At 43.2% G+C, this 57671-nt stretch carries 48 protein-coding genes, 9 pseudogenes and 4 riboswitches (1 of these 61 only partly in view); of the genes and pseudogenes, 18 read left to right on the forward strand and 39 right to left on the reverse strand.

All coding sequences use genetic code 11. From position 1 onward, the window contains the following. The 3 genes from cimH to NSU16_RS19360 all read left to right on the forward strand — a co-directional run. On the forward strand, nucleotides 1-1191 hold the 3' portion of the coding sequence (gene cimH / locus NSU16_RS19350) for a citrate/malate transporter CimH (RefSeq protein WP_010332414.1). Its footprint begins 159 nt before the window's first position; only the last 1191 of its 1350 coding nucleotides appear in the window; its start codon lies off the left edge, out of view; the stop codon is at nucleotides 1189-1191. Between the two features lie 123 nt (nucleotides 1192-1314). Beyond that, nucleotides 1315-3003, forward strand: a complete 1689-nt coding sequence (locus tag NSU16_RS19355) for a M56 family metallopeptidase (protein ID WP_339191752.1) — start codon at nucleotides 1315-1317, stop codon at nucleotides 3001-3003. Between the two features lie 86 nt (nucleotides 3004-3089). Next, nucleotides 3090-3263, forward strand: a complete 174-nt coding sequence (locus NSU16_RS19360) for a hypothetical protein (protein WP_339192727.1) — start codon at nucleotides 3090-3092, stop codon at nucleotides 3261-3263. Between the two features lie 12 nt (nucleotides 3264-3275). Here the strand turns inward: NSU16_RS19360 and NSU16_RS19365 are convergent, their stop codons facing one another. The 5 genes from NSU16_RS19365 to NSU16_RS19385 form a co-directional block, all read right to left on the reverse strand. Beyond that, nucleotides 3276-4115 carry a polysaccharide deacetylase family protein gene (locus tag NSU16_RS19365; protein WP_326203909.1) on the reverse strand — a complete coding sequence of 280 codons (840 nt, stop codon included), beginning with the start codon at nucleotides 4113-4115 and terminating at the stop codon, nucleotides 3276-3278. Nucleotides 4116-4214: 99 nt separating this feature from the next. Next, nucleotides 4215-4943 carry a ZIP family metal transporter gene (locus NSU16_RS19370; RefSeq protein ID WP_150224117.1) on the reverse strand — a complete coding sequence of 243 codons (729 nt, stop codon included), beginning with the start codon at nucleotides 4941-4943 and terminating at the stop codon, nucleotides 4215-4217. Between the two features lie 110 nt (nucleotides 4944-5053). Next, nucleotides 5054-6151: a maltodextrin ABC transporter ATP-binding protein MsmX gene (gene msmX, locus NSU16_RS19375; RefSeq protein ID WP_268444785.1), complete on the reverse strand. Its 1098-nt coding sequence runs from the start codon at nucleotides 6149-6151 to the stop codon at nucleotides 5054-5056. A gap of 119 nt (nucleotides 6152-6270) precedes the next feature. Continuing rightward, nucleotides 6271-7164, reverse strand: coding sequence for a helix-turn-helix domain-containing protein (locus NSU16_RS19380; RefSeq protein WP_339191753.1), 894 nt, complete (start codon nucleotides 7162-7164; stop codon nucleotides 6271-6273). Between the two features lie 217 nt (nucleotides 7165-7381). Continuing rightward, complete coding sequence (locus NSU16_RS19385) at nucleotides 7382-8218, reverse strand: YitT family protein (RefSeq protein ID WP_168749119.1); 837 nt, start codon at nucleotides 8216-8218, stop codon at nucleotides 7382-7384. 66 nt (nucleotides 8219-8284) lie between these two features. Further along, a riboswitch (guanidine-I (ykkC/yxkD leader) is annotated at nucleotides 8285-8387 on the reverse strand. 391 nt (nucleotides 8388-8778) lie between these two features. Here NSU16_RS19385 and NSU16_RS19390 point away from each other — a divergent pair. Beyond that, nucleotides 8779-9318: a DUF4352 domain-containing protein gene (locus NSU16_RS19390; RefSeq protein WP_168749525.1), complete on the forward strand. Its 540-nt coding sequence runs from the start codon at nucleotides 8779-8781 to the stop codon at nucleotides 9316-9318. A gap of 73 nt (nucleotides 9319-9391) precedes the next feature. Here NSU16_RS19390 and galE read toward each other — a convergent pair whose 3' ends face one another. Together galE and NSU16_RS19400 are read right to left on the reverse strand one after the other, a co-directional pair. Beyond that, nucleotides 9392-10411, reverse strand: a complete 1020-nt coding sequence (galE, locus tag NSU16_RS19395; protein ID WP_268447966.1) for a UDP-glucose 4-epimerase GalE — start codon at nucleotides 10409-10411, stop codon at nucleotides 9392-9394. Nucleotides 10412-10525: 114 nt separating this feature from the next. After that, nucleotides 10526-11032 carry a YbhB/YbcL family Raf kinase inhibitor-like protein gene (locus NSU16_RS19400; RefSeq protein ID WP_168749121.1) on the reverse strand — a complete coding sequence of 169 codons (507 nt, stop codon included), beginning with the start codon at nucleotides 11030-11032 and terminating at the stop codon, nucleotides 10526-10528. 126 nt (nucleotides 11033-11158) lie between these two features. Here NSU16_RS19400 and NSU16_RS19405 point away from each other — a divergent pair, with 126 nt between their 5' ends. The 8 genes and pseudogenes from NSU16_RS19405 (at nucleotide 11159) to NSU16_RS19440 (ending at nucleotide 18027) form a co-directional block, all read left to right on the forward strand. Further along, nucleotides 11159-12037 carry a LysR family transcriptional regulator gene (locus NSU16_RS19405; protein WP_339191754.1) on the forward strand — a complete coding sequence of 293 codons (879 nt, stop codon included), beginning with the start codon at nucleotides 11159-11161 and terminating at the stop codon, nucleotides 12035-12037. 91 nt (nucleotides 12038-12128) lie between these two features. Then, nucleotides 12129-12611: pseudogene (locus tag NSU16_RS19410) on the forward strand (response regulator transcription factor); the annotation flags it as partial. Between the two features lie 49 nt (nucleotides 12612-12660). Next, nucleotides 12661-13893, forward strand: coding sequence for a peptidase T (gene pepT / locus NSU16_RS19415; RefSeq protein WP_229148452.1), 1233 nt, complete (start codon nucleotides 12661-12663; stop codon nucleotides 13891-13893). Between the two features lie 106 nt (nucleotides 13894-13999). After that, nucleotides 14000-14125: a hypothetical protein gene (locus NSU16_RS19420; RefSeq protein WP_326226136.1), complete on the forward strand. Its 126-nt coding sequence runs from the start codon at nucleotides 14000-14002 to the stop codon at nucleotides 14123-14125. A 277-nt stretch (nucleotides 14126-14402) separates the two neighbouring features. Next, a pseudogene (locus NSU16_RS19425) lies at nucleotides 14403-14681 on the forward strand (hypothetical protein). A gap of 85 nt (nucleotides 14682-14766) precedes the next feature. Then, nucleotides 14767-15240 (forward strand): annotated as a pseudogene (locus tag NSU16_RS19430) (LURP-one-related family protein). A 66-nt stretch (nucleotides 15241-15306) separates the two neighbouring features. After that, nucleotides 15307-15413, forward strand: a riboswitch (SAM riboswitch). An 84-nt stretch (nucleotides 15414-15497) separates the two neighbouring features. After that, the gene (locus tag NSU16_RS19435) at nucleotides 15498-16631 is read left to right on the forward strand and encodes a 5-methyltetrahydropteroyltriglutamate--homocysteine S-methyltransferase (RefSeq protein WP_339191755.1); all 1134 of its coding nucleotides are present in this window, start codon (nucleotides 15498-15500) and stop codon (nucleotides 16629-16631) included. A gap of 68 nt (nucleotides 16632-16699) precedes the next feature. Further along, nucleotides 16700-16809: riboswitch (SAM riboswitch) on the forward strand. Nucleotides 16810-16887: 78 nt separating this feature from the next. After that, nucleotides 16888-18027, forward strand: coding sequence for a 5-methyltetrahydropteroyltriglutamate--homocysteine S-methyltransferase (locus tag NSU16_RS19440; RefSeq protein WP_229148448.1), 1140 nt, complete (start codon nucleotides 16888-16890; stop codon nucleotides 18025-18027). A 46-nt stretch (nucleotides 18028-18073) separates the two neighbouring features. On the opposite strand, the gene NSU16_RS19445 is transcribed toward NSU16_RS19440, so the two are convergent. The 6 genes from NSU16_RS19445 to NSU16_RS19470 form a co-directional block, all read right to left on the reverse strand. Then, complete coding sequence (locus NSU16_RS19445; RefSeq protein WP_339191756.1) at nucleotides 18074-19468, reverse strand: sigma 54-interacting transcriptional regulator; 1395 nt, start codon at nucleotides 19466-19468, stop codon at nucleotides 18074-18076. 78 nt (nucleotides 19469-19546) lie between these two features. Next, the gene (locus tag NSU16_RS19450) at nucleotides 19547-20320 is read right to left on the reverse strand and encodes a 3-hydroxybutyrate dehydrogenase (protein WP_326191407.1); all 774 of its coding nucleotides are present in this window, start codon (nucleotides 20318-20320) and stop codon (nucleotides 19547-19549) included. A 17-nt stretch (nucleotides 20321-20337) separates the two neighbouring features. Continuing rightward, on the reverse strand, nucleotides 20338-20994 hold the full coding sequence (locus tag NSU16_RS19455; RefSeq protein WP_024123370.1) for a CoA transferase subunit B: 657 nt from the start codon (nucleotides 20992-20994) through the stop codon (nucleotides 20338-20340). Beyond that, nucleotides 20991-21704, reverse strand: coding sequence for a CoA transferase subunit A (locus tag NSU16_RS19460; protein ID WP_339191757.1), 714 nt, complete (start codon nucleotides 21702-21704; stop codon nucleotides 20991-20993). The genes NSU16_RS19455 and NSU16_RS19460 overlap by 4 nt, the downstream gene beginning before the upstream one ends. A 24-nt stretch (nucleotides 21705-21728) precedes the next feature. After that, nucleotides 21729-23168, reverse strand: coding sequence for a GntP family permease (locus tag NSU16_RS19465; RefSeq protein ID WP_326203894.1), 1440 nt, complete (start codon nucleotides 23166-23168; stop codon nucleotides 21729-21731). A gap of 228 nt (nucleotides 23169-23396) precedes the next feature. Next, the gene (locus NSU16_RS19470) at nucleotides 23397-24239 is read right to left on the reverse strand and encodes a methyltransferase domain-containing protein (protein WP_211090777.1); all 843 of its coding nucleotides are present in this window, start codon (nucleotides 24237-24239) and stop codon (nucleotides 23397-23399) included. A gap of 709 nt (nucleotides 24240-24948) precedes the next feature. Then, a riboswitch (purine riboswitch) is annotated at nucleotides 24949-25050 on the forward strand. A gap of 127 nt (nucleotides 25051-25177) precedes the next feature. On the opposite strand from NSU16_RS19470, the gene NSU16_RS19475 reads away from it, so the two are divergent. Then, entirely contained in the window at nucleotides 25178-26371 is a 1194-nt protein-coding gene (locus tag NSU16_RS19475; protein WP_010332441.1) for a NupC/NupG family nucleoside CNT transporter, read from the forward strand. A gap of 43 nt (nucleotides 26372-26414) precedes the next feature. On the opposite strand, the pseudogene NSU16_RS19480 reads toward NSU16_RS19475, so the two are convergent. The 3 genes and pseudogenes from NSU16_RS19480 to NSU16_RS19490 all read right to left on the reverse strand — a co-directional run bounded on the left by NSU16_RS19480 (nucleotide 26415) and on the right by NSU16_RS19490 (nucleotide 29637). Continuing rightward, nucleotides 26415-27088: pseudogene (locus tag NSU16_RS19480) on the reverse strand (DUF3298 and DUF4163 domain-containing protein). 147 nt (nucleotides 27089-27235) lie between these two features. Next, nucleotides 27236-27526, reverse strand: a complete 291-nt coding sequence (locus NSU16_RS19485; protein ID WP_339191758.1) for a hypothetical protein — start codon at nucleotides 27524-27526, stop codon at nucleotides 27236-27238. Between the two features lie 50 nt (nucleotides 27527-27576). Then, entirely contained in the window at nucleotides 27577-29637 is a 2061-nt protein-coding gene (locus NSU16_RS19490; RefSeq protein WP_339191759.1) for a catalase, read from the reverse strand. A 209-nt stretch (nucleotides 29638-29846) separates the two neighbouring features. Between NSU16_RS19490 and citH the strand changes: the two genes are divergently transcribed. Then, a complete protein-coding gene (gene citH, locus NSU16_RS19495; protein ID WP_339191760.1) occupies nucleotides 29847-31127 on the forward strand; it encodes a citrate transporter CitH in 1281 nt (426 codons plus the stop codon). 44 nt (nucleotides 31128-31171) lie between these two features. Here citH and NSU16_RS19500 read toward each other — a convergent pair whose 3' ends face one another. Continuing rightward, nucleotides 31172-32278, reverse strand: coding sequence for a hypothetical protein (locus NSU16_RS19500; RefSeq protein WP_339191761.1), 1107 nt, complete (start codon nucleotides 32276-32278; stop codon nucleotides 31172-31174). A gap of 323 nt (nucleotides 32279-32601) precedes the next feature. On the opposite strand from NSU16_RS19500, the gene NSU16_RS19505 reads away from it, so the two are divergent. Next, a complete protein-coding gene (locus tag NSU16_RS19505; RefSeq protein WP_168749148.1) occupies nucleotides 32602-33885 on the forward strand; it encodes an MFS transporter in 1284 nt (427 codons plus the stop codon). An 18-nt stretch (nucleotides 33886-33903) separates the two neighbouring features. On the opposite strand, the gene NSU16_RS19510 is transcribed toward NSU16_RS19505, so the two are convergent. After that, nucleotides 33904-35343 (reverse strand): DEAD/DEAH box helicase, encoded by a 1440-nt coding sequence (locus NSU16_RS19510; protein ID WP_339191762.1) that lies wholly within the window; start codon nucleotides 35341-35343, stop codon nucleotides 33904-33906. Between the two features lie 81 nt (nucleotides 35344-35424). Beyond that, on the reverse strand, nucleotides 35425-36573 hold the full coding sequence (locus NSU16_RS19515) for a GDSL-type esterase/lipase family protein (RefSeq protein WP_326334139.1): 1149 nt from the start codon (nucleotides 36571-36573) through the stop codon (nucleotides 35425-35427). Nucleotides 36574-36737: 164 nt separating this feature from the next. Here NSU16_RS19515 and NSU16_RS19520 point away from each other — a divergent pair, with 164 nt between their 5' ends. After that, nucleotides 36738-37079 carry a helix-turn-helix transcriptional regulator gene (locus NSU16_RS19520; RefSeq protein WP_339191763.1) on the forward strand — a complete coding sequence of 114 codons (342 nt, stop codon included), beginning with the start codon at nucleotides 36738-36740 and terminating at the stop codon, nucleotides 37077-37079. Continuing rightward, nucleotides 37076-37597 (forward strand): DUF2812 domain-containing protein, encoded by a 522-nt coding sequence (locus tag NSU16_RS19525; RefSeq protein WP_339191764.1) that lies wholly within the window; start codon nucleotides 37076-37078, stop codon nucleotides 37595-37597. Before NSU16_RS19520 ends, NSU16_RS19525 begins: the two co-directional genes overlap by 4 nt. 213 nt (nucleotides 37598-37810) lie before the next feature. Here NSU16_RS19525 and NSU16_RS19530 read toward each other — a convergent pair. The 11 genes and pseudogenes from NSU16_RS19530 to NSU16_RS19580 all read right to left on the reverse strand — a co-directional run. Then, nucleotides 37811-37938: pseudogene (locus tag NSU16_RS19530) on the reverse strand (hypothetical protein); the annotation flags it as partial. 17 nt (nucleotides 37939-37955) lie between these two features. Continuing rightward, the gene (locus NSU16_RS19535; protein WP_339191765.1) at nucleotides 37956-38408 is read right to left on the reverse strand and encodes a hypothetical protein; all 453 of its coding nucleotides are present in this window, start codon (nucleotides 38406-38408) and stop codon (nucleotides 37956-37958) included. Nucleotides 38409-38421: 13 nt separating this feature from the next. After that, nucleotides 38422-38718, reverse strand: a complete 297-nt coding sequence (locus NSU16_RS19540; RefSeq protein ID WP_339191766.1) for a YxiJ family protein — start codon at nucleotides 38716-38718, stop codon at nucleotides 38422-38424. Then, on the reverse strand, nucleotides 38711-39040 hold the full coding sequence (locus NSU16_RS19545; protein ID WP_127696319.1) for a hypothetical protein: 330 nt from the start codon (nucleotides 39038-39040) through the stop codon (nucleotides 38711-38713). Before NSU16_RS19545 ends, NSU16_RS19540 begins: the two co-directional genes overlap by 8 nt. A gap of 26 nt (nucleotides 39041-39066) precedes the next feature. After that, nucleotides 39067-39549, reverse strand: a complete 483-nt coding sequence (locus NSU16_RS19550) for a hypothetical protein (RefSeq protein ID WP_326331833.1) — start codon at nucleotides 39547-39549, stop codon at nucleotides 39067-39069. Between the two features lie 30 nt (nucleotides 39550-39579). After that, nucleotides 39580-39915, reverse strand: coding sequence for a hypothetical protein (locus NSU16_RS19555; protein WP_326226158.1), 336 nt, complete (start codon nucleotides 39913-39915; stop codon nucleotides 39580-39582). Nucleotides 39916-40818: 903 nt separating this feature from the next. After that, nucleotides 40819-41145 (reverse strand): annotated as a pseudogene (locus NSU16_RS19560) (DNA-binding protein); the annotation flags it as partial. 225 nt (nucleotides 41146-41370) lie between these two features. Next, a complete protein-coding gene (locus NSU16_RS19565) occupies nucleotides 41371-41778 on the reverse strand; it encodes a hypothetical protein (RefSeq protein ID WP_286059269.1) in 408 nt (135 codons plus the stop codon). Between the two features lie 3 nt (nucleotides 41779-41781). Further along, complete coding sequence (locus tag NSU16_RS19570; RefSeq protein WP_339191767.1) at nucleotides 41782-48804, reverse strand: DNRLRE domain-containing protein; 7023 nt, start codon at nucleotides 48802-48804, stop codon at nucleotides 41782-41784. Nucleotides 48805-48974: 170 nt separating this feature from the next. Beyond that, a pseudogene (locus tag NSU16_RS19575) lies at nucleotides 48975-49912 on the reverse strand (DMT family transporter). A 46-nt stretch (nucleotides 49913-49958) separates the two neighbouring features. Beyond that, nucleotides 49959-50610: pseudogene (locus tag NSU16_RS19580) on the reverse strand (SDR family oxidoreductase). 407 nt (nucleotides 50611-51017) lie between these two features. On the opposite strand from NSU16_RS19580, the gene NSU16_RS19585 reads away from it, so the two are divergent. Beyond that, nucleotides 51018-51782 (forward strand): TerC family protein, encoded by a 765-nt coding sequence (locus tag NSU16_RS19585; RefSeq protein ID WP_326232277.1) that lies wholly within the window; start codon nucleotides 51018-51020, stop codon nucleotides 51780-51782. A gap of 120 nt (nucleotides 51783-51902) precedes the next feature. Here NSU16_RS19585 and NSU16_RS19590 read toward each other — a convergent pair. The 9 genes and pseudogenes from NSU16_RS19590 to NSU16_RS19630 form a co-directional block, all read right to left on the reverse strand. After that, nucleotides 51903-52246: pseudogene (locus tag NSU16_RS19590) on the reverse strand (universal stress protein); the annotation flags it as partial. An 18-nt stretch (nucleotides 52247-52264) separates the two neighbouring features. Next, nucleotides 52265-52585: a hypothetical protein gene (locus tag NSU16_RS19595; protein WP_339191768.1), complete on the reverse strand. Its 321-nt coding sequence runs from the start codon at nucleotides 52583-52585 to the stop codon at nucleotides 52265-52267. 97 nt (nucleotides 52586-52682) lie between these two features. Further along, nucleotides 52683-53186, reverse strand: coding sequence for a hypothetical protein (locus NSU16_RS19600; protein WP_339191769.1), 504 nt, complete (start codon nucleotides 53184-53186; stop codon nucleotides 52683-52685). A 374-nt stretch (nucleotides 53187-53560) separates the two neighbouring features. After that, a complete protein-coding gene (locus NSU16_RS19605) occupies nucleotides 53561-53947 on the reverse strand; it encodes a hypothetical protein (RefSeq protein ID WP_010332474.1) in 387 nt (128 codons plus the stop codon). 102 nt (nucleotides 53948-54049) lie between these two features. Next, nucleotides 54050-54301, reverse strand: a complete 252-nt coding sequence (locus NSU16_RS19610) for a hypothetical protein (RefSeq protein WP_010332475.1) — start codon at nucleotides 54299-54301, stop codon at nucleotides 54050-54052. A gap of 50 nt (nucleotides 54302-54351) precedes the next feature. After that, nucleotides 54352-54585, reverse strand: coding sequence for a hypothetical protein (locus NSU16_RS19615; protein WP_339191770.1), 234 nt, complete (start codon nucleotides 54583-54585; stop codon nucleotides 54352-54354). Nucleotides 54586-55159: 574 nt separating this feature from the next. After that, nucleotides 55160-55492 (reverse strand): hypothetical protein, encoded by a 333-nt coding sequence (locus NSU16_RS19620; RefSeq protein WP_010332477.1) that lies wholly within the window; start codon nucleotides 55490-55492, stop codon nucleotides 55160-55162. A 78-nt stretch (nucleotides 55493-55570) separates the two neighbouring features. Continuing rightward, complete coding sequence (locus NSU16_RS19625) at nucleotides 55571-55834, reverse strand: hypothetical protein (RefSeq protein ID WP_010332478.1); 264 nt, start codon at nucleotides 55832-55834, stop codon at nucleotides 55571-55573. 445 nt (nucleotides 55835-56279) lie between these two features. Further along, on the reverse strand, nucleotides 56280-56804 hold the full coding sequence (locus NSU16_RS19630) for a DUF2247 family protein (RefSeq protein ID WP_339191771.1): 525 nt from the start codon (nucleotides 56802-56804) through the stop codon (nucleotides 56280-56282). Nucleotides 56805-57671: the final 867 nt, after the last annotated feature.

Raw genomic sequence — 57671 nt, forward strand, 5'->3', positions numbered from 1 at the left:
CATCACGATGTAAAAAGCGACATCTTGACATCCATTGCCGTCATGGCGTTTTTCGGATTTACCTTTGCCCAAATCGGAAAATCGATACCGATTGTGCGCTCTATCGGCGGTCCGGCCATCCTTGCTACTTTTATTCCATCTGCTGTCGTCTACTATCACCTGCTGCCAAATGATATTGTCAAATCCACCACAGAATTTACAGAAAACTCAAACTTTCTTTATTTGTTTATTGCCGGAATTGTTGTCGGAAGCATCCTCGGCATGAAAAGAGAAACACTTGTAAAAGCATTTATGAAAATTTTTATACCGCTTATCGCCGGTTCTGTCGCGGCCGCCATTGTGGGACTGGCTGTCGGTACATTGCTTGGCCTCGGATTTCAGCACACCCTTCTGTACGTCGTGATTCCTATTATGGCTGGCGGCGTCGGAGAAGGCGCCATCCCTCTGTCCATCGGTTATTCGGATATCATGCCGATGTCTCAAGGGGAAGCGTTTGCACTTGTTCTTCCATCGATCATGCTCGGCAGTCTATGTGCAATCATTTTAGCGGGCCTGCTCAACAGAATCGGCAAGAAAAAACCGGAATGGACCGGCAACGGTAAAGTTGACCGTTCAGAAGATTCACCTGCGCTGGAGGAATCGCAAAACGGCCAGCACATGTTCAACCTTTCTCTGTTTGCGTCCGGGGGAATCCTTGCCGTCTCCTTATATTTGGTCGGTATGCTCGCCCACGACTTTTTCGGTTTTCCTGCTCCTGTTGCCATGCTGCTGTTAGCTGTTTTGATCAAGCTGTTCAGACTGGTCCCTGCCTCAATTGAAAACGGCGCGTTTGGCGTGTCCCGCTTCTTTTCAACGGCAGTCACCTATCCGCTGCTCTTTGCAATCGGCGTGTCCATGACGCCATGGGACAAGCTTGTGGCCGCCTTTAATCTCAGTAATATTATTACGATTCTGTCTGTCGTTGTGACAATGATGACGGTCGGCTTTTTCACGGGAAAATGGCTGAACATGTACCCGATCGAAACAGCTATTATTAATGCGTGCCATTCAGGGCAAGGAGGCACCGGTGACGTCGCGATATTAAGCGCCGCAGAAAGGCTTGAGCTGATGCCTTTTGCCCAGGTGTCCACTAGAATTGGAGGGGCCATCACAGTGTCCCTCACGTTATTGCTGTTACACCAGTTTTATTGATAGGCTGAAAGCAAGTTCTTCGGATGACGAAAGAGCTTGCTTTTTTGCATTTCCGTGTTTTTACAAATTCCCGCCGCATGCTATAGTAGTAGTTGGAAAGATTATGATAGAAAGGACTCTAGCATGCCTATGGGAACCAGTCTTTTTTTCTTTATCATTCTCGGGCTGGGCATTCAGCTGATATCAGCCCTTGCAGCAAAGCTTCTTCCGGCATTAGAACTCTGGATTGATATTGTTCTTTGGGTCGGTGCTGCTAGCTTTATCTTCTCTCAACAGCCTTTCATAGATGGCATCGTCTCTCTGGCATTGATGTTCACCAGCTACTGGACCGCATTGGATCTGACTGTCCCCAGCCGTGTTGAAAAGCCATCAGGCGATTGGCAGGAAGTTGAGCTTGCAAGAGACCACACACGCCTCCTCTCGGATATTGCCCTGACTGTCATTGTGTTTGCGGGCGCTATTGTTTTCTTCATTTACGGGCCTGACACCAGCGTTCTAAAATATGTGATCCTGTTCGGTTTCATCTCGGGCGGCGCGGCACTGGTAAAACGCATATTAAATTTTCTAAGTGTAAAAGTCTTTTATTCTTCATCTTTAGAAACATGGCATATCAGCTCACGGTATGAAACCCGCACCTACCCGCTTTCAGACCTGAAAGACATCCGGCTTGAATCGACGGCAGATCTATTAAAGCTTCACCCGCTTTTGACAATGTATTCATCCCGGCTCGATATGACAACAAGCTTTCAGCAAGTCATAAGGCTCTCTCTTCCCGGCGAAACGCTGTATCTGACCGTGAAGGAACCCGAAAAATGGAAATCAATCCTCGGGGAATTTCTAGATTCAGAAAACAAAGAGGAAACGGTTATTGCTGTCCTGCCGCTTTATCATCGGAAAAATGTAAAACGGCTTTTAGGTAAACTTTATTTTGCCGCAAGCGTAAAAGGGATATCTGCTTACGCCATATTGGTGCTCGCTTTATATGCCTTACACGCTTCACCTTGGGTCATGGCTGGTGCCGTGATGTTGTACTGGGCTTTGAATATGTATCTATCTGACCGGGTGCTGCGGACAGCAATGGATGCCAGGCCTTGTCTGAATTCAGACGTTCAGGCAGCGGCAGATAAGATGTTTAGAAAAGCAGGCATTTCGCATGTGGAGATATATGAAACGGATAGTGATGAATATAACGGCATGGCAGTCGGAATGAATGTAGGAAGATCAATGGTGATTCTGACAAGCGCTACATTAACCCTTCCGCCGCATGTCATTGAGGGTATTCTTGCCCATGAAGCTGTTCATATTAAAAAACGTGATGTGCTGTCCATGCAGCTGTTGCGCTTTCTTTATCTTGGGGCAGTCATCGGGATCATTCTTTTACTTGAGCATTACATCGCCCATCCCGGCGCTTACAAAATCGCACTTTGGGCGCTAATCATGGGAATCATCATTCTATTCCAGCTTTATCAGTCATTTTGTTCCCAATGGATGGAGGTGCGCGCCGATCACCTTGGCGCTTCACTGCTGGAGGGCGGATACAGGCAGATGGCTGAATCCTTAAAGATCCTGGCGGTTCGTCAGGATGAAGCTCTGCAAAAACAAAACACCTACAGCTCTGATATAGATGAAGATGAAGTTAAGGTGAACTCTCTCATCCGGGATAACAGCTGGCTTTTCAGAATCATAGACTTTCAGTTTTCTCCTCATCCACCTATGTATTGGCGTGTCAGCGCATTGCTTTCGAACAAAGGACACGGCATGGTCAAGCGCTGGCTGAGAGATCGGCTGAAAGAATCTGTCTCCCTCAAGTGAAACTTTTCAGATTTTAAAACGTATGAAAAATCATTGTTTAAGGGGGGAGCCATATGATTGTGATTCTTATCGCTTTGATCTTCGGAATGATCGTCATTTATCAATCGGCTCGATCATCTGATTCAAAAACCAAAGGACGCCAGCGGGCGGACAGCGGTTTTTTCGGATTTTCCGATGGTGATTCCCGCCATGATGGATGCGGCAGTGACGGAGGTTTCGGGGATTCCGGCTGTGACGGCGGAGGGGGCGGCGGCGATTAATCGCCGCCATTTTTATTTCATCGACTCAATGTACGCACCAAAGGACGCCCCTGACATTCCCGGGGATACACGTACACGATGGAGGGCGTACATCCCCTGATCTCTGGAGGCTGCACCAGGTTCAGTCGTCACTCCCATTTGATAACCGGTTTCTTCAGCGGCCTTCAGCGTATCTTCGTTGTAGCGCCCAACCGGATAGCTGATGATGGCCGTTTGCTGATTGAACATCCTATCAAACAGTTTTTTTGAATCTGCCATTTCGCTATATTGCTGTTCTGGTGTTAAACCGTTCAGCTCAAGGTGGTCAATCGTATGGCTTTCAATTGATATGCCATGGTGCGCCATTTCTTTCATTTGATCCTCTGTCAGATGATGTTTATGTCCAATTGATTTGCCGATCATAAAAATCGTCGCCTTCATGCCGTACTTCTTTAATACCGGATACGCGTCTTTGTAATTATCGGTGTATCCGTCATCAAACGTGATCAGCACACATTTCTCACTCGGCTTCTTGTCCTGAGTCAGCATGAGATACGCCTCTTTTGGGGTTAATGTCTGGTAGCCGTTATCGTGCAGCCATTTCATATGTGCCTCAAATTCTTTCTTTGGCACACGGAGGCTGTTGCCCGAAGAGATGCTGTGGTACATCAAAATCGGCAGCTTTGCCGGTTTCTCTGTTTTGATCCATGCGGATGTATCATCTTCTTTTTTCTGCACATGTACTGTCTTTTCTTCCGGTTTCTTTTGTTCCGCTTTTGGCATCTGCTGCTCCGCGTTTGCTTCTTTTTCAGTGCAAGCGGCAAGAGACAAGCAACTGCCCAAAAGAAAGATGCTTAGGATAAATCGTTTCATCGTTTTCCTGCTTTCTGTCTATTTCTTCCTCCTTTTCATCGGTTGATTTGCGGGATTTTCAAGTGAAAAAACCAGACATGTAGCCATGTCCGGTGCAGATTAGGAAAACTGATTCAAAATCAAAGACGTTAAAAGACCAAGAGCAGCCATTAACCCTGTCATCGGACCGCTGTCTTCATATGCCTCGGGCATCATCGTGGATGCAATCATTGCGATGATTCCTCCGCCCGCAAAAGCGGCGATTGCCGACATCATCTCCTCAGGAGCATCATCGAGGAAGTAATATCCTGACCATGAGGCAAAAATAGAAATCATCAGTACCGCCGCCCAAAGCAGCAAGATTTTCGCCTTTGAATATCCGCTGTTCTTCATGCCGGCCGTGCTGGACAGCCCTTCAGGTATATTGCTGATAAAAATCGCGACCACCAAAAGGAAACTGACGGATTGTTCCTCAAGAAGACTGGCTCCAATCATAATAGACTCGGGGACAGCATCCATGATGGTGCCGATAAAAATCGCGATCCCCCCGCCGCCTGCAGCTGCTTGTCCCGATCTTTTTCTTTGTGACGCGCCTCTTTTTGAAACCGCGTAGTCAAAAAGGGTAAACACGACAGCTCCTGCTATAAATCCGGCGCCTGTCGAGACCATTCCGCCATCCTTCACCGCGTCCTCAAGAAGTTCATAGGCGGCAGCGCCGATTAATACCCCTGTGCCAAAAGCCATGATATAACCGATGATACGCTTGCGAATCGGAAGAAACATCGACGCCAGCGCGCCCAGCAAAACAGCAGAGCCGGAAATACCGCCCCACATCGCCGCATTCCACATCTCGATCTCTCCTTTCTACAAACCACTACCCGCCGCGGTTTTTGCTGTAAACCTTGAAAGAGAGAGGGCATGCAAAAAACCGGACATCTCTCCATGTCCGGTTCTCCAGCTTAACGAATTCTGATTTCTGTTTCGCTATCAAAGAAATGGCCTTTATTCATATCAAACGCAACTGTCAGCTCATCACCTGACTGAATATCGAGACGGGCATCGATCCTCGCAATAAAGTCTTGGTTATCAATTTGCGAATAAATCATAATCTCAGATCCCAGAAGCTCCGCGACATTGATTTTCGCTTTAATTGAAGAGCTCTTATACGATTCCACGACAATCAGTTCATCATGAATATCCTCAGGGCGGATGCCGAAAATGACTTCTTTGCCAATGTAGCCCTTTTCACGAAGCACCTTCATTTTCCCCTCCGGCACGCTCAACACGGAAGAACCGATTTTGATTGTGCCGTCAGACAGCTTTCCTTTGAAAAAGTTCATGGCTGGTGATCCGATAAAACCGCCCACGAATACGTTTTCAGGGAATTCGTAAACATCCTTCGGCGTCCCGATCTGCTGAATTTTGCCGTCCTTCATGACCACAATTCGAGTCGCCATCGTCAGTGCTTCTGTCTGATCATGCGTGACGTAAATCGTGGTGGTCTGCAGTCTCTGGTGGAGTTTAATGATTTCGGCTCTCATTTGCACCCGAAGCTTTGCATCCAGATTCGACAAAGGCTCATCCATCAGGAATACCTTTGCATCCCGCACGATCGCCCTTCCCAGCGCAACCCGCTGTCTCTGCCCGCCTGAGAGCGCTTTCGGCTTGCGGTGCAAATATTCTTCCAGCCCGAGAATTTTAGCGGCTTCCTCCACTCTTTTTTTAATTTCAGGTTTCGGCATTTTGCGGAGCTTCAGCCCGAAGGCGATATTATCGTATACCGTCATATGCGGATAGAGCGCGTAGTTTTGGAACACCATCGCGATATCCCTGTCCTTTGGCGCCACATCATTTACCCGTTTTCCTTCAATATAAAAATCACCTTTCGAAATTTCCTCAAGTCCTGCGACCATCCGCAGTGTTGTTGATTTACCGCAGCCGGACGGGCCGACAAATACGATAAATTCCTTATCCGCTATGTGAAGATTAAAGTCGTCTACCGCCGCTTCCTTCTGATCATAAAATTTATAAATGTGCTCCATCCGCAATTCAGCCATCTAACATCCCCCTTTAGTATTGTAAACGCTTTCTTAAATCAAGTGTATCAGCATTTATCCAACACTGAAATGGGCAGCATTCATAAAATCACACGGCCGTTTTCGTGCATATTTCCAGTTTATTCTGAACCTTCACTTTGCAGGCAGATAAAATACGCAAGCAGAGCGCCTGTATACGTTTTAATGTCTATTCCTGACCGCTCGATAAATTTATCAATTCGGTACTGCAGGCTGTTGCGGTGCAGATGCAGTTTTTTCGCTGTTAATGTCACGTTTGAGTTGTTTTCAATAAACAGCTTGATCGTTTTTCTCAGCTCAGGTTCATTTACAAATAATAGCTCGGCTTCTTCACAAAGCAGTGATTTCAGCCGTCCCTTTTCTTCTTCCAATAATAAAAAAGGGAACATGATATCAAACGTGACACTCTGAACCTGCGGCAGCCGCTTTTCAGCAAATAGAAAATACGTTTGTTCACGGGCATAATGTTTTCGTAAGCGCTCATCTGTTTCATAAAACCTTCCGGCGTAAAAACGGACACTGAAGTAGAAATCACTTTCAAGAACCCTGGCGAGCGACTCCAGTTCGTCTTTCCCCGCTGCCGCTTCACTTTCCTGCTCGACAATCACGCCTCTGTCCTCATGCATCCAAACGATCACAAAAGACACCGGCCAAAAATGGCGCATCGCTTCCGCAAATGATGCCCGTTCTGTTTTGCCAATCAAATGAAAATGAATGAACCTTGTCCTCTTAGTGATATTCGGGGGCACTTCTCCTTTCGAGAATAGAAACGCAAACCACTTGTTTTCTTCTGGCGATTTGAACGACATGTGATCTGCCTCTTCCGCTAGCGTTAAAAATGACTGGAGCAGCAACGTCTCCTTTTGGCTGATCTCCGTTTTTGGGATCGAGATATATTTCTGACTGTTTTCATCAAAAAAACATAGACAGTCTTCCTTTGTACAAAGCTTGTCAGACACAATCAAACCGGGATAAATAGCCAGCAGCGACTTCATATGGTCTCCTCTCCTATGTAAGGATATGTATTTTCAGTATAAGGCGAAATACACATGTTCTCCAGCTTCTTTTTCGCATAAGACGGCCCTCTTTCGTTTACAGCCTTGCTTCAACGGCAATAGAGGATATGCATGAACTGAGACGAATGCAGAAACAATACCGCACATATCCGTTCTAAACAAATAAATCCCTCTGCAGCTACGCAGAGGGACCTCCTTATTTTGAAATATCCACAAACCCTTCACCAAACACATCGCGCACGTCATGGACAATCACAAACGCTTTTTTGTCACAGCTTCTGATGATTTTCTTCAGCATAGAAAGCTCCTGTTTGTTAATGACGATGTACAAAATCTCTTTTGACTGGCCGGTATAGTTTCCCTTACCTGATAAAATGGTGACGCCCCGGTCCATCAGCGTATTGACCTGCTCGGCAATTTCACCTTTATTTTCCGAAATGACAGTAATCGCTTTTTTTGTATTCAGTCCTTCAATAATAAAGTCCATCACTTTCGTTCCGATATACAGCATCACAATCGTAAACATCATGTTTTCCACACCAATAATAAAATAAGAGCTGAAGACGACAATTAAATCAAAAAAGAGCAGCGCGTAACTGATATTCCAATCTAAATATTTATTGGCGATTCTGGCCAGAATGGCGGAACCGGCTGTTGTGCCGCCGACCCGAATGATCATGCCGATCCCGACACCCGCAAACACGCCTGCGAAAATCGTGTTAATGATCAGCTCATCAGACGGTGTGCTCCACCCGTGTGTCAAATGCAGAAAAAGCGAGTTTGCTGCCACGGCGATAATCGTATAAACCGTAGTTTTCCCGTCGAGAAATTTATATCCGATCAATAGCAGAAAAGCGTTTAATATAAAGTTTGTCACCCCGGGAGACCATTGAAACACATAGTACAAAATCAGCGTAATCCCCGTAACGCCGCCTTCCCCAAGGTCATTGGGAATCGCGAATAAATTCACAGCAAGCGCGAAGAAAAAAGCGCCAATCACAAGCATCAGCACATCAAGCATTTTCTTTTTCATCACAAACTCCTCCTTCAGATCGTATCAACAAAAAAACCCAGGAGTACGCTCTCGCAAAAGAGCAGAAACTCCTGGGCTTTTATCCCACCGTGTCATAACAGCCAGGCTGTTATGTGTTTTCTCTCGGTCACAGGCCAATATGCATTGCGGAACCCTAGAAAACCAATGTTTTAGCATATCTTTTTCACTTTCCAATATTAGCATTATAAGGGACTGAGCAAATTGGTTCAAGGGGTATTTGCGGAGATTTAGTTGCAAGTGAAAATTCAAGAAAATACAAATTAGCTATTAACATATGTGTGATATAGACGATAAGAAAATAAGCATATATTTTCACAAGAAAATATAACTATGAATGCTAAATAATATAATAAATTCATAATTTTGTATTGACTAAGTGAAATAATATAGGCATTATAGTACATATGTTTTGTGTATTTAATGACATAGGAGGAAATATAATGGCAGGAAAACTAGTCCCTTGTAAAGCTTGCGGTCAAGAAATTGCAAAAGGTGTAAAAAAATGTCCTAACTGTGGTAAGGATCAGCGTAACTTTTTTATGAGACATAAAATTATTACGTTTATTCTCGCAGTTGTTGTCATCATTATTATTGCTAACATTGGCGGCGGAGGCGGTTCAGAAGCCACTTCCAAAACATCAAGCAGCAGCAAAGCAGAAACTGAAAAAACATACAATATCGGTGATACTGTTAAGACTGAGAAAACTGAAGTGACAGTTACGAAGGTAGAAAAACGAGATTCAGTTGGTAACGAGTTCCTAAACAAAAAGGCGTCTGACGGCGGTATTTTAGTTGCTGTACAATACACAGTAAAAAACGTGTCTAAAAAGCCTATAAGCTCTTTTTCAATTCCTACTGTTAAACTTGTAGATTCCACTGATACATCATATGATGCTGACATAGATGCATCTTCTAACTATGCGGCAGAAACAAAAATCGATGATTCAAAAATTTTAAGTGATCTAAATCCAAATATTAAAGTAACCAATGTTGAAGTATTCGAAGTGGACAAGGATGCTTACTCTAAAGGAACTTGGAAACTTAAATTCAGTAATGATGTTATTGTAAAAATCAAATAGTAGCTGAAAAGGGTGCCTGCGAAGGCACCCTTTTTTAGGAAAAAGGCCTTCTCTGTTGAGAAGGCCTCCATTCTTATTCCTGACTCTTATACCCATTCACATTAGAAGACTGCCATCTCCAAGAATCGGCACACATTTCCTCAAGGCCTCTTTTTGCTTCCCAGCCCAGTTCTTGCTTGGCTTTTGCAGGATCTGCGAAGCAGGTGGCGATGTCTCCAGGACGGCGGTCCGCAAAACGGTACGGAACCTCTTTCCCTGACACTTTTTCAAAGGCTTTGACCATTTCAAGCACACTGTAGCCTGTGCCTGTTCCGAGGTTGTATGCATCTGCTCCAGTGGAGTTCAATACTTTTTCAAGCGCTTTGACGTGGCCTTCTGCGAGATCGACGACGTGAATATAATCGCGCACGCCTGTCCCGTCTTTTGTCGGATAGTCATTGCCGAATACGCTTAATTGCTCCAGCTTGCCGACGGCTACCTGCGCCACATATGGCATGAGGTTATTTGGGATGCCATTCGGATCTTCACCGATTCGTCCGCTTGGATGTGCGCCGAACGGATTAAAGTAGCGGAGCAGGGCAACACTCCACTCGTTGTCGGCCGTATGCAAGTCACGCAATATTTGTTCAAGCATGAGCTTCGTCTGTCCATAAGGATTTGTCGCGCCTAATGGAAAGTCCTCCGTAATCGGTGATGTTTCCGGAACGCCGTATACTGTTGCAGATGAACTGAACACGATTTTCTTGACGCCGTATTTCTCCATGACCTCACATAATATAAACGTTCCCGTGAGGTTGTTATGATAATATTTGAGCGGAATCGCAACAGATTCACCGACTGCTTTTAATCCCGCAAAATGAATTACAGCTTCAATTTCATTTTCAGCAAAAACCGAATCTACTGCTTCCCGATCCAATAGATCTGCTTCATAGAACGTTAACTCTTTTCCCGTAATCTCCTTGACGCGATTCAGCGCCTCAGCTGAACTGTTGGACAGATTATCAAGTACGACAATCTCATATCCGCTGTTCAATAACTCCACACATGTGTGACTTCCGATGTATCCGGCGCCGCCTGTAACAAGTATTGCCATGATGTAAACCCTCCTAAAAAATGACCTGCTATTATTATATAGTGTTTAGAACTGGTCTACATCCATTTTCATGAAGTTTAATCGTTTATTAATCGTTTCTTCATATTTTCTGCCCTAAACCCTTGCCAGCAATTCAATAGAGGCTTCAGCGAGAATGCGTTCTTTCATTTCTTGGTAGAGATGATTCATATAAAAGCCCTGCTGAAGATTCAGTTCAGCATCCAAAGCATAGACCGTCAGCGTATATGTATGATCCTCGTCAGGCGGCGTCGGCCCGCAATACTGGTGAATCACCTTTGGATTGATGCTTCCTGCAAGCGCTGAAGCAAAGCTGTTTTGCCCCTGTATCATCAAGTCCTGTCTTTCCTCACTTGCATGTTCAGGAAGCTCTCCGATGTGCGCCGGGATGTTCGCCGCTATCCAGTGAATCCAGCTGAATCCGCATACGGGAATGGCGTCATGGTCGATGAAAGTCAGTGCGAGCGTCTTTGCACCGAGCGGGACTTCCTCAAAGCGAATCGGAAAGGATACAAATGGATTCCCGTCTCTCTTATATTTTTCATCTGCATATTTTGAGTATTTGTCATGTAAATACGGATTTGCTTCTACGTATATGTTCATGTGATTCCCTCTCTCCATTTTTTCGTTCTATAGGTATACTAAACGAATGGAAGTATCATCAGTGATAAGCAAATAAGCATTTTCAATTAACAATTTGTTATCAATTAGCAGTGAAGGAGGTATTTCATGGATTTAAAATGGCTGCAAACCTTTATTTCCGCAGCGGAATCAGAAAACTTCAGGGAAACGGCTGAGCGTCTTTATCTCACGCAGCCGGCTGTTTCTCAACATATGAGGAAATTGGAAGATGAACTGGACATGCAGCTGTTTTTGCATAGCGGAAGAAGAGTTGTCCTGACTGACGAAGGCAGGCTGTTTTTGCCTTATGCCAAAGAAATAATCAATGCATACCAAGCCGGAAAGCACAAAGTCAGCCAATGGAAGCAGGGGTACAGCCGGGCACTTACGCTGGCCGTACACCCCTACATCGCGTCCTATATATTGCCTCGTTTTCTGCCCGCCTATATCCAAAAACATCCGCATGTCGAGCTTTCAACTCATGTAGCTGAATCTGACGATATCAAACTAGCGGTAGAACACAATGAAGCTGATATTGGTTTGTCGCGAAAAGACCCGAACTCCGGCACTCTTTATTATCAGCACATATGCGAAGGTACGCTGTGTCTGGCTGCTCCTTTTCAAGAAAGCAAGCCTGCGGATGCTGCATCTGTCTTCAGCCGCTATCGGCTGCTTACGCATGATCATCCGTCATATGGGGATGCCTTTTTGGACCGCATCCGTTCACATTACCCGCATATTCAAACGATGGCTGTCGGGCAGACTGATACGGCTGTTCAAATGATAAAAGCGGGAATGGGTGCCTCTTTCCTCCCCACCTACATCATCAAACAGGAAGAGGACGAAAAAAAGCTGATGGCTGTAATTACGCCGCCGCATCTTGAATTGCCGGCGTCCCAGACATTTATGATGTGGAAAAGAAATAGCGAGGACATTCAGCATTTTCACGCCATGCTGCAGGACTTCATGCAGTCCGAACAGGTCTAAAATCAATCTGCCGGTTGACGTTTTCTTTTATTTTATCGATGTACCGAGAAAGAACTGTAAAGCCCGGGAAACTGCCCGCTGCTGCTGTTAAGTCCAAATGCCGTCCTGCTCAGGCATCGAAGCGGCCAAGGACATCATGTCCGCCCTCCCGGATACAAAAATCGTCATTTTAACGACCTTTGACACTGAAGAATACGTATTTGAAGGCATCCGCGCCGGCGCTGTCGGCTACCTGCTGAAGGACACGCTTCCTGAAGAACTGATAGACGCCATTCGGGCTGCCTCCAGAGGCGAAGCGATTTTCCGCACAGTCACGGCCGCTAAAATCATCAGTGAGACATTCCGCGCAAAGCAACAGCCTTATACTGAAAAACTGACTGAACCGTTTACCAAAAGAGAACTCGAGGTGCTTCAGCAAATGGCCTATGGCTTGAGAAATGAAGAGATTGCCGACAAGCTTTTTGTCAGCGAAAGCACCGTCAAAACCCACGTGCATCGAATTCTGCAAAAATGCAATGCCCAAGACCGGACACAGGCAGTCGTTTTTGCCATTCGAAATGGCATTGTGAAATAGAAATCTCTCATCACAGCATGATAGAATAAGACAAAGGAGATGATTGGAAATGAAAGAAGACATCATTGAACGGTTTACTACATACGTAAAGGTCGACACGCAGTCAGATGAATCAGTCGACACCTGCCCATCCACACCCGGCCAATTGACGTTAGGAAACATGCTTGTTGAGGAATTAAAGTCAATCGGCATGGAAGACGCAGCCATTGATGAAAACGGCTATGTCATGGCGACTCTTCCTTCCAATACTGACAAAGACGTGCCGACAATCGGCTTTCTCGCCCACGTCGATACCGCCACAGATTTTACCGGCAAAAATGTCAATCCGCAAATCGTAGAAAGCTACGATGGAAAAGACATCACGCTCAATGAAAAGCTTCAGGTCATCCTATCGCCTGATCAATTCCCTGAACTGTCGGGCTACAAAGGCCACACTCTGATCACCACAGACGGCACAACCCTTCTTGGCGCTGACAATAAGGCTGGCATCGCTGAAATCATGACTGCCATGGATTATCTCATCAAACACCCTGAAATTAAGCACGGCACCATTAGGGTTGCATTTACACCTGATGAAGAAATCGGCAGGGGCCCGCACAAATTTGATGTTGAGCGATTCAATGCCTCCTTTGCCTATACCGTTGATGGCGGCCCGCTCGGTGAGCTTGAATATGAAAGCTTCAATGCTGCCGCGGCGAAAATCACAATTAAAGGCAACAATGTACATCCCGGCACGGCAAAAGGCAAAATGATCAACTCTGCAAAAATCGCAATGAAGCTGAACAGCATGCTGCCGGCAGATGAGGCACCTGAATATACAGAGGGCTACGAAGGCTTCTACCACCTGCTGTCCATTCAGGGAGACGTAGAAGAGACCAGGCTCAACTACATTATCAGAGACTTTGACAAAGACATCTTCCAAAACAGAAAAGAAACCATGCAGCGCATCGTTGAAGAGCTCCAAAACGAATACGGACAAAATCGCATTCAGCTTGATATGAACGATCAATACTACAACATGAGAGAAAAAATTGAGCCTGTCATCGAAATCGTCCACATTGCCAAACAAGCAATGGAAAACCTCGGCATCGAACCGAAAATCTCTCCAATCCGCGGCGGCACGGACGGCTCGCAGCTTTCTTACATGGGACTCCCGACGCCGAACATCTTTACCGGCGGGGAAAACTTCCATGGCAAATTTGAATACATCTCTGCCGACAACATGGTCAAAGCCGTAAACGTTATCGTTGAGATTGCAAAGCTGTTTGAAGAACAGGCGTAAGCTGAAAAACCAGTCCGAAAAAGGACTGGTTTTTTGCGTGAAAATGAAACATTTTAAAAGCTCTGTCCGTAAAAAGACTATCAACGGATGAGGAGGAAATGCAAAGATGAAGAATACAATTGCCGCAAAAAGCCTGTTCAAAAAATGGATGATTTCGCGCCCGCTCAAAATGCAAACAAAACGATCAAACCCATTTCAAAAAATAAGAAGAATGTTCAAACGCTTTTTCTGACCCATCCCCGGACTCCCCTCAAATCAGGCATCCATTCCAAATTCCCGCCCAAATGCTCCGTAATTTGGGTTTTTTGTGTTCAATTCCTCAAAATAGGGTATATATCAAACAAAGAAGAACACATTATCCATATATAGTTAATTCGAATTACAGAAATTTAGGTTAAAAGTTATATAAAGGAATTCATTTTAACGTCGATAGTAACTATAGAACCAATCAAAAGAAAAAACACCAGCTTAATGCAAGACTATTTTCAGGTCATCGACGAAAAGGAATTTTGAGGGACACACATTTATTTTTATTAGATTTGGAATTTTTTGAATACTTTTAGACGTTTTATCCGTACAATAGAGAATACCAAAACTTTTTTTGGGAGGTATGTAAAATGATCTTATTTATTATCATCGCATTATGTGGCTATCTTCTCTTTTCGTTCAGCAAAGACAATAGACGAAAACCGCAAAAGACAAGCCCTCTGCCTGCACCCGTTCCTCATCATAACAACCTAATCGACCTTGACGCCATCCGCCAAAAACGCCGGATGCATCTTTCCTAAGACATACCTTATAAATGAAAAGGCTGCAGATATGCAGCCTTTTCGTTATTCCTGAAACTAGACTTCAGTAATGATCGAATGATTGATGAAACAACAGATCTTTTCGTTTAAAGATGCTTTTCACATTTACGGTCAGAATGAACAGGAGAAATTAAAGGTGGAGGGCCGTTTGTTTTCATTCGGAGACTCGTTACACATATCAGATTCCTCTGGAGAAACGCTCGCTTCCATTGAGCAGAAGCCCATGTCTTTTTTGCCCCGTTATGATATTTCTATCGGGGGAGAAACGGTTTGTGAGGTGATGAAGAAATTAACGTTATTCAAACCGAAATTTGAAATCACCAAACTGAATTGGGAAATCGACGGTGATTGATGGAAGGACAAATTCCAGCTGACGGACGGCCAGAATGTGTGAATGTCTGTCAGCAAAAAGCGGCTCAGCTGGGGTGATACGCATCGCCTGCAGATTGCACATGGGGAAGATGTGCTGATTGCACAGCAAATCGCGATTGTGCTGGATATGGTATTGATTGACGATGAAGATAAGCCAAACTTCTAAAAAACTGTTGACAATTCATGCAAAAATAATAATATTAAGATAATTGAAAACTCAATATGAAGATTTACCTTATCAAGAGAGGTGGAGGGACTGGCCCTATGATACCCGGCAACCGCTGTTTTACACAGAATGGTGCTAAATCCTTAAGAACATCGCGTTCTTGCAGATGAGGCAGAGATTTGATCGTTCAAGCTCTTCCTTACACAAAGGAAGAGCTTTTTTCATGCGGCAAACATTTCAGAAAAGAGGCGAATGATATGGCTCAACAAGTAAACCTTGCAGCACAGAAATCAGATAAACAGAAGAAAGCTCCTTTCCGCGCTGATCATGTCGGCAGTTTATTACGATCCGCACCAGTAAAAGAGGCGCGGAAAAATCAAGCGGCCGGCGAGATCACGGCAGAACAGCTTCGCGATATTGAAAATAAAGAAATCACCCGCATTGTCGAAAAGCAAAAGGAAATCGGCCTAAACGTCGTAACCGACGGAGAGTTCCGCCGTTCTTGGTGGCATTACGATTTTCTTGAAGGGCTTGATGGTGTAGAGCCCTTCATTCCGGCCGAAGGGATTCAATTCCATCATGCGAAAACAAAAGCCCGCAGCATTAAAGTCACAGGAAAACTGGATTTCACCAGCCATCCGGCGCTTGCCGATTATCAATTTTTACACAGCATTGCCGGAGATGCGACAGCAAAATTGACGATTCCAAGTCCGAATATGCTGTTTTTCGGTGAAAAAGCTGATCAAGGCGTATATCCCGATCAGGAGGAATATTTTCATGACCTGGCCCAGACGTACAAAAAAGCGATTACCGCTTTCTATGATGCGGGCTGCCGCTATCTTCAGCTCGATGATACGTCTTGGTCTCTCTTCTTTGAAGAAAAAGGCAGAGAGGTTGTTCGTGCCCTCGGCGGTGATCCGGAAACATTGCCTGCGTTATTTGCCAAAACAATTAACGATGCAGTGGCGGACCGTCCTGATGACCTAACGGTTACGATGCACATCTGCCGCGGCAACTTCCGCTCGACTTGGGCCGCATCAGGAGGCTATGACGCTGTAGCGGAAACGATTCTTGACGGTTTAAACCTTGATGGCTTGTTCCTGGAATACGATGATGACCGCTCCGGAAACTTTGACCCGCTTCGCTTTGTCAAACGCAAGGATCTGCAGATTGTCTTGGGCTTGATTACATCCAAATACGGAGAGCTTGAAGGTCCAGAGGATGTCAAACGCCGAATCAATGAAGCCGCGCGCTTTGTCAGCTTAGATCAGCTTTGCTTGAGCCCGCAGTGCGGTTTCGCTTCTACAGAAGAAGGAAACCTTTTGACTGAGGAGCAGCAGTGGGCGAAGCTCCGTCATGTGGTCGACATTGCCAATGATGTGTGGAAATAATCTATCGTTGACAGAAACGAAAAATGTGTGAATAATAGATACTATCAGAAAATTTCATAAAAAGGTTTTCCTTATCAAGAGAGGTGGAGGGACTGGCCCTGCGATACCCGGCAACCGCTGTTTTACACAGAATGGTGCTAAATCCTTTAGAGCAGATATGTGCTCTTGTAGATAAGGTTGAGATTGTTCACGCAAGCTCTTCCTTATCCAGAGGAAGAGCTTTTTTATATTTGAATGGAAAGAAGGAATGAACAACATGTCACAGCAAACAACACCCGCAGAACAAAAACAATCGCTTCAGAGAAAAAAACCGCCGTTTCGCGCGGATCAAGTCGGAAGCCTGCTGAGATCTGAGCCCGTCAAAAAAGCGCGGCTGCAAAAGGCGGCAGGCGAAATGACTGCCGAACAGCTTCGCCAGATTGAAAACGATGAAATCATCCGCATTGTGGAAAAACAAAAGGAAACCGGCCTGAACGTCGTGACAGACGGAGAATTCCGCAGAGCGTGGTGGCATTTTGATTTCCTGGAAAATCTGGATGGCGTTGAGCCGTTTATACCTGAACAGGGTATCCAGTTCCATAATGTGCAGACAAAAGCACGCGGCATCAAAGTGACGGGCGATATTGATTTCTCAAACCACCCGATGCTCGAAGATTACTCATTTTTACATGGCATCGCTGGTGATGCCACGCCAAAAATGACAATTCCGAGTCCGAATATGCTCTTTTTCCGGGGGAGACTGGAAAAGGATGCCTACAAGAACGATTATGCTCTTTTCCAGCATGATGTATCAAAAGCATATAAGAAAGCGATTCAAGCGTTTTATGACAGAGGCTGCCGCTACCTCCAGCTTGACGATACAGCATGGGCTGTTTTCTTATCTGAAAAAGGCTTAAAACAAGTGGAAGCATTCGGAACAACGCCTGACGAGCTTCGCCAGCTGTTTGCGAAGTCGATCAATGACGCCATTGCTGATCGTCCGGATGATATGACAATCACCATGCATATCTGCCGCGGCAACTTTCAGTCCACATGGACAGCTGAGGGCGGTTATGATGCGGCGGCCGAAACCATTTTTGACGGCTTGAATCTGGACGGGCTTTTCTTAGAGTATGATGATTCACGCTCAGGCGGATTCGAACCGCTCCGTTATGTGAAACGCACTGATCTTCAGCTTGTCCTCGGTTTAGTTACATCTAAATTCGGTGAGCTCGAAGATCCGGACGACGTGAAACGCCGTATTGAAGAGGCGTCACGTTATGTCAGCTTAGACCAGCTATGCCTGAGTCCGCAATGCGGGTTCGCTTCGACTGAGGAAGGCAACAAGCTGACCGAAGAACAGCAATGGGCGAAGCTGCGCCATGTTGTTGAGATCGCTAACGATGTTTGGAAATAAAGAACAGAAAAACACACTTGATTCCTTGGCGGGACAAGTGTGTTTTTTATGCCTGCTCAATTTGATAGGCTTTGCATTTTTCATATAAGCTTGTTTTTCCTATGCCTAATAGCTTTGCTGCCTTTATTTTATTGCCGTCTGCTGCGGCAAGCGCCTCGATGATCGCGTTTTTTTCCGCCTCAGCGATTGTCTCTTTTAATGGCTGTATCGATTGATATTCTCGGACTTTGATTGTTCTTTGAATGGGTTGATCTTCAGGAGTGAGATTCAGGTGTTTCGGTTCGATTCGTTTGCCGTCGAGGACGTTGACAGCCCGTTCTAGGACGTTTTCCAGTTCACGTATGTTGCCCGGCCAAGAATAGCTCTGAAGCACTGCAATCGCTTCTTTAGAAAGCTCCAAGCCATCAAAGCCAAATTTCCGTTCAAGTTTTTTTAATAGAAGCCCTGCGATGGGCACAACATCCTCTATGCGCTCTCTTAGGGACGGGATTTGAATTTTGATTACATTCAATCGGTAATAGAGGTCTTGCCGGAAGTCTCCTTCCCGGACCATTTTTTCGAGGTTTCGGTGTGTCGCCGCAATCACTCGTACATCTATCGGTACCGGGCTTCCTGCGCCGACCCGCTCTATCTCTTTCTCCTGCAGGACGCGAAGGATTTTGCTTTGCATATGCAGCGGCATATCACCTACTTCATCAAGGAAAATGGTTCCTTGATGCGCGAGTTCAAATTTTCCTTTTTTCCCGCCTTTTTTCGCCCCCGTAAACGCTCCGTCTTCGTATCCGAACATTTCTGATTCAAACAAATGCTCCGGGATCGAAGCGCAGTTGACGCGCAGAAAGGGAGCATACCGGCGGCGGCTGTTCTGATGGATGGCGTGGGCGAACAGCTCTTTTCCCGTACCTGATTCTCCTAAAAGCAAAACGGCCGATTGGCTGTCAGATACCCGTTCAGCCAGCCGTTTCGCATCCATAAAGAGAGGGCTGTTTCCGATCAAGTCGCCAAAGTGATATTTACTGAAAAGCTCTTTTTCGTATCTATTTTTGTAGTAATTGAGTTCATTGAGGATGGGTTTAATTTTTCTTGAATAATCCATCCATTCTTGCGGATTGCGAAACATAACGGTTCCGACTGCTCCGACAAGCTGCTGGTTCACATAGAGCGGATACCGGTTGGCAATCATTTCACTGCCGTTAATTGGATGAATAGCGGCAGCCTCTGTACGCCCCGTCTTCGCCACGATATGCATTCTCGAATTTTCAATCACGTCCTGAACGGGTTTTCCTATCACTTCGTTCTCTGTTTTTTTCAGAAAGTCACAGTATGCCGGATTGATATAGAGAATGTTCCCCTCATGATCAACCACAACAATACATTCCGCCGCAAGGTTGATGATTTCATCCAGCCATTCATAGGGTAATCTTTTAATAGAATGTTTCATCTCCCTGTCGCTCCTGTCACATTGTAATCGCTTTCAACTTTATGATAAACGAGAGCCTCCTATGAATACAAGAATCTATTATTGAGCTGTGTAGCCTCCATCCAGCACGACCGCCTGCCCTGTGACGCCTTTCGCCTTTTCACTCGCCAAAAATACAGCATAATCAGCAATTTCTTTCACCGATAGAAGACGTTTTTGCGGCACAAGCGGAAAAATCACCTCTTCCAGAACCGATTCATAGGGAACATTTCTTGTTTTAGAAAGATCGCTCAGCTGATTGCGGACAAGCTGTGTGTCCACATATCCCGGGCAGAGTGCATTCACCGTAATCCCGTGGGGCGCGCCTTCCAGCGCCCCCACCTTTGTCAGCCCAATGACGCCATGCTTTGCGCTGTTATAAGCGGCTTTTCCCGCAAATCCCACCAGTCCGTTCACAGACGCGATATTGATGATCCTGCCGAACTGCTGTTTTTTCATAAGGGGAAAGACATGCTTCATCGCAATGAATGGCGCGGTCAGCATGACGCGAATAAGCTGTTCAAACCGTTCTGTCGGAAACTCTTCAATCGGCGCGACATGCTGCATGCCTGCGTTATTCACCAAAGTATCCAAACGTCCGTATCGGGTCTTGATAGTATGGACGATATCAGCAATTTGCTCTTCCTTTGTTACGTCACATGGAATGCCCGTGATATTAAAGCCTTCCTCGTTCAGCTTGGCGGCGGCCTCCCCGCACGCTTTTTGATTTACATCTGAAATAATGACTTCGGCGCCTTCCCGGGCGAATTCCTTTGCGATTTCAAATCCGATTCCGCCGGCTGCGCCTGTCACAAGAGCGACTTGTGTTTTCATGTCATACACCTTCCTGCTTAAGATTTTTGCCGGATGACTGACTGGCTTACGGCGAAGTCAGCTTCAGTTTTCTCATATACCTCTTCCAGCGTGACGCCGTCCTGGAGCTCAGTCAGTGTCATATGGCCGTTATCAAAATCAAAAACAGCTAAATCAGTGATCAGCCGATGAACGACTTTCTGTCCTGTCAGCGGGAGGGAGCATTGTTTTTTCACCTTCGATTCCCCATGTTTATTGACGTGCTCCATGATGACAACGATTCGCTTAGCCCCGTTGACCAAATCCATAGCGCCGCCCATTCCCTTCACCATTTTCCCCGGGATCATCCAGTTCGCCAAATCCCCTTGCTCAGAAACCTCCATGCCCCCGAGGATGGCCAGGTCGATATGACCGCCTCGTATCATCGCAAAGGACTCTGCGCTGTCAAAATAGGATGCGCCTGTTACGGCGGTGATCGTTTCTTTCCCCGCATTGATCAGATCCGGGTCTTCCGTTCCTTCCAGCGGATACGGGCCGATCCCAAGCAAACCGTTTTCTGATTGAAGCATCACATGCACGCCCTCCGGTATTTCATTTGCGACAAGTGTCGGCATCCCTATCCCAAGATTGACGTTCATACCGTCTTTTATTTCCTTTACAGCACGTTTGACCATTCTTTTTCTGGCTTCCTTCATTGTGCCGCCTCCTTTCCTTCCGCTTGCTGAACAGTTCGTTTTTCAATCCGCTTTTCATGTGTGCCGAGCACAACATGCTGTACGTAAATACCAGGCGTGTGGATGTGGTTGGGATCAAGCTCTCCCGCCTCAACAATTTCTTCTGCCTCGGCAATTGTGATCTTTCCCGCCATGGCGGCAACCGGATTGAAATTTCTTGCCGTTTTCCGAAAAACTAAATTCCCCATGGTGTCCGCTTTCCATGCTTTTACAATGGCGACATCCCCAGTAATCCCTTTTTCTAACACATAAGTGCGTCCGTCAAAGGTTTTATGCTCTTTCCCGTCAGCGATAGAAGTTCCGACGCCTGTGGCTGTGTAAAATCCCGGTATACCCGCTCCTCCGGCTCGGATTCTTTCAGCGAGGGTCCCTTGGGGAACCAATTCCACTTCCAATTCTCCGCTTAAAAATTGCTTTTCAAAAATTTTGTTTTCTCCGACGTAGGAAGCGATCATTTTTTTGATTTGCTTGTTTGCCAGCAGCAGACCGAGCCCCCAATCATCAACTCCGCAATTATTGCTGACGACGGTTAAATCTTTTACCCCTTTATCCCTTATCGCCAGAATGAGCTGCTCGGGAATTCCGCACAGGCCGAATCCGCCCGCGATCAGTGTATCCCCCTCCCGAATGAGTTCCGCGGCTTCCTTACTCGATGACAGCACTTTTCCCATATCTGATTCCCCTTTCGTTTTGTCCTATACAAGGCCCGTCAAACTGTAAATCGCGATAATCACAAATACGGCGGCGGTTTTGATGAGAGTAATCGCAAAAATATCCCGATACGATTGGCGATGAGTCAAACCCGTCACAGCCAGCAGAGTGATCACCGCCCCATTATGCGGAAGCGTATCCATGCCTCCTGACGCCATCGAAATGACCCGGTGCATCACTTCAGGCGGTATGTTGTAGGTCTGGATCGCTTTCACATATTGATCAGACATCGCGCTTAACGCGATTCCCATTCCCCCTGAAGCCGATCCGGTGATCCCTGCCAGCGTTGTTGTCGTTACCGCTCCGTTTACAAGCGGATCCGTAAACGTATGTGAAATGCCGTTGCTCAGCTTATGAAACCCCGGCAGCGCAGCAATAATGCCGCCGAAACCATACTCGGCGCCTGTATTCATCGATGCAAGCAGGGCGCCGCCGATCCCTTCATTCAGCCCTTCCTTTAGCTGTCCAAACACTTTTCTCCAATCAAACAAAATGGTTGCGATGATTCCGATCAGGAGGGCCAGCTCCACTGACCAAATAGCAACCGCGGAGGAGATATCAAGTTTCCCGAACTCTCCCAATCCTATGGCGGAAAAATCGAATTCATTCGGATACCACTTGGGGAGGATCGTGGTGAAACATTTGTTCATCACACCAACGAGAATAAGAGGGACAAAAGCGAGTGCGTGCCGGACCTTGCTTGTGTCAGGCTCTAAGGCCGGTGAGCTTTGTTCCGGGGCAAGATCAGTTGGCTCACGCGCGGCAGAAATCTCCGATCGAAAACCGGCGTAGCCTTCTCCTGTTTTTTCTGCTTTTTTGCGCCTCGATTCCAAGTAGAACATACCCGCCGCCAGCACAAATACCGCGCCGATCATACCAAGCCAAGGGGCGGCATAAATGTCTGTTTTGAAAAACGTCGTAGGAATTACATTTTGGATTTGCGGTGTACCCGGCAGTGCGTCCATCGTAAAAGTAAATGCCCCGAGAGCAATCGTTCCCGGTATGAGGCGCTTCGGGATGTCAGCTTCTTTAAACAGATTTTTCGCAAAGGGGTATACAGCAAAGACGACAACAAACAGGCTGACTCCGCTGTACGTTAAAATAGCGCCCATCAATACGATAGCGAGTGTTGCTCGTTTCGCCCCGACCAATCTGACAATAGTCTTCGCAATGGAAGCCGCCAAGCCGGACATCTCGACAACCTTTCCGAAAATGGCGCCAAGCAGAAATACTGGAAAGTACAGCTTAATAAAGCCTGCCATCTTCTCCATGAATATGGTTGAGAAAAAAGGAAGCACAAAGCTTGGATCTGTCAGCAGCACAGCAAATAAGGCGCAAATCGGGGCAAACAAAATGACAGAAAACCCTCGATAGGCGACAAACATCAGCAAACCCAAAGCCAAAAGAATAATCATAATGTCCACAAACATCCCTCTTTTCCGCTTGTCTGAGAAAAGGAAAGCGTTTACAAAATTTCTCCTCCCTTTCCGTCATTTCTAATGCAAGTTCTGTGCCAGTCACCAGAACACCATTTCAAGCCTTTCCTCTTCCATATTTACGGAAAATGAGCGATAACTATTCCAATCCAGTGGAAAATTCCGTTTTTGCGGAAAACAAAAGGAAAGCTCTTTATGGGAGCTTTCCTCTTTCACTCATTTCGTTCCGATTAATATATCAACATCAACTGTCAGCTGAGCCGATTTCATTTCTCTAAACTGGTTGATATTTTCAGCCGATGCGGACCAGGCTAACGGTGTCATGTTCAGAAGCCATTCTACGCCTTGCTGATGAAGCGTTTTGGTATAGCGCATCCTCATCAGATGATCGAGCTGAAAATGTGTGGTAAAGCGCTCTATTGCAGGTGTATTGGAATAGGTTCGTCTTTCTGAATCTGCGTATAAAACCTGCCTTAGTTCTGTTAAGTAATCCTTTTGAGGGACAACCTTTATAACCAAACCATCTTTTTTCAGCAGTCTGTGAAACTCTGCATAATTTGAAGGTGAGAAAATCGATAGAATGACATCAAATTGCCGGTCTTGAAAGGGCGCATTAGCTACATCAGCTACGGCCCACAGCTTCCCGCCAATATTTTTTGCCGCTCGTAATATGCCATCCTTGGCAATATCAATCCCAATGCCGTGCACTGTTTTCTTCTCTTGAAGCAGCTCGCAAACCGCTTTCAAGTGGGTCCCCTCACCGCATCCGCAATCTAAAATGGTTAACGTCTCTTTTTCAGACTTCCGGTCACTGATCAAGTCAGCTAATGCCTGATGAAGCGGTGCAAAAAAGTGATATTCTGCCATCAGCCGGCTTCTTGCTTCGAAAAGCCCCGCCCGATAGCTGCTTTTGACCGGCTTTGTCAGGAAATTTACGTACCCATGCCGGGATATATCAAACGTATGCCCGCTCTTGAAACAAACCAAACTTTTCCAAGATGTGACCTTCATTGAAGAATCGCAAATCGGGCATCGAAATAGAGAGACAAATTGATTCATATAAGCAGCATGCTTCTTTATGTTTGACACAAAAAACACCTCATTCATTCGTTTTTAAATAAATGAAAAAGGCATAGACAAATAAACCTGGGCCTATCTAACTTTTTGGCCAGGTCTGGAAAGTCGTCTATACCGGTCATTATCTATAACGAATGAATTGAATAATCATAAAAAAGAACTCCTTTTTGCTGCATAGAGGGTTTCCCCCCACTATTATGATACATCAATCATCCAGCAATAGGAACGAGATTCTCAACGACAGGCGGCTGCCCGAACTCCTCACTGTTTAGAAGATCAATTAATAAGCGGGCTGTTTCTTCAGCTCCTCCGTTTTGTTGTTCGATCGGCCCAATGGAGCCAGTACACCAGCATTATTGATTACATAAACGCTTCCGGCTCCGTATTAAGGCTAATGTGCTGAAACAATTCATCATAGAGCGCCTCGATCCCGTGGCTATCTCTCAAATCACTGCTGTCCAAGTCGGTCAGCTTTTGATTATTCTGTCTTGAAATACAGTAAAGCCGATGGTCAGCATGTATTGGCGTGCCTGTGATGATATGCTTCGTTTTTCCCTCCTGATCACAATTTCAGCATAGCAATCCATTATGATTTTCCTTTATTTTCTCGACTTCGAAATATAAATTTATTATTTCGAAAATAGTTAAAAAGGTTGATTTTCAAAAAGTGAAAGGATAAAATACTGCTATCATCTTAGAAAAAAGACATTCTTGTATATGATCAGTAATATGGTCTGATTGTTTCTACCTAGTAACCGTAAAAAACTAGACTACAAGAAAGTTTGAATAAATTTGAACGAGTTGAAAAGGACAAGTTCTTTTCTGTTTGCTCTTATTTTTCACACTTTCTGAACTTCCAGAATTTGTGAAGAATAAGGGCTTTTTTCATTTCCATAATAAACCTCATAGGAGTTGCTATCATGTACTTTTTATTAAACCTTGTCGGCCTCATTGTGATTATGGCAGTTGTGTTCCTATGCTCCCCGCAGAAAAAGAAAATCCAGTGGCGTCCGATCATTACGTTAATTGTTCTGGAGCTTTTGATTACGTGGTTTATGCTGGGGACAAAAATTGGCAGCTGGGCCATCGGACAAATTGGAAATTTCTTCACTTGGCTGATTGCTTGTGCCAGTGACGGGATCGCCTTTGCCTTCCCTTCTGTGATGGCAAATGAAACGGTAGACTTTTTCTTCAGCGCACTTCTTCCAATTATTTTCATCGTCACATTCTTTGACATTTTAACATATTTCGGCATTTTGCCATGGCTGATTGATAAAATCGGCTGGGTGATCTCAAAGGCTTCCCGCTTGCCGAAATTAGAGAGCTTTTTCTCTATTCAAATGATGTTTTTGGGAAATACAGAAGCTCTGGCAGTCATCCGCCAGCAGCTCACAGTATTAAACAACAACCGCCTGCTCACATTCGGCTTAATGAGCATGAGCAGCATCAGCGGTTCTATTATCGGATCTTACCTGTCAATGGTGCCGGCGACATACGTGTTTACAGCGATTCCTTTAAACTGCTTAAACGCGCTGATTATCGCAAACCTGCTGAATCCAGTGCATGTGCCGGAGGATGAAGACATCATCTATACACCGCCTAAAGAAGAGAAAAAAGACTTTTTCTCTACGATTTCTAACAGTATGCTTGTCGGCATGAACATGGTTATCGTTATTTTGGCAATGGTCATCGGCTATGTGGCGTTAACGTCAGCGGTCAATGGCATTCTTGGTGTTTTCGTACACGGCCTGACCATCCAGACGATTTTTGCTTATCTCTTCAGTCCTTTCGCATTCCTGCTTGGGCTGCCGGTACACGATGCGATGTATGTCGCTCAGCTGATGGGAATGAAATTGGCAACGAACGAGTTTGTTGCGATGCTTGACTTGAAAAACAATCTTAAAACACTACCCCCTCACACAGTTGCGGTAGCGACGACATTCCTGACGTCATTTGCCAACTTCAGTACTGTCGGCATGATTTACGGAACGTACAACTCGATCCTTGACGGCGAAAAGTCAACCGTGATCGGGAAAAACGTATGGAAGCTGCTCGTCAGCGGAATTGCGGTATCTTTACTAAGTGCTGCGATTGTCGGTCTGTTTGTGTGGTAGAAAAATGGAGCCATATCCCTTTTTAAGGATATGGCTCTTTTGATTATTGATAAACAGAGGAAGGCACCTGCACATCACGGATTCCAGCTGCATAAGGTCCCAAGTCATACTGGCCGAAGACGATGGCGATCCCGTTTTTCGTAAAGTAAAACATTGTGTTTTGGTTAAGGATAATCTCCTCTTTCTTTACATCAGGGAAAAACAGCGTGTCATGTTTTTTGATATAGCTGTATAGGTAATCTTTCGTTTTGCTGACTTTAGTTTTGGTATTCAGAATCTGATTCAGTGTCACCCGCTTGTGTGTGTTCAAGTCGTAGTTGAAGGGCTGAACAGACGTTAAACCATGGGCGCCGCCTGAATAGATATAATTGAGCGTTTGAATGCTGAGCTTGCCCGCCGCATTATATTTGACGCTGAAGGATGTTTGATATTCCGCTTTGAAGCCCTGCTGTTCACCGGCTTTTTTGTTTTTCAGGTATTCTTGATACGATTGCTCAATGTAGGCTTTCATCTCTTGATTGATGTTTTTTCAAACGCGGCATTCCCGATGTGATGCACCTGAGGATACTTTAATTCCTTGATCTTTTTGTACGTATGGCTGCTGACAGCCGGCGTTTTCGCTTGAACCGCTTTTAAAGATGGGGCCGCATATGCAAATACACTAAAAAGCAAGACAGAAGCAGCAACGGCGAGTCTCATCATTTTATTCCATTTCATACAATCTCCTCCTTTGATTTTCTTTGTTTATCATTCCCTCTTTTCTGCAGCGCACACTTTTATAGACCGATGAAGTGAAAAGAAGTTTCTAGGTCGATCTGCTCGATTTTTTCCCAAATAAAAAAGAGACAACATACTGTCTCTTTTTTACTCTTTACGCTCAGCAATCACTTCGTGAACCGCTTGTGCCAAATCAATATTCCCAAACATCTCTAACACCGCAATGAGGGTCTGGTCAGGTATGTGTTCTGACTCGTTCTTTGGCACGATCAGTTCTTCCACTGTTTTTTTCAAGCTTTCATTCAGCTTTTGCTGCGGATACGCTTTGGCATACAGCTCCAACGGATCAAGATCATGGTTGACACACCATTGGGCGAACACTAATATCATCATATTTTCGTCGCGCTCGTAAGCCTCTGCGAGCTGTTTCTCGTTCATATGTCATGCTCCTTATCCATAAGTATCTTCCTCTACGATACAGGAGCGAATCAAATTCGTCTATCCCAATGGCGGTGGGCGGCAACTGCTTCGATAAACGCTTTGCTGAAGCCGGTGTAGTCCTCTTCGTCTTTTGCTGTCACAATTCCCGGCCCCCCTGTTGCGCCGACAGCTGATTTGAGGAGGCCAACTCCTTCGTTTGCCGCACCGACCGCCTTATAGTGATTGTAGGCTTCTCTGATAAACGCCATCGCTTGTTTATCTTCTTTTAGTTCAAGTCCCCCTGCGGTATAGACGGCGTCATATAGAACGGAGTCTGTCGTCAGGAATGTGCCGCCGACCTCAAGCTGCTGTCCGGCGCCGCTTGTGATGTACCCCAGCGTTTGACTGATGATATCCGCTGTGATCCCTTCTTGTTTTAAGGCGTCCAGCACTGTTTGCAGTTCTTTTTCATCAAAACCATTGCCGGCGAGAACCGCGACTTTTCTCGTTGACGCTGTTTTCACTGTACGGGCTTGGCTTAATGCAGGTGAGGTAAGGATTTCTTTTGATGCTTTGCGTTTCGCTGGCGGTGCCACACCTACTCCTTTGGCGATTTCTTCTGCCAGGACAGTATCTACGTTGCTGAAGACATCTACGACCTGCCGCTGCACATCTTTACTTTTGACCTTCCCGACCTCGAAGCAAAAGGCGGAAATGATGTGCTTTTTCTCAACCGGGGACATGCTGTTCCAGAACAGTTTTGCCTGTGAATAATAATCATTAAAACTGTCGCTCCGCTGACGGATTTTTCTGCCCTCTACTTTCTCCTGATAGTGGACGTAACCGCCTTCTTCGGCTGACGCAGGAGACGGGTCATTGTTCTGCAGAGAGTTTTTATGATAAGCGACCGGTCCCTTATTGATGGTCATCCGATGATAACCGTCGTACTGGTTGTTATGGAACGGACATACCGGGCGGTTAATCGGAATCTCGTGGAAGTTCGGGCCGCCAAGACGGATCAGCTGTGTATCCGTATAAGAGAAAAGCCGTCCCTGCAGGAGCGGATCATTTGTGAAGTCGATGCCCGGCACAACATTTCCCGGGTGGAATGCGACTTGCTCCGTTTCCGCAAATACATTATCCTGATTGCGATTCAGCGTCATTTTCCCAATGATCTTCACCGGCACAAGCTCTTCCGGCCAAAGCTTCGTCGGATCAAGAATATCAAAATCAAATTTGAATTCATCTTCTTCCTCTATCATCTGCACGCCTAGCTCATATTCAACCGTGCCGCCGTTCTCAATCGTTTCCCACAGATCGCGGCGGTGGAAGTCGGGGTCTTTTCCGTCAATTTTCTGCGCTTCATCCCATACGAGAGAATGCACGCCGAGCACCGGCTTCCAATGGAATTTCACGAAACGCGCCTTTCCTTGTTCATTGACAAACCGGAACGTGTGAACGCCAAAGCCCTCCATCATCCGGTAGCTGCGGGGGATGCCTCTGTCAGACATCGTCCACATCACCATGTGAGCCGACTCAGGGTTATTGGCGACAAAGTCCCAAAACGTATCATGGGCAGTAGCGGCCTGCGGCATTTCATTGTGCGGCTCAGGCTTAAACGCATGCACCAAATCCGGGAATTTGATCGCATCCTGAATAAAGAACACCGGGATATTATTGCCTACAAGATCATAGTTTCCTTCTTCCGTATAAAATTTTGTCGCAAATCCTCTGGCGTCACGCACCGTGTCAGCGGAGCCTTTGGAGCCCGCAACCGTTGAAAACCGGACAAATACCGGTGTCTTCACCGAAGGGTCCTGAAGAAATTTCGCCCGAGTGAATTCTGTCATCGGTTCGTAAACCTGAAAAAAGCCATGCACGCCATACCCGCGCGCATGCACGATCCGTTCAGGGATTCTCTCATGGTCAAAATGGGTCATCTTCTCCCGAAAGTGAAAATCCTCCATCAACGTCGGGCCGCGAACTCCGGCTTTTAACGAATGTTCGTCCTCAGACACCCGTACGCCTTGGTTTGTCGTCATTTTCTTTCCGCTGTTATCAACCCTATACTGTTCGAGCTGCTCGTCTTTTGAGTGTTCATTGACTCGTTTGTTTTGGTCATCACTCATGTCTGCTCCCCCTTTTCCTATTCCAGATCTCAAAAAATAAACATTCTATAGCACATTTACCCTTGGCGACCTGCATATAAACTGCTTATCTGCTCTCTAGGTTTTTAGGTCTACTTGTCAACATGAGGTCATAAATATTTGAAATAAGCCTTCTCGAAATGTGGAAGCGCTTACTAAAAATTGTGCTGTTGAATGGGGGAGGTCATATCGTGCTTGCGATACTCGGTTTTGTGATGATCATTGTCTTCATGTATCTTATTATGGCAAATCGGCTTTCCGCTCTTATTGCTTTGATTGTCGTTCCTGTTGTGTTTGCCCTGATCAGCGGATTCGGCAAAGACCTGGGCGATATGATGCTTCAGGGTGTAACAGGCCTCGCTCCGACAGGCATCATGCTATTATTTGCAATCCTGTATTTCGGCATCATGATTGATTCAGGCTTGTTCGATCCGCTCATTGCCAAAATCTTATACCTTGTCAAAGGAGATCCATTAAAAATCGCTGTCGGCACAGCGGTACTGACGATGACCATTTCGCTGGACGGAGATGGGACAACAACGTACATGATTACCATTGCGGCGATGCTTCCTCTATACAAACGGCTCGGCATGAACCGCCTGGTGTTGGCGGGAATTGCAATGCTCGGGTCGGGAGTCATGAATATTATTCCGTGGGGTGGTCCGACTGCAAGGGTTTTGGCTTCTTTAAAATTGGACACGTCAGAAGTCTTCACTCCGTTGATTCCTGCTATGATCGCCGGCATTCTCTGGGTGCTTGCCGTAGCCTATATTCTAGGAAAAAAAGAACGGAAACGGCTCGGCGTCATCTCAATTGAACACCAGCACGCGTCCGATCCGAATACAGCGCCGCTCAAACGCCCCGCTCTCCAGTGGTTTAACCTGCTGCTGACTGTCGTGCTGATGGCCGCTTTGATCACCAGCCTGCTTCCGCTTCCTGTTCTTTTTATGATCGCATTTGCTATCGCCTTGATGGTGAACTATCCAAACGTAAAAGAGCAGCAAAAGCGAATCTCAGCGCATGCAGGAAATGCCTTAAACGTTGTCTCCATGGTGTTTGCCGCCGGCATTTTCACAGGCATTTTGTCGGGTACTAAAATGGTAGACGCCATGGCGCATTCTCTCGTATCACTCATCCCTGACGCCATGGGCCCGCACCTGCCCTTGATTACAGCCATCGTCAGCATGCCATTTACCTTTTTTATGTCGAATGACGCCTTTTACTTCGGTGTTCTGCCGATCATCACAGAAGCCGCCGCTGCTTACGGGATCGATGCCGCAGAAATCGGCAGAGCCTCCTTGCTGGGCCAGCCTGTGCATTTGCTCAGTCCTCTCGTGCCTTCCACTTATTTATTGGTCGGAATGGCGGGCGTCAGCTTTGGCGACCATCAAAAATTCACGATCAAATGGGCCGTGGGAACAACCATTGTGATGACGATTGCGGCACTGCTGATTGGGATTATTTCGTTTTAACGTGAGAAAAGGATTTCCGATGCCGGAAATCCTTTTTTGGTCATTTAATTGATATATTTTATGACAGGCAAGCTTTCAACACCTGAAGCATAGTAGTAATTTAATACACTGAAAAAGTCTATCGCTTTGCCGGTTTTTAGATCAACGATTAATATATGATCCCCATAATTCTGATCATCCGCATCAAGCCTTCTAGGTGTTTTTTTACCTAACGTATCAAGGAAAGAATCATCATAACCTACCCCGGACTGATAAGCTGATACATGATGCATAAAAAGCGTGCCTGTGTCTAAGTAAACCATGATGGCTGAGCTTGAACTTGCATAACTTGAACGATAAGTGACAGGGTCAGAAATATTTTTAACCTTCACATCAGAAATGGAATGGGTGCGCTGATTATACCCGCCACCATAGGAAAAATAATATACTCTTTCCCAGTTTAATGAAGATGTTTTCGTATTAGAATTGTACAGCAGTGTACCATTCGCATAAACGGAACCATCTCCATACTCAGCAACAAAGGCTTGTAAATTAGACGTTACCGATTTTACACTTGAATAATTTGAAGGGTTTTTCGCATTTAACTGAATGTTATATGAATCTCCCGTCGTTCCTTCAGAGTAAACCCGGATCATATAATCGCCAGCGGGAAGCTCTTTTAAAAGCACTAAGTTCCCTGCTGCCATTGATATATTAGACGGCTGAGCTTCTCCTGTATCCCAATTGACAACATACAATTTCAGATGGTAATCGCTGTTGTTTGAAAGAATTCTTGTGATAAGGGTTCGATCTGACGAAGTACTGAAAAAGTACATATCATCAGGATTATTTTCATCAAGGACAGAGGTTGTATTGAAAACCTGGTCATCGGAGTTGTACAAGGAACTTGTTTTAAAAACATTCTCATTCGAAGGCTTCTTCACTTTCATCTTTTCTGTTTTCTTGTCTGTTTTAAGGCTTACTTGTTTCGCTTGATTTAATGAAACACGCTCAGTTTCCTTTTGTTTTTTCAGTTTTTCCTGCTGCTCCATGATTGTTTTTTCTTTTAACACACTTTGCGCTGAGGCAGCATTTGAATTCATACCTAAACTAAAAACAACAAGCAACACAGTACACAAAAAAGGCAGTGAAACAATTTTTTTGTTCTTCATATACAAACCCCTTTCCAATTTTATACTATACATATCGGCGAGTAGCTCGGATCATTTACATAAATATATTTATTTTCATGAATTGTTTATTTTTTCTATTTATTTGATGACCTGCCACTCGAAGCCATCAGCTCTTTATACCAATAAAAGCTTTTCTTGCAGCATCGAATTTATCGAAAGCGCCTAACCCGTTTTCTGTCATGATCAATGGCAGCTGTAGCGGTCATTGACTAAACATTTTGTAAAAATTGACCACGGTTCCATCCTTTTCTATGCGGTTTCTCGTACAATAGAAGTATCGTTACTGGGGAGGGGCTCTGCAGATGAAACGTTTTACGAAACAAGAAAACAGCTGGGTTGTATATGACTGGGCAAACTCTGCTTATTCCATTGTCGTCACAACCGCGGTATTTCCGTTGTTTTATAAATCAGCCGCTGCGGAAGGCGGTGTCAGCGCTGCTCAATCTACTGCTTATTTAGGCTATACGATAGCGATTTCTACCTTTATTCTCGCCATGCTCGGCCCGATTTTAGGAACCATCGCCGACTATGAAGGCTGCAAAAAAAAGTTTTTCGGTTTCTTTGTGTCTGCCGGTGTCGCCAGCACTGCGGCGCTTGCCTTTATTCCTAGTGAACATTGGCTGCTTTTGCTGCTGTTCTACACCATATCGGCTGTCGGTTTTTCCGGCGCCAATGTTTTCTACGATGCCTTCCTCGTTGACGTCACGCCTGAAGAGCGAATGAATCTTGTTTCCGCTCGCGGCTTTGGCTTAGGCTATATTGGCAGCACGATTCCATTTATCCTCAGCATTGCCGTCATCCTGCTTGCACAAGCTGAAACAATTCCGATGTCTGTGTCTGCTGCAAGCCAGCTGTCCTTTTTTATAACGGCCGCTTGGTGGGGACTGTTTACCATTCCGATGCTGAAAAACGTGCATCAGCGCTATTACATCAAAAAAGAACCCCGCATCATAGCCAACAGCTTTAAACGCCTCGGGCAAACGATGAAACGGATCCGGCAGTACCGGGCGCTGTTCCTCTTTCTGCTCGCTTATTTCTTTTATATCGACGGAGTCGGCACCATTATTACGATGTCGACGTCCTACGGGTCAGACTTGGGCATCAGCTCCACAAGTCTCCTGATCATCCTGTTTGTCACTCAGGTCGTCGCCGCGCCGTTTGCCATTTTATACGGAAGACTGGCGGAGCGCTTTACGGGGAAAACAATGCTGTACGTTGGCATCGTCATATATATGATTGTCTGCGTATATGCGTATTTTCTGGAAACGACGCTTGATTTCTGGATCTTAGCCATGCTTGTCGCCACCTCGCAGGGCGGCATTCAAGCATTAAGCCGCTCCTATTTCGCCAAGCTCGTCCCAAAACACCATGCAAATGAATTCTTCGGCTTCTACAATATTTTCGGGAAATTCGCCTCGATTATGGGGCCGCTTCTCATTGCCGTTACCGCCCAGCTGACCGGGAAATCCTCGACTGCGGTGTTCAGCCTGATCATTTTGTTTGTGATCGGAATTGTCATCCTCGCGTTTGTGCCGGAAGAGAACAGTGCCGATGTCAGCCATCACAAAAATGACCTGCCCCTTTAACTGGGAGCAGGTCATTCATCATTTATTCGCTTTATTCACCTTAAGCTTTTTCCCTTTGACGGTTGTATCCTTCATGGCTTTGAGAACACGAGGGCCTTTTCCGTTTAAAATTTCTACGTACGAGGCGTTATCCATGATTGTAATGATGCCAATGTCATCAGCTGACACACCATCAATTTTGGCAATCGTCCCTACAAAATCAACGGCTCTGATTTTCTTTTTCTTTCCGCCGTTAAAATACAGCTTCATGATGTCTTTATTCAGCTCTTCGCTTTTGTCCTTTTTGATTTTCGGACGGTCCTTCAGTTTAGCGAGAAAATCCGGGTTCTTTTTTGCGATTTCCTCTTGGGACGGGGCTTCTAATGTCTGAATCCCGAATCCGATATAGTCTTCTATTTCAGCTAGGAACCGCTTTTCAAACGGCGCCACAAATGAAATCGCTTTTCCCTGTTTTCCGGCTCGCCCTGTCCGTCCTGTACGGTGTACGTAGCTTTCTTTCTCAAGAGGCAAATCATAGTTGATGACAAGGGCGATATTTTCGATATCGATCCCCCGTGCGGCGACGTCTGTCGCGACTAAATAACGGTACTCGCCTCTTTTAAACTCATTCATAACGTCAAAGCGGTCTTCCTGAATCATCCCGCCGTGAATTTTATCGCATGGATATCCTAAGTCATCCAATTCATCGGTCAGCTGATTCACATGCTCTTTCGTCCGGCAGAAAATGATGCAGCTGTCTGGGTTCTCAGTGATAAGTACATCCTTCAGCAAAGAAAACTTATTCTCTTCTCTGACTTGAATCACCGCATGTTCAATATTCCTTGTGGTGAGGCCGGCCGCTTTGATTTCGATATGCTCTGGGTTTTGCATATATTGGCGGCTTAATTTCTCAATATCCTCTGGCAGTGTCGCAGAAAACAGCATCGTTGTGCGCTTAACCGGAAGATGCTTGATAATCGCCTCCACCTGATCGATGAAGCCCATATTCAGCATCTCATCCGCTTCATCAATGACCAGATAGGAAAGGCGATCCAGCGGCAGCGTGCCTTTTTCAATATGGTCCAGGACGCGTCCCGGTGTGCCGACAACAATATGGCTTTTTTGCTTCAGCTCGGCTTTTTGTTTATCAAAAGATGATTTTCCAAACACAGCTGTGGCTTTGATTCGTTTAAATCTTCCGATGTTCGTGATATCCTCTTTTACTTGCACGGCAAGCTCACGGGTCGGCGTCAGCACCAGTGCCTGCGGCTTGTTTTCATCCCAATCCGCCAGCTCGCAGAGAGGAATGCCAAACGCAGCCGTTTTCCCGCTTCCCGTCTGTGATTTGACGACAAGATCTTTTCGTTCAAGAGCTGCCGGAATCACGTTTCGCTGCACCTCGGTCGGTTCTGTATACCCCAGTCCTTCCAATGCTCGTAAAATGTCATGACTGATTTGATAGTTTTTAAAATGACTCATGTATAAACTCCTGTCTCTTGCAGATGTTCTCATTATACTCTAATTTACGGCGGCGTATGTGTTTTGCCGAAAAATGACGTTTTAGAAGCCATCAATCCCCTGTCTTTTTAGTTCCTGAACTGCCAATCGCGCCAGTACATCGGCCCCCGCGCGGTTCGGATGCAGCGTATCTCCATTCATATAAAGGGCAAGCGTTTTTTCCGGACCGATCGATGTAAAGTAAGATGAACTGAGGACATTCAGGTCAATAAGCCTTGTTTTTTCTTCATCGGCCAAAGCCAAAATCGAAGCCCTGTACCATCGGTTTACAGACGAATGGATGCCTTCAGAAGTAAAGTCTGTCGCCCGGCCTTGCGGTGTTGAAAGAATCACGTCCGCGCCCTTCGCTTTCACCTGGCGGATCATATCACGCATAATCTCCTTAAACTCAGCTTCAGATTCATTATGCTTCGGGTTTGTATCGTTAATGCCGAGCTGCAACATAAAGTAATCTCCCGGTTTAATGTACTTCAAGATCGCCTCAAGCTGTCCGTCATTTCGAAACCCTCTCGCAATCTGCCCGCCTGACGCCATGTTTCTCACTTGAAAGGTACGCTTGTCGACATAGTGAGGCAGCATCTGCCCCCAGCCCGCCTGCTTGCTGCTGTTGAGCGGATAATAATTGCATACCGTCGAATCGCCGCCGATATAGATCGTTCGGTTTGTCACCGGCTGATCAGACAATTTCTTGATTTTTAGCGCGCTGAGCGTAAAAGCGGTACCCGCCTTGCCTTCAGTCACCAGCAGATTCAGCTGCCCGTCGGTGACAGGGATTTGGAACGTATCCTCCGCACCGTCTCCCGTCATATTGATGACCTGATACACACCCTCCGCCGCCACGCTTGCCCTCGCCGTATTGCCCAGCGTCACCTTCACCTCATAAAGACCATTCGGAAGATCCACATTAAACGTGTTGTCGCTTTTCGTCCCATACGCCAAAAATTGAACCGCATCACTTTTCACGCCCGTCCCGGATGCCGCCACATCCTTCATATGTTCAGGCGTTTGAAAACCGTAGCCCTTTGATGGGTTATAACGGTCAGACGCCCTTACCCCAATGTAATCAGGCTCAACCGAACCGCTCCCAAAGTCAAACTGATACACCTTCGGCTCAGACGCCTTCAAACTCTCCGCCTCGCTGAAACCCAACATCAACATCATCACAAAACCCGCCGTTATCCACTTTTTCATTAAGAATCCCCCTCTATGAAAACGCATTCATTAATGCATACTCGGTGATTGTTTCTTTATGATGACTGAGTGCAGAAAAAAATTGCATTGACAAAGGAAAAGGAAGATTTTATTATATCAATAATTGATATATCATTAGTTGATATAAGAAATGAGGTGACCGCTTGCCAAAGCAACGTCCGCAGGAAATGGATCAGCTCACCGATCCAGCCTATTATATTGTAATAACCTTGCTGGAGCCAAAACACGGCTATTCGATCATGCAGGAGATTGAAGACATGACCGATGCCTCCTTTACGATCGGCCCGGCTACCTTATATACATTGTTAAAGAAATTATTGCAGGAAGAGATCATTGAGCTTGTCAACAACGATAACCCGCGCCGCAAAGTGTACCAGACAACCCTGCACGGCCAAGAATTACTCAAAAAAGAAATGCAGCGCAGAAAAATGATGGCGGAACACGGCGAACGCGCTTTTCAACAATTGAAAGGGGATTCATCATGAAACAGAAAAAATATATGATGTCTGAAGGATTGGCGTTTTCAGAAGAAAAAGATATGAAGAAACTCAGTGATATGGCCAGCAAGGGCTGGGTACTCGATTCTTTTGCGTTTATGGGATATAAGCTTAGAAAAGCTGAGCCGCGGAAATTGATCTACAGTATTGATTATCATGATGTTGGGGATGAAAGCTTGGCGGAATACACCGAGATGTTTGAAGCGGCCGGATGGGAACGTGTTTGTTCTTCACAAGGTATGCATATCTTTTCGGCTGAGCCCGGAACTTCGCCGATATACAGTGATCAATCCACCATGAGAGAGAAATATAAAAGAAGCGAAAAAGACGTTCGAAACGTCACCTGCACCTTCAGTTTCCTGACTCTCTTGTCCATTACACTCCATTATGTAACCGGATTATCAAATTGGGTGCCTTTGTTTTTTCTGATTGTGACTATCCCGTTTCTCGTGACATATGCGGCAACAAAAGCAAGAACGCTGGGAAAGTGGGGAAAATCAGTGTGACTTCTTGTCACACTTGATTACATCCCATCCTCCGCAATAGAAGCTTATTTGGTTTTCTTCGTCATACACATAATAACGGAGCCTCTCCCATTGGTCGTCAGTCGGTAAAAGCTCCAAGTCAACCGAATCGATGGATTCAAGATCATCCAGCTTCGATGCACTGATGTCTTCAAACCGCAAATGAATGTCACAGGTTTGAGCAGATAGTTTTAATTCAAACACAGGAATATGAATATAACGATCATCTTCTTTCATATAAAAGTAAACTCGTTTAATGTAAATGGACCTGTATCCGCATCAGAAAGGTGCTGTTTCATTTTCTCGTATTGTGTGATATTCATATGGATTCCTCCTCCTTTTATGTTTCATCGCCAACCATATAGATCTCCGCAGCATCGTATTCAAACCACATGATCCGTTCGCCTGATTCCGTTAGGCACTGGAGTTTGCCTTCGGAAAGATAGTTTTTCGGTTGAGGGTCAGTGATCAGAAAAACATCATCATTGATGGAAGCTAACAGAAAGAGAAAATCTGCAATGCCCCGGTCTGTTTCATGTACTACGCATTGGAAATGAAATTGCCTTTTCGCCAGCTTCGTCACTTTGTAAGCATAGCCTTTGAAAAACTCTGACAGGTCTTCTATAAATGAACCACCTGTTATCACCTGTATTATGATTTGCTCATAGGCAAGCCCCTGCCAAAAACGATAAAAAGACTCAGCATCTCCAAGTTCGCATGACGTAACGGTTTGGTCGGGCTTAAGCTCGACCATGTCCAAATTGCCGATACTGCTTATAGAGGTTTTTTTCATAAAATCCTCCTTATTAGTTGGATAGCGCAGCGCAAATCTCTTGTCTGACTTGCTCGTACAAAAGAATGTGATGATACAAATCAGTATCGTGTTTGATCATATCCAGCGGGATGTCAGGATACAGCTCAAAAAAGCTTTTCTGCAACGAATGCCGCTGATGCCGGGGCAGCCTTTTATTCGCCAGCACATAATCCAAACTGCCGGCAATAAGCATAAAAAACTCATATATTTCCGCTTCAAAGCCGTACAATTCATCAGGATACAGCGTTTCTTCAAGCTCTTGCTGTCTTTTTCTCAGTTTTTCAAACACGCGATCCTCTCCCTTCCACCACCTCATATTGCCGGCAATAAAAGCGGAACGTCTGCTCTTCCCATTCTTCCACAAGGTAGATGCCTTGCGTCTGCGGTTTAATACGGAGAAGCACATCAGACATGTCCTTTAGGGTTTCCAAATCTCGTATCGTAACGGCTGAAACGTCTTTGAATGTAAAAATAATTGAACGGAAATGATAAACAACTGCTAACTCAATCGTATAAATGGCGTCCCTATCTGTTTCTCGATAAAGACGCCATTTCTTGATATGCTGTAACAAAATTGGAGAAACTCCAGAAATATTCAATTCATTTGCCAATTTTGATTCCTCCGTTTGATGCTTCCCTATGCTCGATACTCACAGTAAGGCTTCAAATCAGGGAATGCAGCCTTTAACATCCTTTCTATTCCTTCTTCATTAACGGTAAAAATAAGATCTGACGAATCAAAAAAACCGACCTCAAAAACACATTCTTTCACAGGGGAGATATAGTCATCTTCATAAAAGTCAGCATTCCCATCAACAAACGGAACTTGTGTTAAATCGTACGGTATCGTCTCTTTAGGCACAGCAGTTAAAATAGAAAATATCACATAAATCTCAAATTCATTTAATATACGATGAAATTCCTCACCTGTGATAAAAAGATAGTCTTCACGCTCGCCAATGATATCGTTCCAATGATTCTTATCCTCGGATAAATCCATCATATTCAAAATATCGCCAATGACCCAATTATACTCAGTGATAGGGAGAGGGAATTGTTTGAAAAAATCATTTAAAAGAAAAAGATCAGAATCAGCATATTCCAGACAATATCTGCTCATATGTACCTCTTCCCCAATAAAAGTCCCTTTTTATAACTCATACTTGATCAATTCCTCCATCGAGATTCCCTTGAAATATTGATTAAGTACATCCTCAATACTCAAATGACCAAATAGTCCAATCGGATTGCTAAAGGTCTTCCCGTGTCTTTCGTCAACTTCTATTAAATCACTCTCTGCCGCTAGTGAATCGTTATGGCTAATGAGGTATTTTCCATCTTCATACATAACAAATGTTATAGCAGATTGATCAAATTTCTTCATCAGATCTATCGGCACCTTGGAAACAACCTTCCAGTTCCCCTTAAGAAAGCCTGTAAGTCCTGTATTCGCAACAAATAGGGTTCTTTGCCTTTCTGCCATCATGAGAGATATGTCTTTTTTTACTTAAGCGTTGATCTGTAAAAATATCAAAATACTGAATGAGAAGATCATCATTTTTATCTGTTGCTAAATCTCCTTTTACCACAATGCATATGTAAACTGATTGATTTGCCGTAAAGGGATTTCGATGACAACACCAGGCCTAACTTCACATAAACGCATTCTCTCCGCCGACAATTTCTCAAGTTCTTTTAAATTGATTCATCATTCTCTTGTTTTCGTTGTCGTTCATGTTTAGATTTGTTCTAAAAAAGCTTGTATCGCTTATTGATACAAGCTTTTTTTTCAACTATTTAAAACTCACGCAGCCACTCATTAGGTTCTTCCTGACTCCCAGCTTGGTCAATAAGCTGCCAAAACGATGTTTCATTCATTTGCTTTTCCCCCTCTGATATCCCTCTTATATATCCCCGAGTCTGATATTGCATAAATAGCATTACTTGTCAGTTTCAGCTGTTGTACCGAGAGCTCCCGCCCGTCTGGACCACAGCACTTCACCTCTTGTATCGGCAGACTGACATCAGCCGGAATGAGGGACAGTGAATGTTCATCTTTGCATATCCAAAACCCGTCATCTGAAATTGCAAGCTGGTCATATACTCCAGAATATTCTTTATCAGAAACAATCCACACTCGTCTCACGTCCGTCTCATCAAATGCGGCAATGACTGTATAAGAGTAATACAGCATGTATATCAGTCCATCTTTTTCTGCAAGTGCATAGCAGTCATCTACTACGGGCGCATATATTTCTGAAAGCTGTTGATCAATATGAGTTTCCTTTAGTTGTCCGTCTAAAGTGAAGCACAGCACACTTTGTCCATTCGTGTTCTCATCATCATAAATGCCTTCATCACTTAAACCGACCCATAGGTTTTGTTTCTCATCCAGAAGGCTGCATGAAGTCCCTGAAGGCAAGTAATAAGCACTTTTCACTCTTCCCTCTTCTGAAAAAACCTTTACCTTTGGCTCGTACGATTCGTAATAAACAAAGACATAGCCATTTTCATATTGTTGAAAGAGCTGAATATCGTTGTAAGCCACCTGCTCTTTCACTGTGAAATCCCGAATATCACCAGTAGGATCATAGATTGAAATGGTCATATCACCTTTCACACCTTTTCCAATGTAGACACGCCCCTGTGTATCAGCATGGAAAAAACAACCATGGGTGTCCGTGTTGATGATTTTATTCATTTTTAATTTTTTCATTGATTATGCTCCCAGGTTAGAAATGAAGTGATAGGAATAAGCCATTTATTAGCTATTAGTAACGGACCATGACTAAGATAGTACAGTCTGGTTTCATTAATCGTTTTGGGATAAATCTACTTTCCAATCCAGCCTTTTAATTGCGATGACGTTGTCTTTTACCTATTGTCTGGTTGCTGTTACGTTGTATAAGAAAAGAGAGGCTAACAACCTCTCTTTCTTTATTTAGTTGTTTAATTGGTATGCATAAAACGATTGATCATCAAAGCGAACTGACTCAGCTTCTATAGCAATCAGCATTCTGTTCATGTCAATGAGAAAGTTAGCATTTGATTGATACTCCGGAATTACAGAATTTGATAGATTTCCGATTCCTTCTAGATGATAACTCATCTCAAAAACTTGCCAATTGTATTCTTCCGAATCTATTTTTTCCAATCTTATATCACCGTCACCTCCATTAAAATAAACAGAAGCAACATTTTGAAAAATAATATTATGCGTATATTCACCTTTGTTTTGAACAACCTGAATCTCAATTAAGAGCTCTTTTTTAAACACATTAAAGTCGATTTGAAGTACACTGCATCCCCCATCTATGTAATCTACCCATTGGTTAATTGTTTTGTACATAATTTATCTCCCCTTACGTAATCTTTTATTGATATTTCTATATGAATGCCACCTTAGTTTAATATGAGTCTCAGCTTGATTATTTGAATAGTGTCCCTTTGCGTTCATGGCCCCTTTTTTATGATGACTCATTCGATAATAAGGTCTTTTCCTTTGTCCTGAATTCCTTCCCATTAATCTTACTGTATGTTTTTTAGTAGTAACTACCCAACCTTTTTTAGTTTTAGCCCTTTTAATTACGCCTTTGTTTGCCTTTGCAACTTTTCTAGCATTCCAATACGTTTTAGATAATTTTCCAGCTTTATATAGAGTACGTCCTACTCGTAGATAGTTTCCTCCGATTGCTCCGCCAGCAGCACCTAAGGCTACAGATCCAACTAACCTCCAACCTCTTGCTCCCTTTGCCTTGGCAGCTTTGTAAGAAGAGACTCCTCCAATTAAAGCACCTGCTACCATCCAAACCCAATGCCCATCCGGATCAACATTCATCACCGGGTTATTATTTCCATAAGCATACCCATTCTGATCCAATGAATCACCGTCACTGCCCGGGTCTGGGTCAAGTGAGAGGAACACGCCGTTTCTTGGCTCGTAGTAGCGGGCCATGAGATAGTACAGGCCGGTTTCTTCGTCGTATTGGTAGCCTGCGTAGCGGTAGCGGTTGTCTTTTACTTCATCACTTGCTTCGGTTTTTGTTGGATTTCCCCATGCGTCATATTGATACTTGGCAACGGTTTTTCCCGTGCTGTCTGAGATGGCAATGACATCACCGTGTGCGTTGTAGTGATAAAAATATTTCTTGCCATTTTCTGTGTAGGATAATAGCTGGCCGCTGTCACCGTATGTGTATGATTTTGTGACTTTGTTGTCCGCGTCCGTTTCATACAAGACGTTCAGGCTGTCTCCGTCGTAGAAGTAGTTCGTGACGTTTTCGTTGACGGTTTTTTGGATTCTGTTTCCTTTTTCATCATATTTGTATGTTGCGAACGGCTTGTCTTCGCCTTTTTTTGTAACGGCAGTCAGGTTATCCTCTGCATCCCACGTATATGTGAATTTGCCGTCGGATGTGCGGTTGCCGTTTTTATCGTAAGAGATGCTTTCATCATTGACTTTTGTCAGCTGGTTCATGATGTTGAAGGAAGCATTCACCGTTTTGCTTGAACCGTCTTTTACAGTTGTAACAGTTTTTCGGTTCCCGAATCCGTCATATGTGTATTCAATGACAGTACCGTCTTCGTGGGTTTCTTTGACAAGCTGATTCAGCTTTCCATACTCATATTTCACCTTGCCGCTTGCTGAGCTGTTTATCGTTGTGCGGTTGCCGTTGGCATCATATTCATAGCTTTCTGTCAGAATGCTTCCGCCATTTTTGTCGCCGATATGAAGCGAGCTTACAAGGTTTCTTTCGTCATATGAAAAACTTGTTCCGCCGCCGTTGCCCGTAATAAAGGTTTGGACGTTGCCATTTTCATCATAATCAAATGAATAGGAAGATGTACTGTCTTTCATCTCAACCATTTGATCCAGTTTGTTATACGTAAATTGATTCGTTCCTTTTTGGTCCCCATGGCTCCATGAGAAGGTTTTCAGCTTATCGGAGTCACTAGGATATGTCCAAGTTTGGCTGCCGCCGCGGTCAGTCAATTCGGTTAAACGGTTTTTGTTGTCAAATGTCCGTTTCTTTGTGGTGTTCTGCTCTTTATTGACGACCGATGTTTCATTTCCATTTTTGTCATATGTGAAATTGTATTTTTCTGTACCGTTATACGATTTTGATTTCACCCGGTCTGTTCCATCATAAGAAAGAGACACTTCGTTGCCATTCGGTGAAATGGTTTTGGTCAGGTTGCTGTTGGCATCATATTCACTTGCTAGCACATTGCCCAGAGGGTCAGTTGTTTTCACAAGCTTGCCCATGACATCATATTCGTATTGATAGGTTTGATCTGCTCCCGCCCGAATGGTTTTGCTTACCTCATTGCCTTCCTTATCATAGCTGTGAAGGATAGACGTGCCGTTGGAGAGCGTCATGTTTGTCAACTGGTCTGCCTGATCATACGTATAGGTTGTTTTTTCACCTTTTGCATCCGTTTCAGCCGTTTTCTTACCCGTTTCATCGTAATCAGTTGAAGTAGCGTATCCTAGTTCGTCCTCTTCCTTGGTCACGTAGTTTCCATTGCTGTCATACGTGCTTTTTGTTAAAAGGCTTCCTTCAATCAGACGGATATCATCAAACCACGCTGTTCCTGTCGCACTCTTTTGGAACAGTATGCTGATATCGACTTTATTAATCGGCTTTGTTTTTGGTATAACAACAGCTGCGCGGTTCCATTCCTGTGTTCCAGAAGGGAATTTCGCGTTGTATACGCCTGTGCTTCCGTCCGCGTAAGTGACATTCGCCTGCAGAGAATAGTCTTTTTCATCTGTGAACTTGACGCTGCTGGCTTTCGACATTCCTGTCAGTGTGAGATAAACTGGTTTGTCGTTTGTACTTTGCCCTAAGACAACGGTTTGTTTTGTTACTGATCCGGCTTGGGACGCACTGGTCCGGGCAGCTTTTAATGATACGTCATCATTAAAGCCTTCTTCAGAATCAACGGATGCCCCGCTTGCGCTCCAGTTTTCCGTTGCTGATGTGAAACTGCTGTTTTGAACTGGGTTATAGCTTGACGATACTTCGCCTTTTTCCAGCTGAACTTCATCAAACCATGCTTTTCCTTTGCCATCTTTATCTTTATGATCGACTTCCATATACACAACAGCTTTTCCTGCATTCGCAGGAGTCGTAAAAGTGATTTGCCGTTTTGTCCAGTCATTTTTTCCGGCTAATGCACTGTATTCATTGTGAATCCATTGAATTCGTTTTTGATCTTTGTCTCGCAAATCAATGTTAAAGTAGGCTCTTGATTTCGCTAGATCTGTTTTGATTTTCCCGCTTAATGTATAGGTTGTATTCGGCTCCAGCTCAACTGTTTGAGTCGCTGACGAATACCCGTGATCTGTTCCGGCAGACGTTGATTGGCTCAAGACTTCCAATGCCTTTGATCCAGAAAGAACTCCGCTTTTATCGGCGATCACTGAGATTTTGCCGCTGTCTTTAGATGCAGTCAAATTCCAGCCGGATTTTTGCGCTTCAAAGCTTCCATCTTTCAGGATATTGGTTGAGGCTGATAACTCTTTGCTGGATTGAATCTGATTTCCGTATTTATCATAAACGGCTGCTGAAGACGATTTTCCGCTCTGATCGGTTTCGGATACAGCATCTAGTCCGTCATAGGCAATATCCGTGACATTGCCCTCGGTATCCTTCATCTTTGTGACATCGTTGTTTTTGTTGTATTCGTATGTCTCAGTTCCATATGCGTCTTTAACAGACGTAACGTTGCCATCTTTGTCATATTGATAGCTTTCCGTTGCTTTTCCTGTTCCGACGTCGTTTGGATCTACATCTTCTACGACATTGTTGCCTTCATACTTTGTATTCGTTGTAATTTTTAACCCTTCCGCATCATCAATGACCTGAATCGGATTTCCTGCTTCATTATAGCCGTACTGTACTTTCCGACCATTCGGCTGTGTCATGAGAAGCGTCTTTTTATCAGCATCATAGCGATAGACATATGTTTCTCTCTTAGCGTTAATCGCTTTATCGAGACGGTGCCCGCTATACTGATATTCGGTAAAGACAGGCTTTGCTTCGGTACTGTTGGCTGAATATTGTTTGATAAGGCGTCCTTCACCATCATAGTCATAGCTTGTGACAGTCCCATCTGTATCCGTGACTTTCTTCAGCAAATCATTTTCATATGAGTAGGTGACTTTCTTATTCTTAGGCCCGATGATGGAAGTCACATGGCCATTTTCATCATATGTGAGTGTGAGCTTGCGGCCTGATGCATCTGTAATGGCTGTCAGTTGATTCTTGTCATTATAAGTGTAGACGGTTGCATTGTTGTGGCCATCCACTATCTTTTGAAGCTTGCCGCCTTTTTTATTGAAATAGGCGTTTGTTTGATCCTTTGTTTTTAATATGAACTGATCAGTTGTTTCTGTTAATTCAAGATAGACACCGGTCGGCGGCTGATACGTCCCATCGGCTTTTTTAGTAAAGCGATGAGTAGTAGCGTCTTCATCAATATACATTGCCCCGCCGTTCGTCGGGATGACAGATGTTTCTGCATCAGCATACCAGCCTTGTCCAAATAAATGATCAGAGCTGTCAAGACTGTTGTAGGTTCTCGATAAGCCCAGTCCCGGTCCGCGCCCGTCAATTGACATATCCTCTTCATTCACAATGACATTTCCTGTCGCACCGTTTAACTGGCCACTTGGGATATCAATGATAGACCAGTATTCTTCTGTTCCAAGGAATTCTGCGCCTTCATGGAACGTTGGGTTAAAGGGTGCTGTCGGAATCGTTTCACCATTCGCATCATAGGCGGAAAGAGTGAAGGAATAATTCTTCTTCCCTTTGTAATTTCCATTTGCATTGTTATAGACAGGTGACGGGTCAAGTGCCAATTCACGGCCTTTTCCGTCTGTATGCAGCTTGTAGCTTCCGGCTTTTATTTCCTCAGAAGTCGGCCAAATGTTTTTATTTTGGGTTGTCCAATGATCCACGTCCCCAACATCATAGGACTGATATTCTTTTCCGTTAAAGATATTAATTTTATAGCCTTTCGCATTTTGAACCTTTTCCCATATCAAATTCACATAACCGGTTTGGCTTGATTTTGTGTTTGTATACACATAACCGGATAAGTTCTTTGGTTTAGCGATATCAGGAAGTGTCGGGTTGGCAGCCGGTGATGCAATGGCTTCGCCGTCTTTGTTATAGGCGATTATTTTAAATGAGTAATTTTTTTTGGCTGCATCCCCACCGGCGTTTTTATAGGTTGGTCCGGGATTGATCGGCAGCTCTGCTCCGTTTCCATCCTTTAGGTGAAGAGCATATTTTCCCGCTTTCATTTCTGCACTTGTCGGCCAGATCTTTTTCCCCTTGGTGGTCCAAGACGTCTGATTTCCGAGATCAAGTGTCTCAAAGCCTTTCCCATTGAACACTTGGACTTTATAGCCTGTTGCACCGGATACAGCTTTCCAAGAAAGATCGAAGTATCCTGTGGCATTCCCATTATTAAAGCCCTTTGTTGACGGTGCTTGTGCTTTTCCTACATTAGGGATAACAGGCTTTGCCGGTGCGGACATCGCTCCTTCTCCCTGATCAAAGATTGCACTGACGCCAATCCAATAGTTTTTGCTTGTGGCATAGCTTCCGCCGGAGTTCTTATACACCGGAGATGGATCTAGCGCTAATTCAGTACCGCCTTTGCCATCAAGGTGAAGCTTGTACTTACCGGATGAAATTTCTGCACTTGTCGGCCAAATGTTTTTCCCTTTTGTGCTCCAGGATGTCGTGTTGCCGACTGAGATCGCTTGATATTCTTTCCCATTATAAATCCATACCTTATAGCCTTTTGCACCATCGGCCTTTTTCCAGCTGATATTGAAAAAACCAGTGCCGTTCCCGTTATTGTATGCTTTAACAGCAGGTGTGCTCGCCTTCGGGATGGTGTATGTCACTTCAATATAAGGCTTATTGTTTGAGTTCGCTGAGGAAATTAGTTTTTTCCAGTATTCCTTACCGTTTCCGTTTGCATGAAGCTTGAATCCATAGTTGGCCCCGCCGGAGTTCCATGCCTTTACAGCCGCAGTCACATCGTAACTCGCCCACTGTCCTTTATGAACGTCAGCTTTTCCGATATTTTTAGACGCGGGTTTTGTGTTCCAAGTTACTTTTGCATGATCATAATTGCTGTTGACCGTATCCAGCCAAAGACCAGTTGCCTTTGTTCCGTAATAGGAATGGGCGACGTATGTTTTTAATGTCGCTTTGCTGACAGTCATATTTTGAATCGGTTTTAAATTGTTAAATTTCATGAACGCATAGTTTGTGCCTGTTGTTTTGTCGTAATAACCCGTTTTCAGTACATAGGCCTTCAGATTAGCATCCCATTTCTGTGAAGCTGCCGAATAGTTGGTCGTTGGGTAGGCACTCATGACAAACGTATCTGATGAAACAGATAAGGACGTTGACGGGTCGATAGACACTGGATACACGCGTTCAGGGTCTTTCAGCCAGTTCTCGTCTGCCGTGAGATGAAGCAAATACCCTTCATCATTCTTTTCCAGCTTATAGCTGACTTTTTCTGATCGTCCCACCTCACCGGAAAGCTCATCCAGTTTTGAATCAGTCATAAAAGGTTTAGGCACAGAAAAAACAACTTTTCCTTTTTCATCAGAAAAATCTATTGATCCGTCCTCTTGTTCTTTTGCCTGCAAATCGGTTTTGACCTGAAATGAAAATGTGTTGTATCCATCATACTGATGAAGGACTAAATCTTCTTTTATGTTTTCGTTGAATGTGAAAGTCTGAAGATCAATGTTCGGAAAAACATCCGGATAAACAATCTCATTACCATCAGTCTTATAATCTGCTGGAGTATCTTTCGGAGTAAGTGAAGTTTTATTTGGACCTTTTGCTGCTACAAGTGAATATGTAAGCTTGTGATCATTGTGCTCAAAAGTCGCATAAAGTCCGTTCTTCATTTGCTTTTGAAAATCTGAATTCAAAACAGCATTTTCAGTTTCGACTTGTTTGCTTGTCGTTTCTTTTAATTCAGGAGAAATCTCCTCCCAGTCTGCATTCGATGTTTCCTTTGTATGAATAGGATCAAGGTATACTTCCTGTTTATAAACACCGTCCCCTTCATAATAAAGCTTTGTGTTTTCCGTTCTTTCTGAGGTGATTTCTCCCTCTTTGTTTATATCCTTCTCATTAAATGGTACAGCTTTCTCTGTTTGATCATTCTGAAGGGTTTCTTCCGGATCAGCAGTTGCGACACGATTTCCGGACTCTTCTTCTGAAGTTTTTGCAAGTACATCTACTGGCAATAATGAAATCATTAGCGCCAACACTAAACATACGGCAATGAATCTCTTAACGTTCCGCCTCTTTCTTTTTTTCATTTTCTCTCTCCTTTTGTAATAAAAGTAATATTTACTCAACAATGTTAACGTCACTGAAATATTATTACAATATTTTTCTAGAAAATTTATCTTATTTTAAGATTTAAACAGAGCAAAAAGACCCAAAAAACCAAAAAAAGGCCCATTTAAGGCCTTTACACTTTTTTCTATCATGATTGAAATTGTTCTAAATCCTTTTCTTCAGCAGCTGCATCCGCCTTCCCTGCCTCCTGACAAGCGTCAAAGCCATACCCGCAAAGATCATTGCAATGCCGAGTGTCTGAAAAAGATCCGGGCGGAATCCCGTAAACACGGTATCCAGTACGATCGCGACAGCGGGGTCGAGAAAGACAATGATCGAAATAAATTTCGTTGATAAAAATCGCAAGCTGTCAAAAAACAGCAAATACACAATACCTGTATGAATAATACCAGTGGAGACGACCATGATCCAGTTCCCCTGAGACAGGTCAGCAAAAGCGCCAAAATGAATAAACGGAAGGAGGATGATGACACCTAATCCGGTCTGCAAAAAGGTTGTCGTATAGGGGCTCAGATTGTGAATGCCCTTTCCTAATAACGTTGTGAATGCGTAAAACAGCGCGGCGAGAACTGCCCAAATGATCCCCGATCCCATCAGCTGGCTGAATGAAGTATTGCCGTTAATGCCGGAAATCAGCGCCGTGCCAAGAAAACAGATCATAATGGAACTGACGGAGATGACATTCAATTTTTCTCTATAGATGATGCTCCCCAGGAGAAGAACAAGCACCGGTGCAAGGTGATAAACGGAAATAGCGATCGTAATGGAGGTTTCTTCAAAAGACTTAAATAAGAAGACCCAATTGAATACCAGAAAGAAACCGCATGCTAATGTTTGCAGGACTTCCCGCTTGCTCCATTTTTCAGTTTTATGCTGACCGGACGCCAGCCAGCAGACGCTTAAAAATAACGTCGCGCACAGACAGCGGACAAATACCAATTCAAATGACGGCAGATTGGTATGCTCTGAAAAAAAACCAATGGAACCGAAAATCACCATGGAGATGACCATTTTCAGCACGGCTGTTGATTTTTGTTTTGGTAATAATAAAAGATTTTGCTGCATCAAACGTATTCTACCTCCAGTTATGTATATGGAAATGTACCCTTTATTATAGTTTCTTGCCCGCCGTCCAGCCGTCTATGGCTAAGTTTGAGCTGTAACCGCATTAGAAGCATTAACTTCATAGAGAAACGATATTTTACTTGACTGCCCTCGCGTATGAGGGGCATGATTATCTATAATAACTGAACCATTTCATCGTCCTTGAAACGATTCTTCCGTTAATTCTGTTTGGATCACACCCGTTGAAATGCTATTCCCGATTCCCTTTGAACATAGCGAGCTGCTTTGGCAGTCCGATGACCGCATGCTTGGAGGACATATAAATAGCCCGCGCAGGCTCTGCCATCAAGTGGACACAGAGCGATGTTAATCATACACCTTGTTTTCCCCCCTCAGATCACAGCCTTGCTATCATGTATATCACTATTTGAATGATGCGGCTGATCATTCTAGAACAGGGTGATTTCCCTTATTCCTGCTGCGTTGAATAAGATATCCGGATGTAATTGGCTTTTCTTCAAGCTTTGGCATCAAAGATCCCGCCTGCTGGACTTCAGACAAGTCTGCCTCTTCCTGTTTACTATAAATTCTGACATTTCATCCGTTTGAATATCTACTCCATCGACCCGAAAGCTGTCCGCTAAAGATTATGTGACCGCCGAAAAGCTGATTGCCGTTTCTCTATTTGCCCCAGTAATTAGTCATTCTTTTTTTGCCATTTTCTGCTTTTACTCACTTTGATAATTTTACATAAGCTTGCATATTATAGTTTGTAATATCATGTAGGATCGCCATCCATCCTCTATTTTCCATATGTTTATCATACAGACATTTACCAAAAAACTCACCTGTTTTTTAAGGAGAGAGATCATTATGGTTCAAGCTTCAGGTGCACGATGAAATGATCAAATGACTATTTTACATCTGTATCTGTTTCAAAAAAGCCCCGGATTCCTTTCTTGTTCCAGGTTATTTTTTCTAGTAAGAAAGAAAAATCCATTAAATACCGAACTACTCTTTAGAGTTAACTATAAATGAGAAGGGAAATACTGTTGATATTGAAACTTTTACGGCATACTTTACAATTTAGAAAGGAAAGATGTGGATGGAGTCTATCTGGCTTGAATATGTCTGGACATTGTTCATTTTAATCGGATTAGAAGGACTGCTATCGGCTGACAATGCTCTTGTACTGGCAGTTATCGCCAAGCATTTACCCAATGATCAGAAAAAGAAAGCGATAAATTATGGAATCATAATGGCATTTGCCTTCCGATTTGCGGCGCTTTTTGCCATTTCGTTTATCGCAAACGTCTGGCAGATTCAGGCGATAGGAGCAGCGTATCTTCTTTACCTGGGCTTAAAGCATGTGATTAAGGCCCGTTTCGGGAAAAAAAGTAAGAATATTCATGAGGAGGACAAAGAGGAGGCTGCCGGGAAAGGTTTCTGGCCCACAGTCGGAAAAATTGCTTTAGCGGACCTCGCTTTTGCCATTGATTCGATTCTGGCTGCGGTTGCTTTAGCTCTCGGGCTTCCTGATTCACCACTTGATGATTTCGGCGGCATGGATGGAGGACAATTTATTATTGTTGTCCTAGGTGGGATTGCAGGCCTTATCCTAATTAAGTTTGCAGCAACTTGGTTTGTAAAGCTTCTTAATCAACGCCCTGCACTGGAAACAACCGCATATGCCATTGTGGCCTGGGTCGGCGTCAAACTGGTGGTCATTACCCTTGCCCATGAAGACATTGGAATCCTAGATCATCACTTTCCACACAGCACCACCTGGACACTAATCTTCTATGGCGTATTAGTGGCCATTGCTTTATTCGGTTGGTTTGCGCCGGCCAATAAATCAACAGAGAAATAAAGATATAAAAGTATATTGGTCATTCAAACATATGCGTATTAATATTTGAAGCCAAACAAGATAGAGGCGTCCCCTTACTGATTAAGGGAGCGCCTCTTTTGGGTAACATGTACATTTCATCTATCGAACAATTAATACAGGACAAGGCGATAATTGAGACACTTTGTGGCTGACACTACCAAGCATCATCTCTTTCAGGCCGCTGATGTCCCGGCTGCCGACTACGATCAGGCAGACACCTTTCTCTTTTGCGGTATCTAAAATTTCCTGTGCTGCTCTCCCTGCGTGTAAATGATCACGGCTTGAACGTCGTTTTTGGCTACTTCTACTTTTGCCTTCTCAAGGATTTTCATGCCTTCTTTTTTAACCTAATTCCTGAATTCATCAATAAAATGTTCAGGCACATAGACAATTCCCATCAGACAAGAAGTCGTAACGACGGCTTCTCTCCCCACATGAAGCATTCTTGCATTTCCTATATATCATTGAATAAAAATAATTCCAAGCTGCTTTTTAAATATAACCTTTACCTTTGGTTCGTTATGAATATATATAAATAGTTCAGAATTACACCTCTTTAATTGAGTAACATTTATAAAATTAGATTCAAAAACAAGCAACTCATTGAAGGCGAGACTTAGATTGCACTCCAAAGCATATACATCCATTGTCAGAATCAGTTTAAAGCCTTTCATATCTTGGATAGAATACATGAATACTTCTGCAAGGGGATCACTCGACACGCTTATTGGCTCACTTTCAAACAGTTCTAATAAGTCATATTCATTGTAAGTAGTGAACATTTTAAACAGCCCCTTTACTTTTTATTTGTTGTTGCTAGAAAAAGATGATAATTGCAAAAACCTTGAAAGGTTCCCCCTTCAAGGTTTTTCTTTATTATTATTTTAATGCCTGTTCTAATATGTTGATTTCATTATCTCCTACATCGTTTATAATGACACCACAAATATTGTCATCACAATCCAAACAAAATAATACGTGATTATTTTCTATAAGAGATTCTATCTCATGAGCTGAAAATTGAATATAAACTGTCTTATCTGTTATATATACGTTTAATATTCCTTTTCCATCGATATACGTTTCATTCTGTTGTCGGTCTACGCTAAGAACAGGAACCCCTTTTATTGGTTCAATGTTTTCAATATTCCATTCTTTAGATTTATAAACATTTTCACACAGAGTTAATGTAATAGAACGAATTTCTCCTGTTTTTTGTGCAAATCCTATTTCGATTAATGATTTTTTAAAATCTCCGGTTCTCCAGTATACCGTTTTATCTTCTGATATATCCCAATTTCCAAATTCTATATTAATTGGTGTATAGACATCAAATTCTATTTTCATAGGCTTTTTATCTCTACATTCCAATGTTTTTAACATGATTTCAAATTACCTTCTAATTATAGTTTCTTTCCCAAAACAACTTTCTTGAATGGCTTTCTTCAATCATACTCTTATACTTTACGTTCACCCTTTAGCAACTCTATTTATATCCGCAATATCATTTAATTTTTTTTCAGTATTCTTTTCCTGAATATATAAATACCTAAAGGGAGTACAAAGGAAAATATGCCAAATGAAAAACCAGAAATCAAATATAACTCTATATCGTTAACTTGATTGGCATTTGCTAACCAGATTGTCATGATAGTTAGAACTATTCCTGCTAGGAGGAAAACAATCTGAATGATTAATAATGATTCATTTATTTTTCTCAATAAAAATTTCTCATCTATCTTCTTCACTTTTTATATTTAAACAGAATCTCTTAAAAATTCTACGCTTATCCTGTCAACCTTTATCTCAACATGTTCCCCAATCAAATAAGGATATTCAGAAAAATACTCATCTTCATCAGTAAGAACGATTCCTGCATCAATTGAATCCTCTTGTAAAACTCCCCTAATATAATATTGATATCCTAAACCAATTCGTTCTAAATCCTTCGTTTCTTCTTTATTTTCACGAATAACTAACTCATCCAAAATTGTAAAACCAACTAATACAGGATATTTTTTCCCTACTTCAATTTCATAAGGATAGACAGAAGAAAAACCTGTAAATTCAACCCCTTCTATTTCGAGGATCACTTCCTCTTCGATATGTGGATCAATTCCTTTAACAAGCGCTTTATATATCATAGGAGAACCTCTTTGATTTTTTTATAATATTGAATGAGATAGAGATTGTTTTTATACATTAAAACCTTGAAAGGCGTTTTGCCAATAAGGTTTTATCTTAGACTAAGACTCAAAAGTTGTTTTTTCTGGAAATACACCGCCTTCTCTTACTAAACAAACAGCTAATCTTTGTGCAGCTCGATCGAAATAAAATGTTGATGGGAGATCTTTATCAGGAATTTCTTCTAACTCTGAAAACTTCCTAGTTATTTTATTTAATTTCATTTTGCCCATAGTATTTTCGATAGGCCCGAATTTGTAAACCACACTTTCATCATCTTCATATTCTTTTAGTAATAAAATGTATAAAGCCAATGTTTTTTCCTCATTTTAATAAAATCTAATTCACTGCACTTTTCTTTTATTCATTCTATTCTTTCATCAGCTTCCTCTGTTGTTAAAATACCTCGTTTATTTTTGTACTTAATATTTTCTTTTGCCCAAATTAAAATGATCTTGGTATATTCCACTGTCTCTATTGTGCATATACTATCTTCTCCTTCGTCTGCGAAAATATCTTCAACCATAGTTTTATGTTTATCAGAACTAATTAAATTTAAATTCCCACCACTTTCGAATATTGGTAATTCCCCAGACAATACTTTTATTAATTGTTCAATTTCTCCTTTATGCTGTCAAAATCACTAAATATATCAGATCCTAACGAATTACTAATAAGGTAACCATTTTTAAGTATTTTCTCTTCTTCGAAATCCAAAATGACTTCATCATAATCATCTTTATATTCAATTGCATATTTATATTTGAGCATATACTATCTCCGTTATTTCTTATTCACCGGTAGATAGTGTGAGTTAATACAAGCAATATAATGAGTATTCCCCAACTATTTTCCTCTCAGTTCCAAAAAATTCTTTCAGTAGTTCTTTTACTGTATATTTCGAATCAGAAGTATAATAAAATGCATCCGATACATTTCTAAAAAAATTGTGCATATGTTCAGGTTTATTAAAAATAGAAAAAATGTTTTCAATATCGCTAAACATAATATCATCAGATGAATTGTTATATATATCCTTCAAAAAAATGTATGTAAATTGCTCTATGCCAAGTTGATCTATCCCTCAATCTGGTAGATATAGGTGGTATGTTTCCAACCTAAAAGAACCTTGAAAGGGTTTAACCAATTTCAAGGTCCCAATTTAAAATTTTTTAATTATCGCTTTTCCACACTTCTTGACCATCAGTTAATAAAACTGTACTTGGCGGATCATCATAGATAGAGATTTCTACCAATGAACTTTTTTCTTGTCTCAACCAATTATATACGTTGCCTTCATTCTGAATCGGTTTGGATAATATTTTATTTACTTTAAATGCGGCTGCATTATATTCTGTATAATTATTATCATCTTCATCCAATCCATTGTCTGTTTCAAAAACAGTATCTAGTTCTCCAATAATCCTTAACCCACTTGCCCATTCTAATATCAAGTCATTATTTTCATATTTTATTAAAGTTTCAATTAAAGAATCATAACCCATTCGATTCCTCTTTTCCAAATGTACTTACTTGATTGATAAAAATAGAAAATCATTAGTTCTTCCTGCGTATTTAGAAAATTAATTTATATCGTCTACATCATTTAATTTTTTTATAAGTATTCTTTTCCTGAAAATACAAATACCAAAAGGGAACAAAAAGAAAAATACACCATATGAAAAACCAGCAATCACATATAACTCTATATCGTTAACTTGATTGACATTTGCTAACCAGATTGTCATGATAGTTAGAAATATTCCTGCTAGGGGGAAAACAATCTGGATGATTAATAGTGATTGATTTATTTTTCTTAATAAAAGTTTCTCATTTATCTTCTTCACTCTCTATAATCACCTTTAAAAAAAGTCTGATTTCTTCGACTATGGTCAATATATAAAAACCTTGATAAGCAATGCCAATCAAGGTTTTATTATTTATCAAGACCAGAGGCTGTTTTCTTTATATACACCGCATTCTCTTACTAAACAAACTGTTAATCTTTTTGCAGTTCGATCAGAATAAAATGTTGACGAGAGATCTTTATCAGGATTTTCTTCTAGCTCAGAACATTCTAGTTATTTAATTTAGTTTTTCCCATAATATTTTCGTAGACTGATTTGTATGCTACTGTTTCATCATCTTTATATTCTAATAATAAAACATATGTAGCCAATGTTTTTCCCATTTTAAAACCAGCTTTCACTATGCAGATCCAATTGACTGCACTTTTCTTTTACCCATCCTCTTTTTTTGATAATATAGGTAACAAATTTAAAGCCAAGTATCTCAATTTTGTAGATATTTGTGTTCTTTGTTCAAGAATTCATTAAACAAGTTAATTAACCTAGCTATATTCTCTTCTTTTGAGTATTTTGATTGAAGGTTATCTTTAGAAGGTAAATAATTAATAAAACTATCCATATCTTCTGGATAATTAAAATCTGCATATACTTCTGCAATCTGATTTAATAACTCCTCAGAATCTTTTTGATGCTTTTTTTTCAAAAAAACAAGCATACCAAATCTCCATTTTCTTTTTTCAACTTGCAGAGCATCGGCATCTAGATTCAAGCCATCAATATTTGACTCTTTTAATATACTTAAGAGTAAACTCTCGTAATCAAAATCTTGATCTCCCCAAGCTAGCTGAATAATATTTTGATCATTAGTTTCCGGATGCCTTGTTAAAAAATCTACCGCATAATTAGTGACATCACCATAATTTATTAGATCAAGTTTTAGCCCAACATAAAGTGTTTTCCAATCATACTTTATTTTATATTGTTTTAAAACGTCTACATAGACACTCATTTACATCACCTTAACTTTATGGTCTTTGATTTGGAGAACCAGTTATTTGCCCATTAGGAATAAATCTTCTATGTGTAACTCCTTTAGTCGGATCAACAATCCATTCAAATACTCCATTTTGATCCTTAATAGTTGTTATTCTCTCATTAATTCTTAGGCCTTTATTATATACATCTTTATAATCGTAGTACTTCATTCCACCCTCAATTTGATATAATTTCCTTTTGACATTGTCACCACCAACTATCTCAAATTCTTTAGCCTGCGGAGTATAATTATCAATAATATCATTAAATCCATGTTGACCATCAGGTTTCTTTAAAGCACTCCCTGAGCGTGTATTATCAAGTACCGGATGAGAAATATTTTTAATCGTATTTTTAGAAACAACCTTATTAACACCCTTACTTTCCTTCTCCGCAACATGTTTAGCCACATCTGTAACAACACGCTTCCCGCCTCGGACCGCCATTTTTTTAACAGCACCCTGAGGACTTACCCACTCAATAAATTCGTACTGCGTTCCGGCAAGAAACGAATCAAGTGGCTTAGCTCCGCCTACTTTATCTTCTGGAATGTAAGAAACCTCTTCTAGCCGCTTTTTCCCTCCAGCGTAGAATTCTCTCACAATTTGGCCGTTTTCATATACAAAATATTTGCCGCCGACGTAGTCGATGCTTGCGGTATCGCGAGTTAGTTCGTCAATCACTTCTATCGTATCTATCTTTTTTAATCCTTTATGATTATATAGTTTATCATTTATCACCCGTATGTCTCCATAGACTTTCGGGTGGGCTGCTGCTTCTTTCTGCAGTACCGTCAAGTTACTGTCATCACCATAAATCTCACGCTCGACCTTTTGTTGTT

This window comes from Bacillus sp. FSL K6-1003 (assembly GCF_037964945.1).
GTDB classification, from domain to species: domain Bacteria; phylum Bacillota; class Bacilli; order Bacillales; family Bacillaceae; genus Bacillus; species Bacillus mojavensis.

What these genes read in the sequence shown, in the direction of transcription:
- NSU16_RS19360 (WP_339192727.1), top strand. Translation starts at nt 3,090, where the DNA reads ATGATCGTCATTTATCAATCGGCTCGATCATCTGATTCAAAAACCAAA.
- NSU16_RS19535 (WP_339191765.1), bottom strand. Translation starts at nt 38,408, where the DNA reads ATGAAAAAAACCTCTATAAGCAGTATCGGCAATTTGGACATGGTCGAG.
- NSU16_RS19400 (WP_168749121.1), bottom strand. Translation starts at nt 11,032, where the DNA reads ATGAACATATACGTAGAAGCAAATCCGTATTTACATGACAAATACTCA.
- NSU16_RS19405 (WP_339191754.1), top strand. Translation starts at nt 11,159, where the DNA reads ATGGATTTAAAATGGCTGCAAACCTTTATTTCCGCAGCGGAATCAGAA.
- NSU16_RS19500 (WP_339191761.1), bottom strand. Translation starts at nt 32,278, where the DNA reads ATGAAGAACAAAAAAATTGTTTCACTGCCTTTTTTGTGTACTGTGTTG.
- NSU16_RS19620 (WP_010332477.1), bottom strand. Translation starts at nt 55,492, where the DNA reads ATGGGTTATGATTCTTTAATTGAAACTTTAATAAAATATGAAAATAAT.
- NSU16_RS19595 (WP_339191768.1), bottom strand. Translation starts at nt 52,585, where the DNA reads ATGTTCACTACTTACAATGAATATGACTTATTAGAACTGTTTGAAAGT.
- NSU16_RS19525 (WP_339191764.1), top strand. Translation starts at nt 37,076, where the DNA reads ATGAAACAGAAAAAATATATGATGTCTGAAGGATTGGCGTTTTCAGAA.
- NSU16_RS19515 (WP_326334139.1), bottom strand. Translation starts at nt 36,573, where the DNA reads ATGAAAAAGTGGATAACGGCGGGTTTTGTGATGATGTTGATGTTGGGT.
- NSU16_RS19355 (WP_339191752.1), top strand. Translation starts at nt 1,315, where the DNA reads ATGCCTATGGGAACCAGTCTTTTTTTCTTTATCATTCTCGGGCTGGGC.
- NSU16_RS19505 (WP_168749148.1), top strand. Translation starts at nt 32,602, where the DNA reads ATGAAACGTTTTACGAAACAAGAAAACAGCTGGGTTGTATATGACTGG.
- NSU16_RS19600 (WP_339191769.1), bottom strand. Translation starts at nt 53,186, where the DNA reads ATGTTAAAAACATTGGAATGTAGAGATAAAAAGCCTATGAAAATAGAA.
- NSU16_RS19365 (WP_326203909.1), bottom strand. Translation starts at nt 4,115, where the DNA reads ATGAAACGATTTATCCTAAGCATCTTTCTTTTGGGCAGTTGCTTGTCT.
- NSU16_RS19445 (WP_339191756.1), bottom strand. Translation starts at nt 19,468, where the DNA reads ATGAAACATTCTATTAAAAGATTACCCTATGAATGGCTGGATGAAATC.
- NSU16_RS19435 (WP_339191755.1), top strand. Translation starts at nt 15,498, where the DNA reads ATGGCTCAACAAGTAAACCTTGCAGCACAGAAATCAGATAAACAGAAG.
- NSU16_RS19385 (WP_168749119.1), bottom strand. Translation starts at nt 8,218, where the DNA reads ATGAAAAAGAAAATGCTTGATGTGCTGATGCTTGTGATTGGCGCTTTT.
- NSU16_RS19450 (WP_326191407.1), bottom strand. Translation starts at nt 20,320, where the DNA reads ATGAAAACACAAGTCGCTCTTGTGACAGGCGCAGCCGGCGGAATCGGA.
- NSU16_RS19475 (WP_010332441.1), top strand. Translation starts at nt 25,178, where the DNA reads ATGTACTTTTTATTAAACCTTGTCGGCCTCATTGTGATTATGGCAGTT.
- NSU16_RS19460 (WP_339191757.1), bottom strand. Translation starts at nt 21,704, where the DNA reads ATGGGAAAAGTGCTGTCATCGAGTAAGGAAGCCGCGGAACTCATTCGG.
- NSU16_RS19420 (WP_326226136.1), top strand. Translation starts at nt 14,000, where the DNA reads ATGAAGAATACAATTGCCGCAAAAAGCCTGTTCAAAAAATGGATGATT.
- NSU16_RS19510 (WP_339191762.1), bottom strand. Translation starts at nt 35,343, where the DNA reads ATGAGTCATTTTAAAAACTATCAAATCAGTCATGACATTTTACGAGCA.
- NSU16_RS19380 (WP_339191753.1), bottom strand. Translation starts at nt 7,164, where the DNA reads ATGAAGTCGCTGCTGGCTATTTATCCCGGTTTGATTGTGTCTGACAAG.
- msmX (WP_268444785.1), bottom strand. Translation starts at nt 6,151, where the DNA reads ATGGCTGAATTGCGGATGGAGCACATTTATAAATTTTATGATCAGAAG.
- NSU16_RS19565 (WP_286059269.1), bottom strand. Translation starts at nt 41,778, where the DNA reads ATGTACAAAACAATTAACCAATGGGTAGATTACATAGATGGGGGATGC.
- pepT (WP_229148452.1), top strand. Translation starts at nt 12,661, where the DNA reads ATGAAAGAAGACATCATTGAACGGTTTACTACATACGTAAAGGTCGAC.
- NSU16_RS19455 (WP_024123370.1), bottom strand. Translation starts at nt 20,994, where the DNA reads ATGAAGGAAGCCAGAAAAAGAATGGTCAAACGTGCTGTAAAGGAAATA.
- NSU16_RS19470 (WP_211090777.1), bottom strand. Translation starts at nt 24,239, where the DNA reads ATGAATCAATTTGTCTCTCTATTTCGATGCCCGATTTGCGATTCTTCA.
- NSU16_RS19585 (WP_326232277.1), top strand. Translation starts at nt 51,018, where the DNA reads ATGGAGTCTATCTGGCTTGAATATGTCTGGACATTGTTCATTTTAATC.
- NSU16_RS19390 (WP_168749525.1), top strand. Translation starts at nt 8,779, where the DNA reads ATGAGACATAAAATTATTACGTTTATTCTCGCAGTTGTTGTCATCATT.
- NSU16_RS19555 (WP_326226158.1), bottom strand. Translation starts at nt 39,915, where the DNA reads ATGATGGCAGAAAGGCAAAGAACCCTATTTGTTGCGAATACAGGACTT.
- NSU16_RS19440 (WP_229148448.1), top strand. Translation starts at nt 16,888, where the DNA reads ATGTCACAGCAAACAACACCCGCAGAACAAAAACAATCGCTTCAGAGA.
- NSU16_RS19630 (WP_339191771.1), bottom strand. Translation starts at nt 56,804, where the DNA reads ATGAGTGTCTATGTAGACGTTTTAAAACAATATAAAATAAAGTATGAT.
- galE (WP_268447966.1), bottom strand. Translation starts at nt 10,411, where the DNA reads ATGGCAATACTTGTTACAGGCGGCGCCGGATACATCGGAAGTCACACA.
- NSU16_RS19490 (WP_339191759.1), bottom strand. Translation starts at nt 29,637, where the DNA reads ATGAGTGATGACCAAAACAAACGAGTCAATGAACACTCAAAAGACGAG.
- NSU16_RS19550 (WP_326331833.1), bottom strand. Translation starts at nt 39,549, where the DNA reads ATGAGCAGATATTGTCTGGAATATGCTGATTCTGATCTTTTTCTTTTA.
- NSU16_RS19370 (WP_150224117.1), bottom strand. Translation starts at nt 4,943, where the DNA reads ATGTGGAATGCGGCGATGTGGGGCGGTATTTCCGGCTCTGCTGTTTTG.
- NSU16_RS19570 (WP_339191767.1), bottom strand. Translation starts at nt 48,804, where the DNA reads ATGAAAAAAAGAAAGAGGCGGAACGTTAAGAGATTCATTGCCGTATGT.
- NSU16_RS19605 (WP_010332474.1), bottom strand. Translation starts at nt 53,947, where the DNA reads ATGATATATAAAGCGCTTGTTAAAGGAATTGATCCACATATCGAAGAG.
- NSU16_RS19485 (WP_339191758.1), bottom strand. Translation starts at nt 27,526, where the DNA reads ATGAACGAGAAACAGCTCGCAGAGGCTTACGAGCGCGACGAAAATATG.